Annotated in this window: 46 protein-coding genes and 1 tRNA gene (2 of these 47 cut by a window edge); 13 read left to right on the top strand and 34 right to left on the bottom strand. The window is 67.7% G+C overall.

Annotated features, from left to right (window positions below):
• The 5 genes from FZ938_RS31585 to FZ938_RS20340 form a co-directional block, all read right to left on the bottom strand.
• Nucleotides 1-720, bottom strand: the beginning of a protein-coding gene (locus FZ938_RS31585; RefSeq protein WP_425529375.1) for a DUF7146 domain-containing protein. Its footprint begins 1536 nt before the window's first position; only the first 720 of its 2256 coding nucleotides appear in the window; its start codon is at nt 718-720; its stop codon lies beyond the left edge, outside the window.
• A 13-nt stretch (nt 721-733) separates the two neighbouring features.
• Complete coding sequence (locus FZ938_RS20355) at nt 734-5101, bottom strand: strawberry notch family protein (protein ID WP_149200251.1); 4368 nt, start codon at nt 5099-5101, stop codon at nt 734-736.
• 91 nt (nt 5102-5192) lie between these two features.
• Nucleotides 5193-5396 carry a DUF6117 family protein gene (locus FZ938_RS20350; protein WP_149200250.1) on the bottom strand — a complete coding sequence of 68 codons (204 nt, stop codon included), beginning with the start codon at nt 5394-5396 and terminating at the stop codon, nt 5193-5195.
• 44 nt (nt 5397-5440) lie between these two features.
• Complete coding sequence (locus tag FZ938_RS20345) at nt 5441-5830, bottom strand: hypothetical protein (RefSeq protein ID WP_149200249.1); 390 nt, start codon at nt 5828-5830, stop codon at nt 5441-5443.
• A gap of 61 nt (nt 5831-5891) precedes the next feature.
• Nucleotides 5892-8015, bottom strand: coding sequence for a ParB/RepB/Spo0J family partition protein (locus tag FZ938_RS20340; protein ID WP_149200248.1), 2124 nt, complete (start codon nt 8013-8015; stop codon nt 5892-5894).
• A gap of 418 nt (nt 8016-8433) precedes the next feature.
• On the opposite strand from FZ938_RS20340, the gene FZ938_RS31385 reads away from it, so the two are divergent.
• Both FZ938_RS31385 and FZ938_RS30675 read left to right on the top strand, forming a co-directional pair.
• Complete coding sequence (locus tag FZ938_RS31385; protein WP_281399775.1) at nt 8434-8568, top strand: hypothetical protein; 135 nt, start codon at nt 8434-8436, stop codon at nt 8566-8568.
• A gap of 115 nt (nt 8569-8683) precedes the next feature.
• Entirely contained in the window at nt 8684-9544 is an 861-nt protein-coding gene (locus FZ938_RS30675) for a hypothetical protein (RefSeq protein WP_174757504.1), read from the top strand.
• Between the two features lie 326 nt (nt 9545-9870).
• On the opposite strand, the gene FZ938_RS20325 is transcribed toward FZ938_RS30675, so the two are convergent.
• Nucleotides 9871-10815 (bottom strand): ArdC family protein, encoded by a 945-nt coding sequence (locus tag FZ938_RS20325; RefSeq protein ID WP_149200246.1) that lies wholly within the window; start codon nt 10813-10815, stop codon nt 9871-9873.
• Between the two features lie 580 nt (nt 10816-11395).
• Here FZ938_RS20325 and FZ938_RS20320 point away from each other — a divergent pair.
• The gene (locus tag FZ938_RS20320; RefSeq protein ID WP_149200245.1) at nt 11396-13954 is read left to right on the top strand and encodes a hypothetical protein; all 2559 of its coding nucleotides are present in this window, start codon (nt 11396-11398) and stop codon (nt 13952-13954) included.
• Between the two features lie 12 nt (nt 13955-13966).
• Nucleotides 13967-15013: a ComEC/Rec2 family competence protein gene (locus FZ938_RS20315; protein WP_149200244.1), complete on the top strand. Its 1047-nt coding sequence runs from the start codon at nt 13967-13969 to the stop codon at nt 15011-15013.
• Between the two features lie 400 nt (nt 15014-15413).
• Here the strand turns inward: FZ938_RS20315 and FZ938_RS20310 are convergent.
• From FZ938_RS20310 to treS, 7 genes are all read right to left on the bottom strand, one after another.
• Nucleotides 15414-15487 (bottom strand) — tRNA-Gln (locus tag FZ938_RS20310).
• Between the two features lie 160 nt (nt 15488-15647).
• Nucleotides 15648-17840, bottom strand: coding sequence for a 4-alpha-glucanotransferase (gene malQ, locus FZ938_RS20305; RefSeq protein WP_149200243.1), 2193 nt, complete (start codon nt 17838-17840; stop codon nt 15648-15650).
• Nucleotides 17841-17972: 132 nt separating this feature from the next.
• The gene (locus FZ938_RS20300) at nt 17973-19070 is read right to left on the bottom strand and encodes a response regulator (RefSeq protein ID WP_149200242.1); all 1098 of its coding nucleotides are present in this window, start codon (nt 19068-19070) and stop codon (nt 17973-17975) included.
• Between the two features lie 154 nt (nt 19071-19224).
• Complete coding sequence (glgX, locus tag FZ938_RS20295) at nt 19225-21363, bottom strand: glycogen debranching protein GlgX (protein ID WP_149200241.1); 2139 nt, start codon at nt 21361-21363, stop codon at nt 19225-19227.
• Nucleotides 21364-21501: 138 nt separating this feature from the next.
• Entirely contained in the window at nt 21502-22962 is a 1461-nt protein-coding gene (locus FZ938_RS20290) for a class I SAM-dependent methyltransferase (protein WP_149200240.1), read from the bottom strand.
• A gap of 276 nt (nt 22963-23238) precedes the next feature.
• Nucleotides 23239-25443 carry a 1,4-alpha-glucan branching protein GlgB gene (glgB, locus tag FZ938_RS20285; RefSeq protein WP_211101126.1) on the bottom strand — a complete coding sequence of 735 codons (2205 nt, stop codon included), beginning with the start codon at nt 25441-25443 and terminating at the stop codon, nt 23239-23241.
• A 329-nt stretch (nt 25444-25772) separates the two neighbouring features.
• A complete protein-coding gene (gene treS / locus FZ938_RS20280) occupies nt 25773-29123 on the bottom strand; it encodes a maltose alpha-D-glucosyltransferase (protein WP_149200238.1) in 3351 nt (1116 codons plus the stop codon).
• 292 nt (nt 29124-29415) lie between these two features.
• On the opposite strand from treS, the gene FZ938_RS20275 reads away from it, so the two are divergent.
• On the top strand, nt 29416-30345 hold the full coding sequence (locus tag FZ938_RS20275; RefSeq protein ID WP_149200237.1) for a glycosyl transferase: 930 nt from the start codon (nt 29416-29418) through the stop codon (nt 30343-30345).
• Here the strand turns inward: FZ938_RS20275 and pdxR are convergent.
• Entirely contained in the window at nt 30342-31850 is a 1509-nt protein-coding gene (pdxR, locus tag FZ938_RS20270) for a MocR-like pyridoxine biosynthesis transcription factor PdxR (RefSeq protein WP_149200236.1), read from the bottom strand. The two genes, FZ938_RS20275 and pdxR, sit on opposite strands and share 4 nt — an antisense overlap.
• Nucleotides 31851-31971: 121 nt before the next feature.
• Here pdxR and FZ938_RS20265 point away from each other — a divergent pair, with 121 nt between their 5' ends.
• Nucleotides 31972-32676, top strand: a complete 705-nt coding sequence (locus FZ938_RS20265) for a pyridoxamine 5'-phosphate oxidase family protein (RefSeq protein WP_246458009.1) — start codon at nt 31972-31974, stop codon at nt 32674-32676.
• A gap of 138 nt (nt 32677-32814) precedes the next feature.
• On the opposite strand, the gene FZ938_RS20260 is transcribed toward FZ938_RS20265, so the two are convergent.
• The 8 genes from FZ938_RS20260 to FZ938_RS20225 all read right to left on the bottom strand — a co-directional run bounded on the left by FZ938_RS20260 (nt 32815) and on the right by FZ938_RS20225 (nt 38652).
• Nucleotides 32815-33411 carry an OmpA family protein gene (locus FZ938_RS20260; protein ID WP_149200235.1) on the bottom strand — a complete coding sequence of 199 codons (597 nt, stop codon included), beginning with the start codon at nt 33409-33411 and terminating at the stop codon, nt 32815-32817.
• 170 nt (nt 33412-33581) lie between these two features.
• Complete coding sequence (locus FZ938_RS20255) at nt 33582-34118, bottom strand: gamma carbonic anhydrase family protein (RefSeq protein ID WP_149200234.1); 537 nt, start codon at nt 34116-34118, stop codon at nt 33582-33584.
• 177 nt (nt 34119-34295) lie between these two features.
• Entirely contained in the window at nt 34296-35360 is a 1065-nt protein-coding gene (gene argC / locus FZ938_RS20250; RefSeq protein WP_149200233.1) for an N-acetyl-gamma-glutamyl-phosphate reductase, read from the bottom strand.
• Nucleotides 35361-35493: 133 nt separating this feature from the next.
• On the bottom strand, nt 35494-35982 hold the full coding sequence (rpsI, locus tag FZ938_RS20245) for a 30S ribosomal protein S9 (protein ID WP_042698563.1): 489 nt from the start codon (nt 35980-35982) through the stop codon (nt 35494-35496).
• Nucleotides 35983-35984: 2 nt separating this feature from the next.
• A complete protein-coding gene (rplM, locus tag FZ938_RS20240) occupies nt 35985-36449 on the bottom strand; it encodes a 50S ribosomal protein L13 (protein ID WP_109075170.1) in 465 nt (154 codons plus the stop codon).
• Between the two features lie 182 nt (nt 36450-36631).
• Nucleotides 36632-37144: a PaaI family thioesterase gene (locus FZ938_RS20235; protein ID WP_211101123.1), complete on the bottom strand. Its 513-nt coding sequence runs from the start codon at nt 37142-37144 to the stop codon at nt 36632-36634.
• A gap of 75 nt (nt 37145-37219) precedes the next feature.
• Nucleotides 37220-38008, bottom strand: a complete 789-nt coding sequence (locus FZ938_RS20230; RefSeq protein WP_149200232.1) for an outer membrane lipoprotein — start codon at nt 38006-38008, stop codon at nt 37220-37222.
• 122 nt (nt 38009-38130) lie between these two features.
• Nucleotides 38131-38652 carry a ferritin-like domain-containing protein gene (locus FZ938_RS20225; RefSeq protein ID WP_149200231.1) on the bottom strand — a complete coding sequence of 174 codons (522 nt, stop codon included), beginning with the start codon at nt 38650-38652 and terminating at the stop codon, nt 38131-38133.
• Nucleotides 38653-38855: 203 nt separating this feature from the next.
• On the opposite strand from FZ938_RS20225, the gene FZ938_RS20220 reads away from it, so the two are divergent.
• Nucleotides 38856-39854 carry a formylglycine-generating enzyme family protein gene (locus tag FZ938_RS20220; RefSeq protein WP_246458011.1) on the top strand — a complete coding sequence of 333 codons (999 nt, stop codon included), beginning with the start codon at nt 38856-38858 and terminating at the stop codon, nt 39852-39854.
• Between the two features lie 18 nt (nt 39855-39872).
• Here FZ938_RS20220 and FZ938_RS20215 read toward each other — a convergent pair whose 3' ends face one another.
• Entirely contained in the window at nt 39873-40772 is a 900-nt protein-coding gene (locus FZ938_RS20215) for a LysR family transcriptional regulator (RefSeq protein WP_149200230.1), read from the bottom strand.
• Nucleotides 40773-40883: 111 nt separating this feature from the next.
• Between FZ938_RS20215 and FZ938_RS20210 the strand changes: the two genes are divergently transcribed.
• The 3 genes from FZ938_RS20210 (at nt 40884) to FZ938_RS20200 (ending at nt 43425) form a co-directional block, all read left to right on the top strand.
• On the top strand, nt 40884-41516 hold the full coding sequence (locus FZ938_RS20210) for a glutathione S-transferase family protein (RefSeq protein ID WP_149200229.1): 633 nt from the start codon (nt 40884-40886) through the stop codon (nt 41514-41516).
• 32 nt (nt 41517-41548) lie between these two features.
• The gene (locus FZ938_RS20205) at nt 41549-42460 is read left to right on the top strand and encodes a pyridoxamine 5'-phosphate oxidase family protein (protein ID WP_149200228.1); all 912 of its coding nucleotides are present in this window, start codon (nt 41549-41551) and stop codon (nt 42458-42460) included.
• An 83-nt stretch (nt 42461-42543) separates the two neighbouring features.
• Nucleotides 42544-43425: a 5'-nucleotidase, lipoprotein e(P4) family gene (locus tag FZ938_RS20200; protein WP_149200227.1), complete on the top strand. Its 882-nt coding sequence runs from the start codon at nt 42544-42546 to the stop codon at nt 43423-43425.
• Nucleotides 43426-43450: 25 nt separating this feature from the next.
• Here the strand turns inward: FZ938_RS20200 and FZ938_RS30670 are convergent, their stop codons facing one another.
• From FZ938_RS30670 to urtA, 7 genes are all read right to left on the bottom strand, one after another.
• Nucleotides 43451-43603 (bottom strand): hypothetical protein, encoded by a 153-nt coding sequence (locus tag FZ938_RS30670; protein WP_174757506.1) that lies wholly within the window; start codon nt 43601-43603, stop codon nt 43451-43453.
• Nucleotides 43604-43784: 181 nt separating this feature from the next.
• Nucleotides 43785-44195: a COG4315 family predicted lipoprotein gene (locus tag FZ938_RS20195; protein ID WP_149200226.1), complete on the bottom strand. Its 411-nt coding sequence runs from the start codon at nt 44193-44195 to the stop codon at nt 43785-43787.
• A gap of 86 nt (nt 44196-44281) precedes the next feature.
• Nucleotides 44282-44977, bottom strand: coding sequence for an urea ABC transporter ATP-binding subunit UrtE (gene urtE, locus FZ938_RS20190; RefSeq protein WP_109152351.1), 696 nt, complete (start codon nt 44975-44977; stop codon nt 44282-44284).
• A 14-nt stretch (nt 44978-44991) separates the two neighbouring features.
• Nucleotides 44992-45738: an urea ABC transporter ATP-binding protein UrtD gene (urtD, locus tag FZ938_RS20185; protein WP_149200225.1), complete on the bottom strand. Its 747-nt coding sequence runs from the start codon at nt 45736-45738 to the stop codon at nt 44992-44994.
• A 3-nt stretch (nt 45739-45741) separates the two neighbouring features.
• Nucleotides 45742-46893, bottom strand: coding sequence for an urea ABC transporter permease subunit UrtC (gene urtC / locus FZ938_RS20180; RefSeq protein WP_149200224.1), 1152 nt, complete (start codon nt 46891-46893; stop codon nt 45742-45744).
• Between the two features lie 4 nt (nt 46894-46897).
• A complete protein-coding gene (urtB, locus tag FZ938_RS20175) occupies nt 46898-48520 on the bottom strand; it encodes an urea ABC transporter permease subunit UrtB (protein WP_149200223.1) in 1623 nt (540 codons plus the stop codon).
• A gap of 166 nt (nt 48521-48686) precedes the next feature.
• Nucleotides 48687-49997, bottom strand: a complete 1311-nt coding sequence (gene urtA, locus FZ938_RS20170) for an urea ABC transporter substrate-binding protein (protein ID WP_149200222.1) — start codon at nt 49995-49997, stop codon at nt 48687-48689.
• 356 nt (nt 49998-50353) lie between these two features.
• Between urtA and FZ938_RS20165 the strand changes: the two genes are divergently transcribed.
• The 3 genes from FZ938_RS20165 (at nt 50354) to FZ938_RS20155 (ending at nt 53036) form a co-directional block, all read left to right on the top strand.
• On the top strand, nt 50354-51847 hold the full coding sequence (locus FZ938_RS20165) for a L,D-transpeptidase family protein (protein WP_149200221.1): 1494 nt from the start codon (nt 50354-50356) through the stop codon (nt 51845-51847).
• Between the two features lie 7 nt (nt 51848-51854).
• A complete protein-coding gene (locus tag FZ938_RS20160) occupies nt 51855-52235 on the top strand; it encodes a VOC family protein (RefSeq protein WP_149200220.1) in 381 nt (126 codons plus the stop codon).
• 141 nt (nt 52236-52376) lie between these two features.
• Nucleotides 52377-53036, top strand: a complete 660-nt coding sequence (locus FZ938_RS20155; protein WP_246799069.1) for a class I SAM-dependent methyltransferase — start codon at nt 52377-52379, stop codon at nt 53034-53036.
• 26 nt (nt 53037-53062) lie between these two features.
• On the opposite strand, the gene FZ938_RS20150 is transcribed toward FZ938_RS20155, so the two are convergent.
• The 4 genes in view from FZ938_RS20150 to FZ938_RS20135 are tightly spaced (at most 35 nt apart) and all read right to left on the bottom strand, a layout consistent with a single transcriptional unit that may run on beyond the window.
• Nucleotides 53063-53290 (bottom strand): formate dehydrogenase subunit delta, encoded by a 228-nt coding sequence (locus FZ938_RS20150; protein WP_149200218.1) that lies wholly within the window; start codon nt 53288-53290, stop codon nt 53063-53065.
• A gap of 31 nt (nt 53291-53321) precedes the next feature.
• Nucleotides 53322-54149, bottom strand: a complete 828-nt coding sequence (fdhD, locus tag FZ938_RS20145) for a formate dehydrogenase accessory sulfurtransferase FdhD (RefSeq protein WP_149200217.1) — start codon at nt 54147-54149, stop codon at nt 53322-53324.
• Nucleotides 54150-54184: 35 nt separating this feature from the next.
• Nucleotides 54185-57040: a formate dehydrogenase subunit alpha gene (fdhF, locus tag FZ938_RS20140; RefSeq protein ID WP_149200216.1), complete on the bottom strand. Its 2856-nt coding sequence runs from the start codon at nt 57038-57040 to the stop codon at nt 54185-54187.
• A 24-nt stretch (nt 57041-57064) separates the two neighbouring features.
• Nucleotides 57065-57671, bottom strand: partial view of a formate dehydrogenase beta subunit gene (locus FZ938_RS20135; RefSeq protein WP_149200215.1) — the final stretch only. It continues 974 nt past the right edge of the window; only the last 607 of its 1581 coding nucleotides appear in the window; its start codon lies beyond the right edge, outside the window; the stop codon is at nt 57065-57067.

Raw genomic sequence — 57671 nt, 5'->3', positions numbered from 1 at the left:
CGGCAGGGCGGTGCCCAGCGCCAGCATGGTCTCGACGCCCTCCCCCGCCGCCAGGACGTCGCGAGCCACACCGAAGCGGACGCCGTTGCCGAGCAGATGGCCCAGGGCCCGGCGCGGCGAGGGCATCGGCGCCTTGCCGCCGCCGGACGGGTGGAGCCAAGTGCGCTGCACGCCGGTGAGGCTCCCGTCCAGATCGGTGACTGCGGCGATCAGCGCCGGCCCCCGGGCGAGGCGGTCATCGGCGTCGCGGTACCAGCAAAGCGGCTGAAACCGCAAGGAGCCGTATTTCCGGACATCCGTGAAACCGCGGTTGCACAGATACGTTTCGGCCAGCGAGCCGACGAGCGGCCAGGAGCGGGCGAACAGGCGGCGGGCGGCCTCCGGCGATCCAATGGGGGCTGGAGGCTGCCACCGGAGCTCCGGCGGCGCCCGCGGTGAACCGAGGAAGACACGGGCCTCGTCGAGCACGTCGGCCAGCCGGTCGAGACGGCGGTTGAGCCCGATGAGGTCGAGCAGGTCGCCGTGCTCGCCGGTGGCAGCGTCGGCCCATCGGCCCGCGGCAGTCCCGTGGAGCCGGACGTAGAGGCTCTCCCCCGGCGTGCCGTGGACGTCACCGACCCGCCAGTAGCGCCCTTCCCGCCGCCCATGCGGCAGGTAATGGCGGCACACCGCCTCGGCCTCCCGCGCAAGGCGCTGTGCCATCTCCGACGCAACGGACATGGCGCCGGCCCCTTCACAGCCCCGTCCGGTCGACAACACGGAGCAGCGGGTGGCCGGCCAGCAGGGCGGCGAACACCGCCGGCCCGCGCTCGCCCACCGGCACGAACAGCCGTAACGTCCAGGCGATGATCTCGGACATCAGCCCCAACGCCTTCAGCCGCTCCACCATCCCTTCGCTGAAGCCGGACAGCTCAATCCGGTGGCTGCCCATCACCGTGACCCGACGCAGCCGCAGTCCGTCGGCCAGATGCAGTACCGTCCGCCCCTCCAAGAGCGCGGCCCAGGCCTGCTCCGCCGACAGCGCCGGCACGGCACCGGCGCCGAAATTGCGCTCGACCTCGGGCAGCGCTTCCGGCGCCACCACCCGGCCGATGACCCGTTCGCCGTCGTCGGTCTGCAACCGCACCACCCGCAGGTTCGTGTCCGGCAGACGCTGCCACACCGGCAGCAGCAGCCCGGTCACCAGATGCAGGGTGCTGGTCGAGAACTCCGGCACCACGGCGGCCTCCGCCTCCCAGGCGGCAGTGAAGGCCTCCGGCTCGGCCGGGCGCCAATAGCTCTGCGCCAGTTCGGCCACTGTCACGGTCAGCCGCTCCATCGGACGCAGCAGCCGCACCCGGCGCTCCACCGTGCCGTCGTCCAGCATCAGCCCGGCGGCGGGCACCGCCACCGCCGCCCGGCCCGAGCGGGCGTTGACCAGCAGCTGCGCCTGCGGCCCGACCCCACGTTCCAGCACCTCCTCCAGGCCCAGCGGCTGGTTGCGGTCGCGCCGGGCGAGCGTGAACAGCCGGGTCTCCGCCCCCGTGGCCGGGTGGGTGTAGAGGGTGCGCCGGTTCGTCACCGTGAAGCTGTCGGCCACCAGCGTCTCGACGCCGCGGTCGTAGGTACCCGAGACGATGGCGCCTTCGATCTTCGCGGCGAGCAGCTGCTCGAACACGGTGAACAGCGTGTTCTGCAAGCCGATGGTCAGAGCCAGCAGCCGGTTGAGGAAGGTGGTGATCGGCGGCAGCTCCTCGCGCAAGCCGCCGTCGCGGTCGCTCAGTGCCAGACCGGTCGCCGCCTCGAAGTCTCCCAGTGAACAGCCTTCCACCTTGCCGGCGTGCAGCAGCCCGTAGAGCTGGCGCAGGGCGGCACGGGCGTAGACGGATTCCAGATTGTCGTCGGCGCGGAACAGCCCCTGACCGCCGGTCTGGCGCTGGCCGCGGGTGATGGCGCCCAGCGTGTCGAGCCGGCGGGCGATGGTGGAGAGGAAGCGTTTCTCCGCCCGCACGTCAGTGGCGACCGGACGGAACAGCGGCGGCTGCGCCTGGTTGGTGCGGTTGGAGCGGCCGAGCCCCTGGATGGCGGCGTCGGCCTTCCAGCCGGCCTCCAGCAGGTAATGCACCCGCAGCCGTTGGTTCTTCGCGCCGAGATCAGCGTGGTAGCTGCGGCCGGTGCCGCCGGCGTCGGAGAAGACCAGGATGCGCTTCTCGTCGTCGAGGAAGGCCTGGGTCTCGGCGAGGTTGGCCGAACCGGGGCGGCTCTCCACCGCGAGCCGCTCGTCCCCGCCGGGACCGGTCTTGCGGACGATGCGCCGCGAGCGGCCGGTGACCTCGGCCACCATCTCGGCGCCAAAGCGCTGGACGATCTGGTCGAGTGCCCCCGGCACCGGCTCCAGTGCCGCCAACCGCTCGATCACGCGGTCGCGCCGCTCCACCGCCTCGCGGCACGGCACCGGCTGGCCGTCCTTCCACACCGGCCGCGACGAGAGGATCCCATCGGCGTCGGTGAAGGGTTCATGCAGCTGGGTCGGGAAGGAGTGGGTAAGGTACTCGAGGACAAGCTCGCGCGGCGTGACGTCGATCGTCAGGTCGCCCCACTCCTCGGTGGGGATGTCGGACAGGCGGCGTTCCATCAATGCTTCACCAGTGGAGACGAGCTGCACCACCACGGCGTGGCCGGCGGCAAGGTCGCGCTCGATGGATTTGAGCACGGTCGGCGTCTTCATGGCGGTGATCAGGTGGTTGAAGAAGCGTTGCTTAGCGCCCTCGAAAGCGGAGCGCGCGGCGGCCTTGGCGGCACGGTTCAGGGTGCCGTCGGCCCCGGTGACGTTGGCCGCCTCCAGCGCCGCGGTCAGGTTGGTGTGGATGACCTGGAAGGCCGCGGCGTAAGCGTCGTAGATGGCGACTTGCCCCGGCGTCAGCCGGTGCTCGACCATCTCGTAGCGGACACCCTCAAAGGAGAGCGAGCGGGCGGTGTAGAGGCCGAGGGCCTTGAGGTCACGGGCCAGCACCTCCATGGCGGCAACGCCGCCGGCTTCGATGGCCTGGACGAACTCGGCGCGGGTGGCGAAGGGGAAATCCGCCCCACCCCACAGGCCAAGGCGCTGGGCGTAGGCGAGGTTATGCACGGTGGTGGCGCCGGTGGCCGAAACGTACAGCACGCGGGCGTCCGGCAGGGCGTGCTGAAGGCGCAGCCCGGCACGCCCCTGCTGGGACGCAACAACGGCGCTGCCCTCACGACCGAAGCCGTCGGTGCCGCCGGCGTTGCGCAGGGCGTGGGACTCGTCGAAGATGATCACGCCGTCGAAGTCACGGCCGAGCCAGTCGACGATCTGCTGGACGCGAGACACCGCCCCCTCGCCGCCGTCGCCGCGCAGGGTGGCGTAGGTGGTGAAGAGGATGCCGCGCTCCAGGGCAATCGGCACGCCGGGGCGGAAGCGGGATAGCGGGGTGACCAGCAGGGGCTCCTGGCCAAGGGCCGACCAGTCGCGCCGGGCGTCCTCGATCAGGGTGTCGGACTTGCTGATCCACAGCGCTCGCTGACGGCCCTTCAGCCAGTTGTCGAGCAGGATGCCGGCGACCTGCCGGCCCTTGCCGGCGCCGGTGCCGTCGCCGAGAAACCAGCCGCGGCGAAAGCGCACCGCATCCTCGGCGCTCTCAGGGGCCGCCGAGACGACATCGAACGTCTCGTCCACGGTCCAGGAACCGGCGAGATGACCGGCGTGCGCCTCGCCGGCCAGGATGACGCTCTCCAGTTGGGCGTCGGAGAGCACACCGCCGGTGACCAGGGCGGCGGGGAGGTGCGGGCGATAGCGGGGCTTGGGCGGGGCGACTGCGGCCATGGCAGCGGACTGCACCAGCGGCGTCGGGTGCGGCCGGGCGCCGGGGATGGCGATGGACTGGAGCGTGTAGGGCTCGTAGAGCGTAGCAGTGAGACGGGCCCCGGCCTCCGGCGCCCAGTCGCGTGGTTCGTAGACCAGCTCGACGACCGCCGGATCAGACACCGGCACCGGGACCACCGGCGCGGCGACCGCCCGGTGCACGGGCCTAGCCGCCGTGGGACGGGCCAGCACCGGCAGCGGAGCCGCTGCCGAGGCGGAAACGGAAGCACGCGGCGGCACGTCGCGCCGGACCCAGTCCAGCAGCGTGGCGGCATCGGGGGCAATACCCGGCGAAGCCGGGAAGGCGGTTGGATCCTCCGCCGGCACGCGGTCGATGACGGTCAGCCGAGTGTCCACGGTAGTGCCGTGGCGGGCGTAGACCTTCCCGTCGATGGCGGCGGAGAAGACGACGCGACCCCGCTCCTGCAGGCGCACGAAGGCGTCGCGCCACGCAGGATGCTCCGGCGCCAGCCCGGCGCCGGTGACGGCGACGAGGCGCCCGCCTGCGGCCAGGCGGGCCAGGGCCGAGGCGACGTGGCGGACGGCGGCGTCGGCCACCCGGCCGTCCACCGCCGCCAGCGCCGAGAAGGGAGGGTTCATCAATACGACCGACGGCCGGACGGCGGCATCGAGATGGTCATGGATGTTGGCCGCGTCGAAGCGGGACACCGGCACGCCGGGAAACAGACGCTCCAGCAGGCCGGCGCGGGTGTCCGCCAACTCGTTGAGGGCGAGGCTTGCCCCCGCCTGTTCGGCGAAGACGGCGAGCAGGCCGGTGCCGGCGGAGGGCTCCAGCACCCGGTCGGCCGGGGTGAGCGCCGCCGCGGCGGTCACCACGCCGGCCAGCGGCAGCGGGGTGGAGAACTGCTGCCGGGCCTGGCTCTCCTCGGAGCGGCGGGTCTGGCTGGGCAGCAGCGCCGCCAGCCGCTCCAGCATGACCAGGAACGCCGCCGGGCTGGCGGAACGCGCCTGCATGGCCGGGCCGAAGCGGCGCAGGAACAGCACCTGCGCCGTTTCGCTGGCGTCGTAGGCCAGCTTCCAGCTCCAGGCGCCCTCGGCGTCGGAGCCGCCGAACGCCGCGGTCATCGCAGCGCGCAGCGTGCCGGCGTCGATGGCCCGGCCGCGTTCGAGGGCGGGCAGCAGCCGCTCCGCGGCAGCGAGCAGGCCCGCCGCGGTATCCACCGGGGGCGGAGAACAGGGAACGGCGACATCGGTTTGGAGGTCGGCGGTCAGGGTCATGGTGGAGGCTCCGGGAGAGCGGGGAGACCAGCAGCCGGCGGACGCTCTCTCGATCCGCTCCGGCTCACCCGGACCCCGCTCCCCTCGCCCTCTACCCGCCGCCGGGATCGAACGGCGGGTGGTAAAGCTCATAGGGGTCAGCGTCGACGAGGTGCCCGAAGGGGGTGAGCACCACCTCGCCACCGCGTTGCGCGACAGCGCACAGAATGAAGCGGGTCTCGCCGGTGTGGGCGTCGGTCGCCGCGGCGCGCAGCAGCGTCTCAAAATTCGTCTTCACGAAGTCGGTGGTCGGCATGGCGGTTCTCCCAGAAGACAGAAGCCCGGCACAGCGGACGCGGATCAGACGGAGGAGCCGAGGCGGCGTTCCGCCGCGCGGATGGCGGCCAGCGCCGCCCGGAACCGCGCGGCACTGTGTTCTTCGCTGACGTCGGCGTTCGAAGCCACGGCCCGGCAGGCGGCATGGATGTCGGCATCGCCGACCATCTCCGGCGCCAGCCGGGTCAGCGCGCCGTCGGCCTCGATCACGGTGCGGATTTCCTCCCGTACCTCCTCCTCGGCCAAGCGCAGCAGGACGTGCTCCCGTGGGACGTCCGGGTCGAGGAGAACGGCTCCCTGGCTGGCCGGGATCACGACGAAGGCGGCTTCGGCGGTGATCATGAGGACCGGGACGCCGTGGGCGAGAGCGGCGGCCGGCAGACGCAGAACCATGGTGACGAAGGGCTCGGTCATGACGAACCTCCAGAAACGAGGACGGAGGCGGAGCGGCCGGAGCCGCTCCGCAGCTTCCGGGTCACGCGGCGACCGCCTCGGTGCGGTCCGCATCGTCCCCAGCATCCGGAACCTCCCCGCTGCCGGTCAGGAAGGCCGGCAGGGAGACATCGCCGCCCTCCACCTCGCCCTCGGCGCCAGCATCGCCGCCGGCCACTGGCTCCAACGGCCGGCGCAGCGTCTCGGGCAGCCAGCCGCTGCCGGCCAGCAGCCGTTCGGCCTCCTTGGCCATGTCCGGCTTGCGCAAGTGGTCGATCAGCTGCGCCGTCTCCGGACCACGCGCCTCGCGCACCGCCTCCAGAATGCGCGCCTTCGGCACCCGGCCGAGGTAGCTGTCCACCGTCGCCGTCCAGCCGGCCGCCGCCATGTCGAGGCCGACCGCCCCGGCCAGCAGGTCGGCGTGGGCGGCGCGCTGCGGCGCCCGATTCCACGGCTCGTGCACCGCATTGACGCCGAAGGAGATGCAGTGGGCGAACAGCGCCGCCCGGCTGTCGCCGTCGAACCCCACCAGCGTCTCCCACAGCGCGGCCGGCTCGTCCGGCAGCTGGGTGCTCCAGGCGCGCTGGCGGGCGTCGATCGCCCGGGCCGCGGCGCTGGCGGCGAGGTCGGGCGGCTGCACCCCGAAGCCAGCGCTCTTCAGCTCCAGCTCCAGGCAGGAGGCGCCGGGGCGCTGGGTGAAGGTGCGCAAGCACAGCGCGTGCAACGCCGCCAGGAAGGCGGTGTCGGGGTCGTTGGCGAGCGCGTCGCGCAGCGCCAGGGTGCGATGCACGCTCAGCTCGATCAGCAGCCGCTCGGGCAGCGGCCGCAGCCCCTCGTCGTCCTCCGAGGTCGCGGCCCCGGCGACCGGCACCGGGGCCGACACGCTGGCACCGCCGGCAATGGCGGCCGGCTGGGCGGCCACCGCCCCACCCCCGTCGTTGGTCGGGTCGGCGGACGTCTCCTCGCCGCCGGCCAGAGCCACCGGCTCCACCGGCGCCTCGTCCTCCGGCCGGACATAGCCACGATCGACCTGGAGCCCGCCCTCGACGTCGACGCTGACGAACACCCCGGCTCGCGCCACCTCGGCGGTCTCGAAGACCAGCGGCCGCTCCTCCAGCGCCCGCAACTCCACGTCGATCTCGGCGAGGCGCCGCGCCACCCGATCCAGCTCCTCCGCTTCCGCCGGCTCGCTCGCCTCCAGCCGCTCGTACTCGGCGTGCAGCGCGTCGTAGGTCGCCTGCTCCGCCTCGGTCAGCGGCACCGGCTCGCCGGCCAGACGGCGCAGCCCCCGGCTGTGGCCGTAGGGGAAGCCCAGCGCCACCTCGACCCACTTCCAGCCTTCAGCCCGAACGGTGGCGGCTTCCATCTCCAGCTTCTCCGCCACCAGTCGGTCGAGCAGCGCCGGGTCCTGCAGCCAGCCGCCGTCGTCATGCTGGAACAGATCGCGCATCACAGCTCCCCCAGCCATCTCGTAGGCGTCCACGCTGACGAACAGCGCCCGCTTGTCGGATGCCCGCACCGCCCCCTCGGTGAGCAGCCGGCGGATCTGGTAGGGCTCGCGGCTGTAGGCGCGCGACAGCGCCTCCCACACCTGCTCCTGCCGGGCCCGGTCGTCGGTGACGGTGAAGGCCATCAGCTGGTCCAGCGTCATGCGTTCTTCGGCGTAGGCATCGAGCAGGGCCGGGGCGACGGCGGCCAGCTTCAGGCGCTGCTTCACAACGCTGGGGGCGACGAAGAAGCGGGCGGCGATCTCCTCCTCGCCCAGCCCCGCCTCGCGCAGGGTCTGGAAGGCGCGGAACTGGTCGAGCGGGTGCAGCGGGGCGCGCTGCACGTTCTCGGCCAGCGAGTCCTCCTCGGCGAGGCCGGCGGTGCGCACCACGCAAGGCACCGGTTGGGTCTTGGTCATGCGCTTCTGCTTGACCAGCAGCTCCAGCGCGCGGAAGCGCCGCCCGCCGACCGGCACCTCGAAGACGCCGGTCTCGGTGCCCCCGGCGTCGAGCACCGGGCGGACGGCGAGGCTGTGCAGCAGGGTGCGCCGCGCGATGTCCTCGGCGAGTTCCTCGATGGAGACGCCGGCCTTGACCTTGCGGACGTTGGCCTGGGACAGCACCAGCTTGTTGAAGGGGATGTCGCGCGAGGTGTTGAGGACGATCTTGGGCGTGGCCATGGTGATCTTCTCCGCGACGGGCGGCCGGAGGCCTTTCCTCCGATCTCCTCACCCGTTCACCCCAATTTCCGCCTCACTCTTCCTCTGTCCCGGCCGAGCCTTACCAAAGATCCGACACGGCACCCGCTGTCCGAACGATCCCCTGCCGGGATCAACGGCAGCGCGCATGATCTCGGTGGGATGACAGGGGGAAAGTCGCCGATGTTCGTGGTGGATAGGGCGATGGAGGAGGCGGTGCAGCGGGCGTTCGACGAGCGAGGCGAGTGGCCGGCCGTGGCGGAGCTCCGGCGCTACATGCCGATGCCCAACAACGCCGACGCCCTGCGGATGGTAGGCCGGACCACGAGGCTTGGCTGGACGACAATCTATGCCTCGATCTCGGGCTCTATCTGCTCGAATCCGACGAGGCGGCCGCAAGATGGAGGCAGTCCCGGATCGCCGCGGCGTCGCGTTTACCGTTGTCGCGCAGCTTCGCCGTACGTTCGCCGCACGCTTCCTGATGGCGGCCGGCCAACACTTGTCGCGGGTGGGCGTCGACTTCATCGACCTGTAGCGTACCCAACGCGAAGCGGCGGTGCGGGTCAGCCCTCGATGCTCATCGCGGGCTTGATCTTGCTCGGCTTGGCGCCGAGGATCCGGGCGAGCTCGATTTCTCGAAGGAGCGGCCAGTGATCCAGCGCGCGGTCGTCGATAGCAACATGTTGCAAGCACCGGCTCTCCGCAGCTGGCTCGAGGACGAGCCGGGCAACGTCGCAGTCCTGCCGGACTATCTGTGGCTCGAGATCTACAAGCAGCAGACGGTCGCTGGCCTTGAAGCCGCCTTCTCGGTGATCCGCGATTTTCCCGACCGTCTCGCTGTCCTGAAGTCCAGCGGCGAATTGGCAAATCTGGACCCGAGCCACCCTGATCTCATCGAACAGATGTTGCGTCTCGGCGTCGCCGACGAGATGCGTATGATGGTTGAAGCGATCTCACTGGCTCGGCACGGTGAGCCAGAAACGATGGCGCAGTTGCAGGAGAAATGGTCGAGCGCCACAGCCCACATGGCCGGTATGTTAGAAGGTGCGGCTGACATCATCGCGTCACTACCCGAGATCGCCGAGATCTTTACCGCCGACGAGATCCGGCGCTGCCGCACAAACTGCTGTTACACAACGGAGATGTTTGAGAAGATATTTGGGGCGGCGGATCAACTCTACGAAACCTTTTTGCAGCCCTACGATTTCAAACCGGGACATCTCTCGATCAAGCATCGTTACGACGCATACCTCTATCGAACAGCACTTGGGGTCATCATCTATGCCTTGTGGTGGATCAGGAGCGGCAACCAGCTTCCGAAGCGTCTTGACCGGGCACGAAATGACTTTATCGATCTCGGTTTTGCGGTCTACGGGAGTTATTTTGCGGGCCTGATCACCGACGATGCTAAGGCGCGTTGGATGCACGACAACCTCGTCGCCGCCTTGAGGATGATTGGCGCGCGCCATGGTCCTGGGATGAATCGCATGAGTCTTGATGGGGCCTGTTAGATATGTGAGCGGCCAATGCCTCAAGGCCCAGCGCTGCCTCTGCGCACCGGCGAGAAGGTCGTGACCGATGTTGCCGGCTGAGGCGACATGGATGGAGAAAAAGAGCACAACGGGCGCCATCAGCCATGCAAGGTGCCGGTAGACGGCCCGAGGCTCCCAGCCGTTACCGGCGAAGACGGCACAGTCGAGCATCGGACCAACCTCGCCTTGAGCGGCCATCAGGGCGAGCGTGGTGGACCAGACCCCGGTGCCGAGGCTGAGCACACGCAGTCGGACGGGCACTTCCGCCGGATCTGGCGGGAGGCGGGACGCGAGGGAGAACGCCATCACCCCGTCTCCCGCTCGTCATCAGCGGGACCAGCGACCTCAGGCAGGCAACCGAGCAGATAGTCGGCGGCCTTGCTCGCCTGGCTGGCGGCTCGGACGATCGCATGGTCATCCCCGCGCAGGACCTCCAGCCAGGCGCCGACGTAATCGGCGTGACGGACAGTGGGGACGATGCCGAGCGACGCACAAAGATAGGCAGCTGAAATTTCGGCAATCAGCTCCTCGAAGGCGTACCTGCGGGAGCCGAAGGACCCGGACAGGTCACGGTTCAACCGCGATGCGTGACCGGTGCTGTGCCCCAGTTCGTGCAGCGCAGTGCGATGCCAGTTGACGGGCTCGAAGAAGGCCTGTGGAGGCGGTACTTGCACGTAATCGTGCTGGGGGCTGTAGAAGGCGCCGGTGCCGCCGATGCGGACATCGACGCCGCTGGCCTGAATCAGCGCCTCGGCCCGCGGCAGGATCAGCCCCTCCGGGATCGGCGGCGCCACGGCGATGTCGTCGGGCAGGTCCTCGCATTGGGCGCAATTGAAGACCGTGAAACGTTTCAGGAAAGGGATCGCGTGTGGCTCTTCCCCGGTATCCCTTGCGCGCCGGCGTTCATCGTCGGGGATGAAACGGTCTGCGTAGACCACGGTGGTGCCACGCTCGCCCTTGCGGACGTGGCCGCCCAGCGCCAAAGCCTGACGGAAGGTGAGCCAGCTCTGGCCGGAGAAGCTGCGGGCGACGACGGCGCCCCACAGGATGAGCACATTCACGCCTGTGTAGGCGCGGCCGGTAGCGGCGTTGCGCGGCAGGCCGAGCGGGGCGGCGGCGGCCGGGGTTCCCCAGGGTTGCACCCAGGGCAGCCGGCCGGCTTCCAGCTCGGCGATGATGCGGGCGGTGATCTCCGCGTAGAGGCTGGTCCGGTCGGTGCCGGAGCGGGCGATTGGCACAGTGTCGGGCATGGGTGGTATCCGCAACGGGCCGGCAGGAAGCCTCTCCTCCCGCCTTTAAACCTGTCACGAACACCGGACGCCTCCCTCTCCCTATTCTCGGAGCGCTCACCCTTTGACTTCGACAGGGTGATCAGAAAAAAGCCAAGCACGGGCGCAAATTCGTTCACGGTGTGCGGTGGAATAGCCTTCAGCCATTAGCGAAGGGATCGATGTCGCGGTGAAAAAGTTGGGCCAGGATAAAGCCGAGATCTTGCGGGCGTGCTTACCCTCCGATCAGTCGTATTGGCATGACGCCGCCGGTGGATAGCGCCCTCCATCACGCGCCTCAGTGGATTTCTGTATGTACCTGTCCCACCTACGGATCGTTTAACGTCAGTCGCCGCCTTGAACATCCCGTCGGCGGCATCCCTCTCGAATTCGGTATGGATGCGAACCCACAGCTCATCCGGCAGGTCGATCAACTGCCAACGCACGGGCACCGGGATAGGTCGGATCGGCGCATGCTTGTTCCCTTCCAGATTGCCAGCCTTGGCCTTGCGCTTTGCTCTACCTTCTGCAAGTGTACGGAATCTCTCAGCGGAGGGTTGCATTGCTGTTCGACGATGACGCTTGGCTGGGCAGCGAACATGCATGGTGTGGTCCGTACGCGCGTGCCGCTATTGGGGTTTTGATTCCGAAGGGCGACTGGCGCTGGTGGCATCTCGCTTCATTTGATGAGGTACTAAACTCCCTAAAATCAGCTGTCGGTGGCAGCGGCATCGCAGCCTGGGGCGGCGATGAGGCCGTGCTCGATCTGAATCAATGGGTTGAGCCCGTGCTGGCCGTCAGGGTAGCGAAAGCCTTCAGCGAGTTTCAGTGGGCGACTCCTCGGCTTCGATTGAAAATCACCCGTGATGTTTGGAGGTGGTCGCGATTCCGCGATGCAGCTTCAACGATCCGGTCTGATCTCGCCAAGGTACTTTCATCGGAACGGATTTTTCTCGAATGGCCTAGAGGCCGGCGCCCACGCCGCTCCGAACCGAACCGCGAAGAAGGGAAGGTGGTGGTCACCGCCACGTCCGAGGATGGAATCGAGCTCGCGCGTCTGCTGTCCGATCGGATGGGTGAGGTCACTTGGCGTCCCCATGTTGAGGTCGCCGACGTGGTGGTTGCTATGTCGGCGGACGAATTGGCGGACAGCGGGGTGGCCACGGATTTGGCGGTGGTGCTTGAAAGCGACCCCACCAGACTGCTCGAAAGGCTGGACGGGATTCGGGCGATCAACGGCGCAAGATGTGTGGTGAGGCTTCCTGATGCAGGGAATGCCGGGCCTTGGCTGATTTCATTCGGACAGGCCATGTCCGATCGCAGCAGCGTCGACGACGCCGTAGCAAGAGCCAATGAGGAGACAGGCGTTGCAGGCGAGGTGATGGTTGCTAACCAGACTTTCTTGTTGCAAAGCCCATCTTTCCTGTCGCCACGCCGGGATGTGAGGCGTATGGGCAGGCGCTCGCTCCCGCCGCAGGGGCGACAGGGGGACCTGTTCTCATATTCCGCGGCGGAATTCTTAACAGCAACCGAGCGCGCCCTTCCGGAACCGCCCCGTTTCCCTCCGCCTGCCGCCCGTGTACTGAACGCCACCGTCTATGTCGGTGACCGGCCAGTGGCTTCCTTACCCGAAACGGGCGCCATTCAGATCGAAATCGATATTCGGCCGAAAACTCCCCTTCAGCGCCGTGTACCGAGCTTCCCGGACCACTTGGTGAGGTGGCGCGGCGATAGCCGGATCCTTCAGGTGCATATGGTGGAATTAGGGCGGACAGTGGTCACGCGATCGCTTTCCGTCTCCCGGACAGGCGGCTCCGACCCGATCCGCTTCGCTTACGAATTGGTGACCGGCAAGGCGATCGACCTACGGCTGATGGTGTGCGACGGCGCCCATATCTTGCAAACCGCCCGCTTCCAGGGCTTTCCCGGCCAAGCCTTCGAATTCTTCGTCGAAGCGGAGGTAACCTCCGTCGATGACGAGCGGAAAGCGTTCGATCTTGCGCTTCTCGTCAACGACTCCCTGGGCAATAAGCCCAGCGTCACCACCCTGACGGAGGAGGGGGTTTACGTCACCGTCCTCGAAAACAATGAGATCGGACAACTTCGTGACGAGTGCCGGAGGATTCTTGAGCCGATCGTGACCAACCCGGACCTGTCGGCGCGGGATGCGATGTTCGATCTTGCCCAGATCGGCGGGCTGATGCTGGACGCCTTGAGAGATAAGGTGCCTGGCTGGCCGAAGAATTTCAGCCGAGTTCAGTTAATGACGAAGGCCGATGCCTTCTTCCCGTTCGAATATCTGTATGACGGCCCATTCCCGGAAAGGCTGGATGTCGAGCTTTGCCCGGAACGGCACGGCTGCCTTTCCACGGGGCGGGCACGATCGCCCTGCCCCATCAGGCAATCAGCAAGCGCCTTATGCCCAATGGGTTTTCTCGGTGTTTCCACGATCATCGAGCGTCAGCGCTGGGACCGGAATGTTGAAAGCCCGCTGTGGCTGAGGCTGCCTACGGCACCATCGAGCCGTAAGAAGTTGACGATCGGAAATGTCGCGTTCGCCGCCAGCAACCGTGCTGACAATTTCCATGACGATGATCTGCCTGTTGAAGAGAAACTGGCGCGCATCAGCGATGTAGCCCAAGAATTGGGGCCGCCCTTGCAGAACTGGGACGATTGGAAGGCGATGGTAGTCAACGACCGGCCGTCCATGCTGGTGCTAATCGCCCATGTCGAAAGAAATGCGCTGCACATCGGCACCGACGCCGCGTTGCCGATCCAGGCGATGAAGGAACCCTATCTGGGCGATGCATCCATCGCCATCGCCATCGGCTGCAGTTCGGCCATAGGAACCATCTCTCTGCTCAGCTTGCCATCCGCAATGATGAGGAACGGCGTCAGGGTGGTGATCGCCGCTCTGACCGACGTGCTTGGCCGTTACTCCAACGAGGCGGCGAAACTGCTTGCCACCCGCATCCGCGATGCCTCCAGGCTGCCGACTCCCGCCACGGTCGGCGAATTCGTGACCGAGGTGCGCCGGCAGCTCCTGGCGAGGAACATCGCCCTTGGATTGGTCCTAGTGGCTTTCGGTGACGCCGATCTGGCCCTTGGCGGAACCGACTGACGAAGAACAAAAATGTTTACAATCAAAGCGATACAAGCCGAGAACGGCGATGCATTGTTGGTCAGCTACGGCGGTGGGGATGACCTACGCCACGTCCTGATCGATGGCGGAACCATAGATGCCACGCCAAATCTGCTCAACGTGCTGTCGAACAGCCGGCGAAATGGTCGCCTGCGCCTGGAAGCGCTGGTCGTCACTCATTACGACCTCGATCACATCGACGGCGTTCTCAGTCTGCTCCGAAGCAAACCAGAATGGCTGGACATCGAAGATATCTGGTTCAACGGCCGCAAGCACCTGATCGCGGCTGACCTGTTAGGGGCCAAGGAAGGCGACGAACTGTCCACATTGATCGACGGACATTATAGTTGGAATGGCAAATTCGGCGGCAAGGCCATCCGGATTCGGCCTAACGCAGTCGAGTTGGACGGAGGAATGAAGGTTTGGGTTCTATCTCCCGATCTGCAACGCCTTTCGGCCCTCGCCGCCAAATGGCCAGCAGAAAAGGTGACGCCTCCCATTGAGGATGGTGCCGGGAAGCCTTCAGACCTCCTGGGAAAAACGGACACATGGCCGCCTGGCTCCTTCATCAACATGGCGGCGACTAAGTTCTATGAGGATTCCTCGGTCGCCAACGGAAGCAGCATCGCCTTGATGTTGGGGTATGAGGGGAAGCTCGCGCTTTTGGCAGGTGATGCCTTCCCCAGCGTCATGCGGTCGGCGCTCAATCTTCATTGGCCGAGCCAAAAGCCAAAAGTCGCACTGCTGAAGCTGTCCCATCATGGAAGCAAGGCCAATACGGATGACAGCTTCCTTAAGGCGATTGACTGCCACCGTTTTCTATTTAGCACCAACGGCAAGAACCATAAGCACCCGGATTTTGCCACCATCGCTCGCGTGCTGAACAGCGCTCGCGAGCCGCAACTGATCTTCAATTACGATCAATCACAGACGACCAACTGGCGCACCGTTCCGAACGGCTGGCCCACCTACACGACGGTCTTCGCAGAACCGGATGCACAGTTCGTTATCGTGAATGTGGCTGCTGATCTTCCCTGACAGCGGCAAACCCGCGTGCAAGGCTTGATCTTCGTTGTCCTTGAACGGACTGTGAGGCCGGTTCGCATTCCTCTTCCATACGCGCAACCCTGCCCAGCGTGCTACGCTATTCTGCGCAGACATTTCCATCCAAATGATTCCGGTTTGATTCCGGAAGCGGTCTGAAGAGGGTTGATTCTGGATACGGAAAGCCCTCGAAAATTATTATTTTCCAGGGGCTTAGATTTGGTTGCGGGGGCAGGATTTGAACCTGCGGCCTTCAGGTTATGAGCCTGAAAGTGGTTGGTTCGGTAACTGCGGCCAACCACCAAGAGCTGCTCAGCACGAAGGACCGTGCTTACTGGGTGCTTACTGGAGCACCCAACCGGCCCAAACGCAGTTGCTAAGTGATTGAAAAGGTTGGTTGGGGGACTAGGATTCGAACCTAGGCTGGCGGAGTCAGAGTCCGCTGTCCTACCGCTAGACGATCCCCCAGACCGTCACCGGAGCGGCTCGTTTGCCGTGCCCCGTGGTGTGGGCGGGTTTATAGCGACCATGTGCCGGGCTGTGAAGAGCTTTTTTCGCTTGGGATGCATTTTTTTCCAACGGCCGCCGGCGGCCCGGATTCCCCAGGACCGCCGGTGGCGGACTGCGGTCAGCGCGGGGCGATGGCGGCGATCGGGGCGATGATGTGGCGGAGGTCGTCGTCGGTCTCCAACTCCTTCAGCTTGCGAGGAAGGCGGCGGCGCCAGTTGGGGTGCTGGTCCACGGTGCCGGGCAGGTTGGGTTGCTCGTCGTCGGCCAACGCGTCCTCGATCTGCACCATCACGATGCGGGACGGGGTACGCGCCAGATATGCGTGGACGGCGGCGGACAGTTCGACGCGGAAAGGCTGATCGCCGTCCTCGGTCGGATAGCTGTCGGGACGCAGACCCTCGCGCGACAATGCTTGCAACAGGCGCCAGCGGTCGACGCCGCGGTCCCAGATGTCCTTGTCGCGGCTGGCGTCGTCCGGATAAAGGCCGAGGCGCCGGCGCCAGTCCAGGTCGCGGCCGGTCCAGAAGCCTTTGAAAGGCGCCAGATCATGGGTGCTGACCGTCGCCATCGACCCGGCGGGATAGTCGCCGGGGGACTTGAAGCCGCCGTCGGAGGTACGCTCGAAATAGAGCACACGGTAGCTGAGGATGCCGGCCTGCTCCAGCGCCGGGCGGAAGCCCTCCGGTACTGTGCCCAGATCCTCGCCGATCACGACACAGCGGTTGCGCCGGCTCTCCAGCGCCACAATGCGCAGCAGATCGTGGAAGGGATAGGCGACATAGGCGCCGGGGCTGCCGTCCTCCGGAATCCAGAACAGGTGCTGCAGCGCCATCACATGGTCGATACGGAGCGCTGCGGCATGGCGCATGTTGGCGCGCAGAAGCTCAATGAAAGGGCGGTAGGCGGACTCGCGCAGGCCCAGCGGCGACAGAGGGGCAAGGCCCCAGTTCTGCCCGTTCATGTTGAACTGGTCGGGCGGCGCCCCGACATTGGCGCCCTGCACCAGCATCGACGGATCGGCCCAGGCGGAGCCACCACCGGGATGGGCGGCGACGGCGAGGTCGCGATAGAAGCCCATGGCAAGACCGGCGGAGCGTCCGCGCGAAGCGGCCTCGCCCAGTTGGCGATCAGCCTCGAACTGTGCCCAGGCGAAGAAATCGACGCGGTCGGCATGCTCGCGGGCGAAGGCGGCAACCTCGGCGCTCCGTGGGTCCTGGAAGGCGGCCGGCCAGCTCCGCCACATCCACTGCGCGGAATCCTGTCGAAAGAAATGCTCGTGCAGGGCGTCGAACAGGGCATGGCGGTCGAGCGCGGGCCCCATGTCCTGCCGGAAGGCGGCATAGGCGGCCTTGCGCGGGTGGTCGTCGGGGAGAGCACGGAAACGGGCGTGCAGCGCCTCCAGCAGCGGCAGCTTCAGTGCCGCGACGGCGGGGTAATCGACCAGCTCCGCCTGCCGGGCGGCGGCCAGTGCGGACTGGAAGGCGGGCGCCTCGATCCGGGCGCGCAGATCGTCGGCGCCGGCGTATTCGGGAACGGAAGCCGGGTCGATGTAGAGGATGTTCAGGAACTGGCGGCTGGATGGCGAATAGGGACCGATGTGGTTGGGGTCGGCCGGGAACAGGGCGTGCAGCGGGTTCAGGCCGACAAGCCCGGCGCCAAGGCGCCCGGCAACTTCCGCGAAGCCGGCGAGGTCGCCGAAATCGCCCATGCCCCAGTCATGCTCCGACCGCAGCGAATAGACCTGCAGGCCGATTCCCCAGCTGCGGCCGGCCGGCATTATCTCCTCCACCGTCACGCAGCGGTCCGGCGCCACGATCAGGGTGGTGGAGCCGGACGGCCCTGCCGTCCCCCCGGCGGTCTCCACATGCAGGTCCAGCCGGTGGTAACCGATGGGCAGCGATACCGGCAGCTGGGCGCCCAGCGCGCGGCGCTCGTAGGCCGTGCCGTCCAGGGTGGCGCGGTCGGTGACGGGCAGGTCGCGGATGGCGATGCGGCCACCCTGGGCCGTGCCGCCCTCCGGCGTCAGGTCCCACGCCAGGGTGGCATCGTCCAGGCCGGCCGGCAGGGCGACGCCCAGATCGATCCCCTGCCCTTCCCCGATCACCAGCACCGGCGGCAGCGGGCGACTCCAGGACCGGCGTTCGACCGCGTGGAGGCTGTCGGCGACCTGGTCGTCGGTGGCGGCCGGCAACCCCATGGCGGCGATCAGTGCCCGTTTGGTGGCGGTGGAGGTCTCCCGCCGGTTGCCCCAGATGTCGTGATAGTGGGGTTCTAGTCCAAGCAGATCGGCCAGCCGGTCGAGATCACTCATGCAGGGTCCCCGCGGGTTGTACGGAAAGAGGGTGGGGCTTAGGGATTGGGGTCGCGGCCCGTGGCGTCAATGCCGCCCGGCGGCCTATGCCATCGGCACTCCCCCATTGACCGGCCCCATTGACTGGCCCCATCAGCCAGCCGACAGGGCGGTGCCCGCCGGCCCGGCCGTGGCCGGCGGCGGAGCGGAGGAAGCGATCGACTCGTTCGCGGTCTCGCCCGCCGCATCGGCGGATGACGCCGCCAGCGCCGATGCCGCAGCGGCGGCCTTGGCTTGGGCGATCTGCTCCAGCCGGCTGCGATAACCGTCGACGGCGGCGGCGACCTCTCGCGTCATCGCCTCGAGCGGGCGGTCGGGATCGACGGCCTGCATCAGGGCGCGGGACAGCGCCTGCAACTGGTCGCGGTCGTCGGCGGAGACGGGGCCGGCTTCGGCGGCGGCCCGTACCTTGTCGGCGAGGGATTTGATGGCGCGGGCGACCGCCTCCACCGGGGCATGGTCGCCGTCGTCGCCCAGCCGGCGCAGCAGGTCGTCGAGGAAGCCGCCGATGCGGCCGACATGGTCGATGGACATGCGGTCGGGAACCGGCCGCGCCAGCCCGGCCAGGGCGAATTCGACCAGGAAGGCGACCTGGATGCTGGCGCGCAGCCGCTTCTGGGTGGTGACGGTGGCGACCGCCTCGTTCAGCCGCATGCGGGCGCCGGACTGGGACCATTGGCCGGTCGCCTTCAGCCGCAGCGTGTTGGGCGCGTCCAGCACCGGCACCTGCGCGCCCTCGCGCGGGGATTTGCGGCGGTCGGGGCCGGTGTAGTCGGCGGTGACGACGAAGCCCTTGCGCGCCTCGATCAGGCTGACGATGCGCTCGCGCACCTGCTTGGGCGACACCGGCTTCATCAGCAGATCGTCGCCGCCGGCATTGGTGACGCGGGTCAGCAGCGCCGGGGTCGGCGCCCAGGTGGTGACGATGACGCAGGCGAAGGGGTTGGGCACCGCCGGTTCGTTGCGCAGGGAGCGGATGAAGCGGAAGGCTTCCGAATCCTCGCCGTCGGCATCGACCAGCACCAGATCGGGCATGGCGGCAGCCAAGAGACCGGTAGCGGCCTTCACCGAATCGAACAGCTCCACCCGGCGGAAGCCCAGCCGGATCAGCACGTCGCGGAACACGCGCGCGGTGTTGAGCTGGCTGTCGATGATCGCGGCGTCGACCTGCGAGAAATCGTAATCCGGCATCGTCCTACCCGAAGCTCCGCTGCCGCTGTGACGGGAACGCGCGGCGTAGCGTAACACGCTTTGTCTTCGCCCGTCGCGGTAGCATCTCCGCCGGGGGTATGGACAGTGGGCAAAGGATCGCAGGGCGAGGCGCCACCTGTTTCATGCCCGCCCCTCACATGCCCGGCTGCTCCACCAGGGTGAAGACCAGGACGGTCCGTCCGTCGACCAGGGCCGAGCGCCCGGCCAGATGGATGCGCTCGTCCCCCGCCCCATCGGCGACGCGGGTGTCGAGCACGCAGCGCCATCCCCGGCCGCCCGGCACGTCGGGCAGGGTCACGGTCAGGATGTCGGCATGGGCGTTCAGCACGATCAGCAGGACCCCGTCGGACAGCGGCTGCCCGTCCGAGCCGACATGGGTGCCGGCGCGACCGTTCAGCAGCAGAACGATGCAGCGCGCCTGGGTGTTGCGCCAATGCTCCGCCGTCTTTTCCACCCCCTGGGCGTTGTACCAGACGATATCCTTCAGCCCGTTGGCCGCCACCTCCCGCCCATGCAGGAAGAGGGGGCGGCGCAGAACCGGATGGGCACGGCGCAGTGCGACCAGCCGGCGGACGAAAGACACCAGCGACCCGTCGCGCTTGCTCCAGTCCAGCCAGGTGATGTCGTTGTCCTGGCAGTAGGCGTTGTTGTTGCCGTCCTGGCTGTGGTCCAGCTCGTCGCCGGCCAGCATCATCGGCGTGCCCTGCGACAGCATCAGCGTCGCCAGCATGTTGCGCTTCTGCCGTGCCCGCAGTTCCGTCACCGCGGGATCGTCGGTCGGCCCCTCCACCCCATGGTTCCAGGAGCAGTTGGAGGAATGGCCGTCGCGGTTCTCCTCGCCGTTCGCCCAATTGTGCTTGTCGTTGTAGGAGACGAGATCGTGCAGGGTGAAGCCGTCATGGGCGGTGATGAAGTTCACGCTGGCCCAGGGGCGGCGCCCACGCTTCTCGAACAGATCGGCGGAGCCGGCGATGCGGCCGGCCAGTTCCGGCAGCATGCCGTCGTCGCCGCGCCAGTAGCGCCGCACGGTGTCGCGGTAGCGGTCGTTCCACTCCGCCCAGCCCGGCGGGAAGTTGCCGACCTGATAGCCGCCGGGACCGACATCCCACGGCTCGGCGATCAGCTTGACGTCGGCCAGCACCGGATCCTGCCGCACGGCGTCGAGGAAGCCGGAACCGGGGTCGTAGCCGTAGGGCTCCCGCGCCAGCACGGTGGCGAGGTCGAAGCGGAAGCCGTCGACATGCATCTCCGTCACCCAGTAGCGGAGGCTGTCCATCACCATCTGGACCACGCGCGGGTGGCTGAAATCCAGCGTGTTCCCGGTGCCGGTGTCGTTGATGTAGTAGCGCGGGCTGTCCGGCATCAGCCGGTAATAGCTGAGATTGTCGATGCCCTTGAAGGACAGGGTCGGCCCCAGATGATTGCCCTCGGCGGTATGGTTATAGACGACGTCGAGGATGACCTCGATCCCCGCCTCGTGCAGGCGGGCGACCATCGTCTTGAACTCCGACAGGACGCCGGTGTTCATGTAGCGCGGCTCCGGCGCGAAGAAGCCGATGGTGTTGTAGCCCCAGTAGTTGGTCAGGCCGCGGGTGACGAGATGCTGTTCGTCGGCGATGGCCTGGACCGGCAGGAACTCCACCGAGGTGATGCCGAGCGCGCGCAGATATTCGATGACGCTCTGGGTCGACATGCCGGCGAAGGTGCCGCGCAGATGGGCCGGCACCTCCGGGTGGCGCATGGTGAAGCCGCGGACATGGGTCTCGTAGAGGACCGTGTCGGTCCAGGGCACCCGGCGGTGGCGGTCATGGCCCCAGGTGAAGGCGCCGTCCACCACCCGGCATTTCGGCATGCCGCGGGCGTTGTCGCGCCGGTCGAAGGATAAGTCCTCCTTCGTCGAGCCGACGCGGTAGCCGTAATGGGCATCCGACCATTTGAAGCCGCCGAACAGCGCCCGCGCATAGGGGTCGATCAGCAACTTGTTCGGGTTGAAGCGGTGCCCCTCCTCCGGCTCGTAGGGGCCGTGGACGCGGTAGCCGTAGAGCAGGCCGGGCCGCGCGTCGGGCAGATAGCCGTGCCAGACCTCGTCGGTGTGCTCCGGCAGGGTGATCCGTTCGACCTCGCGCTGGCCGGTCTTGTCGAACAGGCAAAGCTCCACCCGCTCGGCATTGGCGGAGAAGATCGCGAAATTGACGCCGAACCCGTCCCAGGTGGCGCCGAGCGGATGGGGCTTGCCGGGCCAGACCGGGGTGCGGGCGGGGGTGGAGGGCATGCGGACTACCGGTGGGGAAAGACGAAAGAGGATGGCGGGAAAACCACAGCCGGATCAAGCCGATACGCGACCCGGCACGGGCCGGTCGTGCAAATTCCGCAGTCCAGGGCGCCCGCGGACCGGATAGGCCGACCGTGGCTAGAGACCGAAGTCATGGCGGAGCACCCCGACGCCGAAGACGCATTCCGTAAAATTGCGGTCCAGGAAATCGGGCTGATGGAAATCCATCAGGTCCAGTCCGCCGGGCGGGAAGCCCCAGGCGGCATTGTGTGCGACGCGGGCGGGAAGCCAGGGATCCTCCGGCAGGAACCGGCGTTTCGGATAGGACTTCATCAGGAAGCGGTATGGGAAATCACGCCGGCCGATGAACAGCGGCGCGCAGCCGGCGGTGTCGGCCAACCCAACCGAATGGGAATCCGGCTGGATCCAGGCGCGCGTCATGTGGCGGGAGGCCGTCGAACGGGCGAAGGAACAGATGCCGAAATAGGCCTCGGCATCGAGCGCCCTGCCATAGCCGCCATCGACGGGATGGAAATCGAGCCCGGTGAAGCTCACCGCGTTGAACCCGCTGGCTTCCACCCCAGCCAGCGCCGACCGCAGGGATGGCCCGAAGCCGGTCGGTGCCGCCCGCTGGTTGCCTTCCAGCAGCAGCATCCAATGGCCGGGACAGGACGCCGCGACATCCTCCACATGGTGCCAGAAACTGTCGAACTTGCCGTCATCGGCGACCAGCGGGGTGGCGATGCGCTCCAACGCCGCCAGCTTTGCCGACTGGCCGCCCAGCAGCTCATGGGTGCCGTCGGTCGATCCCAGGTCGATGGCATGGATACGGATGCCGTCGGCGTGCAGCCGGCCGACCAGCCCCTCGACATGCTCGGCATCGTCGCGGGTCACCAGCAGCGCAGTCACCGGGCGTTCCTGCCGGGCCAGCGCGGCCGGCCGGGCATTGTGGTCAATCACCGCCAGAATGGTGCTCTTCGGTCGGCCGCGGTTGTGCGAAGCCGTCAGCCCGGCATGCATCACCGGCAGGCCGAAATGGTCCAGCAGGGCGCGGAACTCCGCCAGGGTCCATTCCCGCACATGGCAGGGGTTGGGCGGCGGCCCGGCATGGCCGGGGTGATGGGTGCGCTCGCGCTCCGGGGTCGAAATCAGACAGGCCCGCACCGCGGGCGCGATGCCGGCCAGCACCTTCAGCAGCCCGTCGGGCCGGACCAGATGCTCGATCACGTCGGAACAGACGACGACGGCGTCAGCCAGGGTTTCCGGCCCCAGCGACCGCAGGGCTTCGGCAAGCGCCGGCGCCTCCTCCCCATCCAGGTCGACGGTCAACCAGCGGCCGAACGGATAGGTGGCGCGGCAATACTCGATATTGCTGCCGTAATCGATGCCGACCACCGAAAACCGTCCGGCGAGCAGCCCCAGCTTCTTCGCGCCGCCGCAGCCGATATCGATGATGGTGCGGGCGCCATAGCGGCCGGCCAGCACCGCCGCCGCCGCGTAGACGTCGGGCTGCCAGACCACCCTGCTGCCGTCGGTATCCTCGGTGTAGGCGGGGTCGAGCCGGTGGCGGTAACCGCTTGCGATGCAATAGTCGTTCATGGGCGCCGCCGTGATCCGTCGGTTTGGGTCGATGGAGTCGCGATGGGCGTTTGGAACAGGATGGAACAGTTTCCCGGCACCTGTTCCACTGTTCCATCCGTCGTCCCGGCGGGAAAACGGCGCATCCGGCAATCGGTCATCGGGGCGGACATGCGCAGGCCTCCTTCATCCGGGAATGGACTCGTCCCATCGGAGACTCTTCCTATCACGGATGGGCGGCGGCGGTAAGCCCGGCACGGCAATCCGACCGGGCGTGCGCCCCGCGCCTCCTCTCCCCTACTCCGCCTTCCGTTCCAAAATCAGCGTGGACAGCGGCGGGATGGTCAGGTCGAGCGAATGGGTGCGGCCGTGCCAGGGCACCTCTTCGGCATAGACGCCGCCGCCGGGATTGCCGAGGCCGCTGCCGCCGTATTTGCCCTCGTCGGTGTTGATCCGCTCGACATAGCGGCCGGGCAGCGGAACGCCGACGCGGTAGCCCTGGCGCGGGACGGGGGTGAAGTTGCAGACGGCGATGACGATGTGCTCGGGATCGTCGGCCTTGCGCAGGAAGCTGTAGACCGAGTTCTCGTTGTCGTTCGATTCGATCCACTCGAAGCCGGACGGGTCGCAGTCGGTCTTGTGCAGCGGCTCCAGCTCGCGGTAGAGGCCGTTCAGGTCGCGGACGAGGTCGCGCATGCCGCGGTGCATCGGCTGGTCCAGCAGGTGCCAGTCCAAGCTGCGCGCCTCGCTCCATTCGTTCCACTGGGCGAACTCGCCGCCCATGAACAGCAGCTTCTTGCCGGGATGGGCGAACATGAAGCCGTAATAGGCGCGCAGGTTAGCGAACTTCTGCCAGTCGTCGCCCGGCATCTTGTTGATGAGCGAGCCCTTGCCGTGCACCACCTCGTCATGGCTGAGCGGCAGCACGAAGTTCTCGGAGAACTGATAGATCAGCCCGAAGGTCATCTGGTGGTGATGATAGCGGCGGTGGATCGGGTCGTTCTGCATGTAATGCAGCGTGTCGTGCATCCACCCCATGTTCCATTTGTAGCCGAAGCCGAGACCGCCGAGATAGGTGGGCTTCGACACCATCGGCCAGGAGGTCGATTCCTCCGCCACCGTCATGGCGCCCGGCTGCTGGCCATAGACCAGCTCGTTCATCCGCTTCAGGAAGGCGATGGATTCCAGGTTCTCGCGACCGCCGAACTTGTTGGGGACCCACTCCCCTTCCTTGCGGCTGTAGTCGAGATAGAGCATGGAGGCGACGGCATCGACGCGCAGGCCGTCCAGCTTGTACTGGTCGAGCCAGAACAGCGCGTTGCCGAGCAGGAAGTTCTGCACCTCCGTCCGGCCGAAATTGTAGATCAGGGTGTTCCAGTCCTGGTGGAAGCCCTGGCGCGGGTCGGCATGTTCGTAGAGATGCGTGCCGTCGAAATCGCCCAGCCCATGCGGATCGGTCGGGAAATGGCCCGGCACCCAATCGAGCAGCACGCCCAGCCCGGCGCGGTGGCAGGCGTTGACGAAGTCCTTGAAATCCTCCGGCGAGCCGTGGCGGGCGGTCGGCGCATAGAGGCCGATCGGCTGGTAACCCCAGGAGCCGTCGAACGGATGCTCGGTGATCGGCAGAAGCTCGATATGGGTGAAGCCCATGTCCTTGGCGTAGGGGATCAGCCGCTCCGCCAGTTCCTGGTAGGTCAGGAAGCGGTTGTCCTCCTCCGGCACCCGCGCCCAGGAGCCGAGATGCACCTCGTAGATCGAGATCGGCGCGGTGCGGTCGGAGGTGGCGACCTTGCGGCTCTGCCACTCGTGGTCGCGCCACTCGTAGGGCGGCAGGCCGTGGACGACCGAGGCGGTGGCCGGGCGCATCTCCGCCTGGAAGGCGTAGGGGTCGGCCTTGGCCGGCATCAGGTTGCCGTTGGGCCCCCGGATCTCGAACTTGTAGCGCTGGCCGGGACGGGCGCCAGGAACGAAGATCTCCCACACCCCGACCTCGACACGCCGGCGCATCGGCAGGCGGCGGCCGTCCCAGTTGTTGAAGTCGCCGACCACGCTGACGCTGCGCGCGCTGGGCGCCCAGACGGCGAAGGACACACCGGCGACGCCGTCGACCTCGCGCGGATGGGCACCAAGCTTCTCATAGGTGCGCAGGTGGGTGCCTTCGGCCAGCAGATGGACATCGAGTTCGCCCAGCATGTTGCCGAAACGGTAGGCATCCTCGAACTCCTGGGTCGCCAGCGGGTATTGCGCGCGCAGGCGGTAGCGGAAGCGCTCCGTCCGGTCGGGCATCACCGCGAGGTAGAAGCCGTCCGGGTGGATGCGCTCGGCCTCGCCCGCCGGTTCGCCGGTGGCGCTGTCGATCACCCACAGCCGCTCGGCGCCGGGCACGAAGGCGCGGACCTCCACCGGGCGGCCGGCGGCCTCCTGCTGCATGCCCAGCACGGCGAAGGGATCGCCATGGTCGGCCCGCGCGATGGCGTCCGCCGCCGCGCGCAGGGCCTCCATCCGGTGATCGGGCCGGTGATCGGTGGCGCTGTTACGGCTTTCGGAGACGCCGGTCTGCGCCTGATCCTTGCGGGTGTCCGTCGTCATGTCGCTCGCCATTGGCCAAGTGCCCTTCTTCGTGGAGGCCCCAACGTCTTGTGGACCACAACCGTTCCATCCCCGTCATCCCCGCGAAGGCGGGGATCCAGGCTTACGCGCTAAACCCCGTTTTGGGGAGCCCTGGATTCCCGCCTTTGCGGGAATGACGGCAGACGGAGGGAACGCCTTCTCCGGAGGTGAACATACCCGCGGCGGTTTCGTCACACCATTCCCGCCGCGGATTTGCCCGGTCACCCCTTCGCGCCCGCCTCGTTGGCATCGTCGAGAAGGCCCAGCACGCCTTTGACCGGGATGCCGATCCAGTTGGGCCGGTTCGCCGCCTCGTAGCCGATCTCGTAGAAGGCCTTATCCAGCAGGAACAGGGTCAGCAGGCCGCGTGCGGTGCCGGCTGCGGACGGCCAGGCCGGGCAGCCCTCGATCACCGTGCGGTAGCCGTCGAGGAAGGACTCGACGCTGCGGCGCTCCCAGTCGCGGGCGGCGGCCAGTGCCGGGCTGTCGCCGCTGTTGGAACCCTCGCCCGCGCTGTCCAGGCGGAACAGCGCCGCCCAGGCGGCATAGTTGAAGGAGCGCAGCATGCCGGCCACGTCGCGCAACGGGCTGGATTTGGCGCGGCGTTCCTCCAGCGTCTTGGCCGGCTCCCCTTCGAAGTCGAGGATGTACCAGTCGTTCTGCGCCCGCACGACCTGACCCAAATGATAGTCGCCATGGATGCGGGTCTTGACGCCGTCGGCGGGCATCGACGCCAGCGCCGCCAGCCGGTCCATCGCCTCTGCCCGGCGGGCCAGAAGCTGTTCGGCATCGGCGCGCACGTCGGCCGGCAGGCGGTCCAGCGTTCCCGGCAGGGCGGCGAAGGCGGCCTCCGCCTGGACGCGGGCGGCATCGGCCCAGCGCGCCAGATCCTCGGCGGTGATCGGCTCCGGTTCGAAGGCCGGATTGCCGGTATTTTGCGCCAGCGCCCGGTGCAGTTCGGCGGTGCGCTGCCCCAGCGTGGTCATCATCACCAGATGCATGCCGAAGGGCTCGCCCGATTCGGCGGCGTCCTCGGTGGTGCCGGCGACGCCAAGGCGGATGTCCTCCAGCTGGCGCTCCAGTTCCTCGACCGTGCTGGCCCAGCCGTCGCCCTGGTTGCGGACGAAGGCCTGGGCCACCGCCAGCGCGGTCGGAGTGCCGTCGGCGGCGACCTGTTCCACCGTGCCCAGCAGGGCGGGGGTGTTGGCGAAGCCGACCTCGGTCAGGAAGCGGCCCATCTCGACCTCGGGATGCTCGCCCTCCACCAGACGGCGCAGCACCTTCAGCACGATCTGGCTGTCGACCAGGACGGAGGTGTTGCTCTGCTCGACGCCCAGGCGCCGCACCTCGGCCTCTTCCGACAGTTCGATGGCGTTCAACGCCTCGGTCGCGGTGAAGCGGACGACGTCGTCACCGGCGTTGGCCTTCAGCGTGTCGCCGCGGCGCAGCGCCTCGATCAGCGCCAGGGCGAAGCCGTCGGCCTGCACGGCGTCATAGATGGCGCCGGTCCTGGGACCGCGCCGCACCTTGCCCAGCGTGTAGGGCAGCAGCGGCCAGCCGGTGCCGCCCGCCCCGCTCTCCCAGCTCATCGCCAACGGCAGGAAATAGCTCTGGTCGGCGGCGGCACCGTCCGATCCCATTCCGCTCAGCCCAACCTGCGCCCGGACCAGCATGAAGCCGTCGCCGGGGCCCGACAGCTGGGCGGCCATGGTGACGTGCGAGCGGGTGATGCGGCGGTCCTTGGCGGAGAACCAGCGCTGCTGGGGTAGGAATGCCTGCAGGATGTCGCGGCCCAGCTCGTCCGCCGCCTTGCCGGTGGTCAGGCTGTGCCAGCCGTCGCGCATGACGATGGTCAGCAGGTCGGGCACCGGCTCCGGCGGGGTCTCGTGCCAAGTCGGCAGCTCCGCCTCCGCAGTCAGGGCGAACCAGTAGAAGCCGTAGGCCGGCAAGGTCAGCAGATAGGGAAGGTCGCCGATCGGCGGGAAGACGGTGCGGCCCAGCAGTTCGACCGGGATGCGGCCCTTCCAGGTCTTCAGGTCAAGCTCCACCGCCTGGGCCGAGCGCGACAGGTTGGCGACGCACAGCGCGATCTCAGACCCGTTTTCCGTCTCCAGGCAACGGACATAGGCCAGGACCTTGCGGTTGCCAGGATAGAGCAGCGAGAAGCTGCCGCGGCCGAAGCTCTGGCGCTGCTTGCGCACCGCCACCAGCCGCTTCATCCAGTTCAGCAGCGAGGACGGGTTGCGCGCCTGCGCCTCGACATTGACGGCCATGAAGCCGTAGATCGGATCGAGCACCGCCGGCAGATAGAGCCGCGCCGGGTCGGCACGCGAGAAGCCGCCGTTGCGGTCGATCGACCATTGCATCGGCGTGCGCACGCCGTCGCGGTCGCCGAGATAGATGTTGTCGCCCATGCCGATCTCGTCGCCGTAATAGAGCACCGGCGTGCCGGGCATCGACATCAAGAGGCTGTTCAGCAGCTCGATCTTGCGGCGGTCGTTCTCCAGCAGCGGGGCGAGGCGGCGGCGGATGCCGAGGTTGATCCGCATGCGCCGGTCGGCGGCGTAGAAGTTCCAGAGATAGTCGCGCTCGCTGTCGGTGACCATCTCCAGCGTCAGTTCATCGTGGTTGCGCAGGAAGATGGCCCACTGGCAGTCGGCCGGGATGTCCGGCGTCTGGCGCATGATGTCGGCGATGGGATGCCGGTCCTCCATCGCCACCGCCATGTAGATGCGCGGCATCAGCGGGAAGTGGAAGGACATGTGGCATTCGTCGCCGCCCTTTTCCGGATCGCCGAAATAGGGCAGCACGTCCTCCGGCCACTGGTTGGCCTCGGCCAGCAGCATGCGGTCGGGATATTCGGCGTCGAGCGCGGCGCGGATCGCCTTCAGGACATCGTGGGTTTCCGGCAGGTTCTCGTTGTTGGTGCCCTCGCGCTCCTTCAGATAGGGGATGGCGTCGAGCCGCAGCCCGTCCACCCCGATGTCCAGCCAGAAGCGCATCACCTTCAGCACCTCCTCCAGAACCTCGGGATTGTCGAAGTTCAGGTCGGGCTGGTGCGAGTAGAAGCGGTGCCAGTAATAGGCGTTGGCGACCGGATCCCAGGTCCAGTTGGACTTTTCCGTGTCGCAGAAGATGATGCGCGTGCCCTGGTATTTCTGGTCGCTGTCGGACCAGACATAATAGTCGCGGTGGTTCGACCCCGGAGGCGCCTCCCGCGCGCGCTGGAACCAGGGATGCTGGTCGGAGGTGTGGTTGATGACCAGTTCGGTGATCACCCGCAGGCCGCGGTTGTGGCATTCCTCCATGAAGCGCCGGAAGTCATCCAGGTTCCCGTAGGTCGGGTTGACCGAGGTGTAGTCGGCGATGTCATAGCCGTCGTCGCGCAGCGGCGATGGATAGAAGGGCAGAAGCCACACCGCCGTCACCCCCAGTTCCTGGATATAATCCAGCTTCTGGGTCAGGCCGGCGAAATCGCCGATGCCGTCATTGTCGGCGTCGAAGAACGCCTTGATGTGCAATTGGTAAATGACGGCGTCCTTGTACCAGAGCCGGTCCTGCCGATCGATCATGGGTCGAGCACTTTCGAGAAGCGTTTGACGGAACACGTGTCGCGGGAACACGGGACGGAAACAAGACACAGGGGCGAAGGTTTCACCCGAAGGCCCGTCAGACAACCCCTGACTTCCGGATAGGCAAGACGGCGAGAATCGGGGCGTACCACGTTCAGAGGGACCGGCGGGAGCTTCCGCTCAACCGTTCGAGAGCGCAGCAATCGGAACGGGACATCGATTGACGCCGAAGGGTTATCCAGGCAGGGTGGCTCTACGCACAACTTTACGCCTATGGCGTATCGGGTAAATCATGCTGGGCTCCTTCATCGTCGTCACCGGCGGCGACAGCCGCTATCATCCGTTGATCCGCGAGCTGATCGCGTCGCTGCGGGCGTTGAAGCCGGCGGCCGACTGCCCCATCGGCGTGATCGACGCGGGCCTGACGGACGGGCAGATCGTGGAGTTGAAGGCGCAGGGGGCCGCGGTGGTGACGCCGCCCTGGCCGGTCAGCATCCCCGCGCACAAGCTGCGCAACCGCATCCATTTGAAGGCCAACCTCGCCAAGCTGCACCTGCCGACATATTTCCCCGGCTACGACACGGTGATCTGGATCGACGCCGACGCCTGGGTGCAGGATTGGGAGGCGGTGGAGATGCTGCGGCGGGGGGCGGCGCTGAACCGCTTCGCCATCGTCGCCCAGTTCGGCCGCTTTTCGGAGACTGAGCTGCGGCTGGACTGGCTGTTCGGCCGCTTCGCGCGGGTGCGGTCGATCCTTTATAAGAACTCCAGCCGCGCCGGGCTGACCACGGCGGAATGCCGGGCGCTGGCGACCCGCCCGACGCTGAATGCCGGCGCCTATGCGCTGAAGTCCGACGCGCCGCATTGGGAGGCGTTCCAGCGCTGGCAGAAGCGGGTGCTGCGCAAGGGCCGGCTGTTCACCTCCGACCAGTTGGCGATGGCGGGGGCGATCTATCTGGACGGGCTGCCGGTCGAGCTTCTGCCGGAATGGTGCAACTATATCGGACCCTGGCGCTTCGACCCGGAGCGGCGGGAACTGGTGGAGTATTACCTGCCCAACCGCCGCCTGGGCATCGTCCACATGGCCGGCGAGGACGCCATGCGCGCAGACCCGTCGGTGCTGCGCCCGGTGCTGGACATGCGGGACCGCCCGCACCAGCTGAGCCTGCGCTACCCGGCCTGGGAAGTGCCGGCGGTCGAGCGGGTGGCGGAGACGGTTTAGCGGTTTGCCACATCGGCCGCCAGCCGCGCCAGATCGCGCACGGCGCGGTCGAGCGTCGCCGGGTCGTGGGCGGCGAAGCCGAGGAGGAGGCCGTTGCCGGTGGTCCCGGTGCCGGCAGCCAGATCGGCGGCGCGGTGGTAGCTGGACAGGCATGGCGTGGTCAGGCCGATGCGGGCGGCGCGTTCGGCCAGGAGATGGTCGGGGCAGTCGGACGGCAGGCGGAGCAGGACATGCATACCGGCCTCCCCGGCCTCGGGGCTGGCGAAGCCGGCGAAGGCGTTGGTGATCGACTCCAGGATGGCGGTGCGCTTGGCGGCGTAGAGGGAGCGCATCGCCCGCAGGTGCGAGGCGAAATGGCCGTCGGCCAGGAAGCGGTGCAGCGCCGCCTGCGGCACCACGCTGGTCCCGCCGTCGAAATGGCGGCGGGCGGCGCGCACCGGCTCCACCAGATCGGGCGGCACCACGACATAGCCCAGCCGCAGCGCCGGGAACATCACCTTGCTGAAGCTGCCGACATAGATGACGCGGCCGGCGCCGTCCAACCCCTGGAGGGCGGCCAGCGGCGGGCCGGCATAGCGGAACTCGCTGTCGTAATCATCCTCGACGATCCAGGCGTCACACGCGGCTGCCCAGTCGAGCAGGCGCAGGCGGCGCGCGAGGCTCATTGTCACACCCAGGGGGAACTGGTGGGAGGGGGTGACCAGAGCCAGCCGGGCGCCGGCCCCACTGGCCATGCCGGCGGCGACGTCGATGCCCTCGCCGTCCACCGGCACCGTGACCAGCCGCGCCCCGGCCCCCAGCAGGGCGGCGCGGTTGCCGGGCCAGCCGGGCTCCTCCACCCAGGCCTCGTCGCCGGGGTCGAGAAGCAATTGCGCCATCAGCGCCAAGCCCTGCTGCGCGCCGGAGACGATGACGACCTGTTCCGCCTCGCAGCGCACGGCGCGAACCGCACGCAGATAGGCGGCGATCTCCGCCCGCAACGGAGCATAGCCGAGCGGGTCCGGATCGGTCGCCAGCGTCCGTCCGCCGTGACGCCAGCAACGGCCGAGCAGTTGCGCCCACAACTCGACGGGAAAGGCGCCGAGGTCCGGTGTGCCGAGGGCGAAGGGCCGTCCGGCCCGGTCGCGGGCGATGGCCGGCGCCTCCGCCAGCGCCCGGCCGCGGGCGGACAGGCCGACACCGCGCCGGGCTTCGTCACGGGACGGAACGCCGCCGGGCGCCGCATCGGGAAGCGAAGGCGCGACGAAGGTGCCGGCCCCCACCCGGCCGCTGACATAGCCCTCCGCCAGCAGCGTGTCGTAGGCGGTGACCACCGTGTTGCGCGACAGCCCCCACTCGGTGGCGAGCGCCCGGCTGGGGGGCAGACGCTCGCCCGGACGCAGCCGGCCGTCCAGCACCGCCTGACGCAGCGCGCGGTAGAGCTGGCGGTGCAGCGGCTCCGCTCCGTCACGGTCGAGCGCCACCGGCCCGAGGCTGGACAGAACCGGACGCGCCGGGCGGGCCATGGCGAGCCTTCCAGGAGTGTGGAGAATTGGTCCCTATGGAATCGACATTCCGGACCTTTCGAAGGAACCATTCTGCCGGTCATTCTGGGCCATCGCAACAGTTCCGGCCTTGAGCACGACCATGACCAGCCTTCTCACCGATTCCCCTATGGCCGATTCCCCTATGGCCGATCCCCCTACGGCCGATTCCCCCGCCGCCTTGGCCCCGACCCCGCGCACCCGTCCGGTGCGGCTAGGTGACCGCGGCAACCATGACGTCGCCCTGATCCACTCCATCATCGACGAGGCGCCGATCTGCCACGTCGGCTTCGTCGACGACGCCATCAAGGGCCATGGCGCCCCCTCCCCCATGGTGATCCCGACGGTTCCCTGGCGGGTGGGGGACGAGCTGATGATCCACGGCGCCTCCTCCAGCCGGATGATCCGGCGGCTGCAGGAGGGGGGCGAGGCCTGCATCACGCTGTCGCTGATCGACGGGTGGGTGCTGGCGCGCTCGGCCTTCCATCACTCCGTCAACTACCGCTCGGTCATGCTGTTCGGCCGGCCGCGGCTGGTGTCGGAGGAGGCGGAGAAGCGTGCGGCGCTCGACGCGCTGATGGAGAAGATCGAACCCGGCCGCAGCGCCAAGGTGCGGGCGCCCAACGCGCAGGAGCTGAAGGCCACATCCGTGCTGGCCTTCCCCATCGCCGAGGCGTCGGCCAAGCGGCGATCCGGCCCGCCCGGCGACGATCCGGAGGATATGGACCATCCGGTGTGGGCGGGCGTGCTGCCGCTGCGTCTGACCGCCGGCGAGCCGGAACAGGACCCGGCCCAGATCAAGGGCTGAGACACCGCTGGCTGACAGCAGTCCGAAACGGAAAAAGGCCGCGACCGGGAAGCCCGGCGCGGCCTTTTTCCTGCGGTTTCTCCCGCTGGCGGGATGGCCGGTCCGATACCCCCGGAACGGCCCCCTGCCAACCGTCCTTTAGGACGACGGAGCGTTCAGCAGGCGCGGCAGGATCTGCGCACGACGGTTGGACGGCTCGCGGACGTTCGGGCCGGTCTGAACCAGCAGCTGGCTCTCGCCCTTGCCCTGGGTCGTGATGTTGGCGGCCGGGATGCCCTTGGCGACCAGGGCCTTCTTGACCGCGTCGGCACGACGCACCGACAGCTTCTGGTTGTAAGCCGGCGACCCCGAGGTATCGGTGTGGCCGACGACGTTGATCTTGGCGCCACCGTTCTTCAGGATGGCCGACACCGCGTCACCGATCACGCGATCGGCGGCCGGGGTGATGTTCGACTTATCCCAGTCGAAGAACACCAGATATTCGCTCTGGACCGCAGCGACGGCGGCCGGAGCCGGAGCGGCAGCGGCCGGCGGGCACGGATAGCTGCCCTGATGGATGACGTAACCGCCGTCACCGGTACGAGCGGCAACGTTGCCCCAGCCGATGACCGGGTTGCACCACTCGGTGCCCTTGCCGACCAGGCTCGCGTCCTGGGCATTGGCGGCCGCCGACAGACCGAAAGCGACGATGGCGGCCGGGATGGCAGCCAGACCCGCGCGAACAATAGTCTTCATTGTCTTCACTCCCTTCCAGAACCCTTCCCCATCAGAGTGCCTGCGGGGGATGAACCTATCAATCGAAGCATCTGCCCACGTGCAAGCGCGGTATCGACCTTCCCAACATGTGGTGTGCGGCAATGTTCCGACACCTCAGCCGTTCGGCCGAACCCTACCTGAACCTTGACCTATGCTCCACTTCCATAGCAGCTTTTCCGGTAGGTTTCCGCCAAATCCGTATAACGGTGGCTGAGCACAGGAAAAACCGCGAGATCTTTTTCCGTAAGCTCGCGAACCGGTCTAGCAGGGCTGCCGGCCCACAAGAATCCGGACGTCACCCGCTTTCCGGGCGTCACCAGAGCACCGGCGGCGACCATCGCCCGCGACTCGACATAGGCCCCATCCAGGATGCAGGCCTTCATGCCGATGAAGCAGCCGTCTTCCAGCGTGCAGGCGTGCAGCAGCGCCATATGGCCGACGGTGATGTCGTCCCCGATGTAGGTGCCCTGCCCTTCGGCGGCCACGTGGATCACGGTGCCGTCCTGGAGGTTGGTGCGAGCGCCGATTCGGATCTCGTTGACGTCTCCACGCACGGTGCAGCCGTACCAGATGCTGCTGTTCGCCCCGATCACGACATCACCGATCACCGCCGCCGTTTCCGCGATGAACGCGGTCGGGTCGATGGTGGGCAGGATGCCGTTGAAGGCGCGGACAAGGCCGGTCATCAGGTCGTACCGAAGTCGTGCATGACGGGCCGGATTGAAGCACCGGAAGGCTTAAGGCACCACCTGATTTCGCATTGACAGGCCAAAGCAAATCCCGATTGGTGCCTCTGTGCAACAGTGCGGACAGGGGGCCACAACGCTGTCACAGCCCCCGCCCCATCCCGTCGCGGGTCCCGATTACGGGAAAAGCGGCGCCTGATCGATGCCGGTCGTCTCGCCCAGCCCCATCATGACGTTCATGTTCTGGATCGCCTGACCCGACGCGCCCTTCACCAGATTGTCGATCACCGACACGATGATGGCGCCGCGCGGGGTGCGGTCGGCGACCACGCCGATCAGGTTGTGGTTGGAGGCGCGGACATGGCGCGTCGCCGGCACCACGCCGGCCGGGGTCACGCCGACGAAGGGCTCGTCGGCATAGCGGGCGGCCAGCGTCGCCCGCAGGTCGTCGGCGGTGACGCCGTCGGCCATGCGGACATAGATGGTCGCCATCATGCCGCGGTTCATCGGCACCAGATGCGGGGTGAAGGAGACGGTGACCGGACGGCCGGCGGCCAGCCGCAGCTCCTGCTCGATCTCCGGCATGTGGCGGTGGTGGCCGACGCCATAGGCGTTGAAGCCTTCCGACACTTCGGTGAACAGGTTGGCCTGCTTGGCGTCGCGGCCGGCGCCCGACACGCCGGACTTGGCGTCGATGATGATGCCGCCCGGCTCGATCTGGTTCTCCATCAGCAGCGGCAGCAGCGGCAGCAGCGAGCAGGTCGGGTAGCAGCCCGGGTTGGCCACCACCCGCGCCTTGCGCACACCCTGGCGGTTGAACTCGGTCAGGCCGTAGGCGACCTCCTTCTGCAGGTCGACGGCGCGATGCTCATGCCCGTACCAGGTGGCGTATTCGGCCGGGTCGCTCAGGCGGAAATCGGCCGACAGGTCGACCACCTTCAGGCCGCTGGGCAGTCCGGCGACCACCTCCTGCGTCGTGCCGTGCGGCAGGGCGCAGAAGATGAAGTCCAGGTTGTCCCACTTCAGCTCTTCGATCTTCACCAGGTCGGGCAGGCCATAGCCGCCCAGATGCGGGAACACCTCCGCCATCGGCTTTCCGGCCTGTCGTTCGGCGGTCAGCGCGGCGATCTCCACGTTCGGGTGGCGCAGCAGCATGCGCACCAGTTCGGCGCCGGTGTAACCGGAAGCGCCCAGGATGCCGACGCGGATCTTCGAGCCGCCGGGAGTGGTGATCGAGGCCATGGAACCGATGTCCTTCGCTTGACGGGAGGAACGTTGAGGCTTGGGTAGGCGTGAGGGTAAAGGCAAAAAGAAAGGGGCGCCCCTTTCGGGACGCCCCTCGCTTGTACCGTAAAGCCGCGGGCCCGTGTAGGGATTAGCGCTTCGAGAACTGGAAGCTGCGGCGGGCCTTGGCGCGGCCGTACTTCTTACGCTCGACCGTACGGGCGTCGCGGGTCAGGAAGCCGGCGGCCTTCAGCGGCGGGCGCAGGGCCGGCTCGAAGTAGGTCAGCGCCTTGGAGATGCCGTGACGGACGGCACCGGCCTGGCCCGACAGACCACCACCGGCAACGGTGGCGACCACGTCGAACTGCTCCGAACGCTCGGTCACGCCGAACGGCTGGGCGATCATCATGCGCAGAACCGGACGGGCGAAGTAGACCGACTGGTCGCGGCCGTTCACGGTGACCTTGCCGGTGCCCGGCTTGATCCACACGCGGGCGACGGCGTCCTTGCGCTTGCCGGTGGCATAGGCGCGGCCCTGGGCGTCCAGCTTCGGAGCGGCGAGCTCCTCGGTGACGGTCGCGGTGGCGGCGGCGCCCGTCAGTTCCTTGAGGCTGGAGAGGGTGGTGGTGACCTGAGCCATGCTTACGCGCTCCGCTTATTCTTCGGGTTCAGGGCGCCGATGTCGAGGGCGACCGGCTGCTGCGCATCGTGCGGATGCGTGGCGCCCTTGTAGACCTTGAGGTGGGTCATCTGCTGGCGGCCGAGCGGACCGCGCGGAACCATGCGCTCCACGGCCTTCTCGATCACACGTTCCGGATACTTGCCGTCCAGGATCTGGCCCTTGGAACGCCCCTTGATCCCGCCCGGATAACCGGTGTGCCAGTAGAAGATGTCGGCGTCGCGCTTGTTGCCGGTCAGCTTCACCTTCTCCGCGTTGATCACGACGATGTTGTCGCCGCAATCCATGTGGGGGGTGTAGGTCGGCTTGTTCTTGCCACGCAGGATGTTCGCCAGGATGCTGGCAAGCCGCCCGAGAACGAGGCCGTCGGCGTCAACGACGTACCACTTCTTCTCGATTTCGGTCGGCTTCAGATTGAAGGTCTTCATCGCCACACTCGTTTCTTCGAATACGGATCGGCAGGCCGCCGATTCCGGGGCGCCGAAGCGGACGGCTTTCTACGGGCCGGAGCATGCCTCTGTCAACGGAAAAATTTCCGTTTCCTTTCAATAGTTTACAAGCGCGGTAATTAGATACCCGTCAGGCAAACCCATTGATTTGAAAGGACTTTTTACAGCGCCCCATCCACACGGTAATGAGATACCGCAACGGTAACGGGGGCGTGCGGGGGGATGGAGTAGGTTCCGGTGACGTGGGCGACCGGCTCCGGATCACCTTCGGAGAACAGCAGGATCTCGCCATAAGCCAGCCGCTTGCCCAGCTTCAGGACGCGCGCCTCGGCGATGATGGCGACGGGCGGCGGACGGCGCAGGAAGTTGATGGTCATGCTGGTGGTGACCGCCAGCTCGACCCGGCCGATCAGGCTCAGCACCGCGCCATAGAGCGCCACGTCGGCCAGCCCGAACATCGCCGGGCCGGTGACGGTGCCGCCGGGCCGGACGAAATCGACCTTGTAGGGCAGCCGCAGTCGAATCGTCCCGGCGCCCAGGCTTTCCACGGCGATGCCGAAATTCCCGACCAGGGGAACCCCCTCGCGGATCAGCTCCTCCAACTCCTCCCTGGTCATGGCTGGCGTGGGGGCCGGAGCGGGAGCGGCGTTCTGTGCGGTATCGACGGCGGACATGGACCCTCGGCCGGTGATCTCTGTTGGACCACCGGACTGTGCGCCATCCCGGCCATTCGGACAAGTATGGTGCTGCTATTCCGCCGGCTTCGGCTCTGCTGAGAGCGGTTCTGCCGGGGTCGGGTTTGCCGGGGTCGGGTTTGCGGGCTCCGGAGCCGCCGCGGGAGCGGGGGCGGTGTCGGTGGGGGCGGTCAGGCGGATCGGGCCGCCGCCGCTGGCGGGCTGCGCCGATTCGGTGGCGGACTGCTCCGCCGGAGCGGGTGCCGCCGGCGCGGCCGGTTCGGCGGGCGGGGCGAGTGGGACCGCCTTGATGTCCGATTTCGGCACTTCCGATTTCGGCGCATCGGGCTTGGGTGCGTCCGCCTTTGACGGATCGGTCTTGGCGGGCGTGGGATCGGCCGGGGTGGAATAATCGGGAACGATGCGGGCCTGGCTGCCGGTGATGACCAGAACCTTCTGGCCGATCGGCAGCGGCTGCGGTTCCTTCTGGGTCAGCGACAGCAGATCGCCGTTCGATTTGCGGACGATGTATTCCCAACCGGTGGTGTCGCCGGCGATGTGTTCCATCGCCGTGCCCAGCAGGCTGCCGACCGCCGTGCCGCCGACGGTGCCGAGCGCGGAGTTGATCCCGCCCGTCCCCACCTGCGCGCCCAGGATGCCGCCGGCCGCCCCGCCGCTGACCGCGCCGACCGTGCCGTTGGCGCTGATAGCCACCTGACGGAATCCGACGACGATGCCCGGCTCCACCTTGTTGGCCTGCTGGACCGCGTTGGAGGCATAGGTGTTGGGAGAATAGTCGGAGGTGCAGCCCGCAAGACCGCCGGCCGCGGCGATGAACAGGCAGAGAGAGACCGATCGGAGCACGGGGTAGCCATCCGTTTTGAAACCCGCCGAGTTTCTTACGGCAAAGCCCCCCGGCTCGTCACCGGGCAAAATCCGGACACGGCCGGAAGGCTGCGTTGCAGTGCAGCGATGGCCGCCCGGCGTCAGCGGCTGGCGGTCTGGTCGTTGGCCTTCAGCGACAGGTATTTCAGCGTCAGCTTCGGCACATTGTCGATTACCCAGGAGGCCATCGCCTCCTCCTCGCGCAGGGAGGTCTGCAACAGCGGCGTGGCGAAGGCGAAGTTGCCGGCGTCGGCCACCGTCAGCAGCGACCGGTAGCTCGCCACCTCGAAATTCTCGAAGGCGTAGTTGGCGAAGGAGTTCTTGAGGATCTCGTCCTCGGCGAAGGTATGGCCGAGCGCGGCAAGATTACCCATGATCGACAGGGCGGTGTCCTTCAGCCCGGAATGGGTTTCCTGCAGCTGGTCCAGGATCTGCTCGATGCGGGTGATCTGGGACTCGGTCTCGCCACGGTGCATGCGCAGGTGGTCGGAGACTTCAGGATAATTCACCAGACGGTCGAGCTGGCGGTCCATCAGGGCCAGCGCCTGCTGTTCCACCGCATGGGCGTTGCGCAGACCGGTGACGAACAGCGCGCGCGTGAGATCCGCGGGATAGGCGGCCATGTGTGTGCTCCTGTGGTATCAACGCTCCGTTGAACGTCTGCCCGCACCAACAGCGGGACGCCGCCTTCGACGCTTACCGCTTCCGCCATAATTCAAAGGGGCAGAGCTTGGGCCACCCGTGTCCGGCACCGGCGGGGAAGTGCCACGACCGGGACACGGACGCGCGGTTGCCGGACACGCGCTATCGCAGGGAAATGGTGGGCATGATCCGCATCCCCGCCAAAGGCGCCCCCGCAAGAGGCATCCCCGCCATGCCAGTCACCCTGCCCGGAACCGTGGGCGCGGTGGTCGTCCTCATCCTCGTGCTGGCCGCCCTCGCCGGCTGGCGCCGGGCGGAGCCGGAGGATCTGTCCGGCTGGCGCGCCGAACGGCTGGCGGCCTTCCAGCTCTGGCAGGCGGGCGACCCGGCCCGCGAGATCTGGGACCATCCCGACGCCCCGGTCCTGGTGGCGCTCCCCGCCGGCAGCTTTCTCCAGGGCTCGCCCGACTCGGAACGGGAGCGCTTTCCCGACGAACCGTTGCAACAGCCGGTGTCGATCCGGCACCCCGTCGCCATCGGCAAGTACCCGGTGACCCGCGGCGAGTACGCTCGGTTCATCCAGGACAGCGGTTACAAGCCGCGGACGATCTGCCGCGGCTATGCCGGCGAGACGGACCTGCTGCCGCGCTGGCATTTCTCATGGCGCCGGCCGGGATTCGACCAGACGAACCGGGACCCGGCGGTCTGCATCAGCTGGTACGACGCCAAGGCCTATGTGGACTGGCTCAGCCGGCGGACCGGCAAGCCCTACCGCCTGCCGACGGAGGCGGAGTGGGAGTATGCGGCCCGCGCCGGCACCCGGACCGCCCGCTGGTGGGGCGAGGATCCGGCCAAGGGCTGCGACGCGGCGAACAGCGCCGACCTGAGCGCCAAGGACCGCTTCACCGACTGGGAGGTCGCGAACTGCCGCGACGGTGCCCTGTTCACCGCGCCGGTCGGCAGTTACCGGCCCAACGGCTTCGGCCTCTACGACATGCTCGGCAATGTCTGGCAGTGGGTGGAGGACTGCGCGACGGATGGCGGCGGCGAATGCCCGCAACGGGTGATGCGGGGCGGATCGTGGCACAGCAATCCGCGCTATGTCCGGTCGGCCGTCCGCCGGATCGACGGGGCGGAGATCGGCTATGCCGCCTACGGCATCCGCGTCGCCCGCGACCCTTGAGGCCCCGCTCCGGCCCCTTCAGCCACGCAACACGTCCAGCGCCGACAGCCCGTCCACCGCATGATCAAGGAAGGCGCGAACCCGGCCCGGCATCAGCCGCGCCGTCGGCACGACGACATGGACGGGCAGCGGCGCCGGCTCGGTGTGCGGCATCAGGCGCACCAGGGTTCCGGCAGCCACGTCGTCGGCCGCCTGATAGGACAGCGACCGGGCGATGCCATGCCCGTCGCGCGCGGCCAGCAGCGCCGGCTCGATGTGGCTGACCGACAGCCGCGGGGTGACCCGGACCACCCGCTCCCGGCCGTCGACCAGAAATCGCCAGTCCGGCGGGCCGGGCCGGGCGCTCGACAGGATGATGTCGTGGCCGGCCAGTTCCTCCGGCATCGAGGGCGTGCCGCGCCGCTCCAGATAGCCGGGGCTGGCGACCAGATAGCGCACGACCTGCCCCACCCGACGGGCGACGAGGCCGGAGTCGGGCAGCGGGCCGATGCGGATCGCGACGTCCAGCTCCTCCTCGATCAGGTCCAGGTTGCCGTCGGACAGCACCAGCTCGACCCGGATGTCGGGAAAGGCCCGCATGAAGTCGAGGACCAGCGGCGTCACATGCTTGCGTCCAAACATCACCGGCGCGGTGACGCGCAGCCGTCCGCGCAAGGGCCGGTCGGTGCCGGTGGCGGCCAGCGCCTCGTCATAGTCGGCGAGAAGGCGGCGCGCCTGTTCGGCCAACCGCCGGCCGGCGTCGGTGGGTGCGAGGTTGCGGGTGGTCCGCTCGATCAGCCGCAGGCCCAGCCGCTCCTCCAGCCCGGACAGCGCGCGGGTGACCGCGGGCGCCGACCGCCGCAGCCGCTTGGCCGCACCGGCAAGGCTGCCAGCCTCCAGGATCGCCACGAAGATCGCCAGTTCGTCCAGCCGGTCCACAATTCTTCCGCTTTCCGAAAGAGTCCCTTTTGATGAAAGCGCATTCCTGCCGAAGCGCGCAAGTGGTTGGCTATGGGCATCCGCAAAACAGTCATCGAGGGGACTTGTCCGATGAGCACCACCACCGAACCCGCCATCACGCTCTACGGCACGCCGCTGTCGGGGCACACCCATCGGGTCGAAGCGTTTCTGAACATCCTCGGCCTGCCATACCGCTATGTCGAGGCCGGCGCCGAGCTGCGGCGGTCGGAGAGTTTCCTCGCCCTGAACCCCTTCGGACAAATTCCGGTGCTGGTCGACGGCGACCTCGTCCTGCCGGATTCCGTCGCCATCCTGGTCTATCTCGCCGACCGCTATGACGCCTCCGGCCTGTGGAACCCGAAGGCGCCGGGGGACGCGGCGCGGGTGCAGCGCTGGCTGTCGATCGCGGCCGGCGACCTGCGCTTCGGGCCGGCCCTGGCGCGCATCCTGACACTGTGGGGCGGAGCCGCGTCGCTGACCGATGCGCAGGCGGTCGCCGGGCGCGTCCTGAGCTTCATGGACGGTCATCTGGCAAGCCGCGACTGGCTGGCAGCGGAACGGCCGACCATCGCCGACATCGCCTGCTACGCCTACGTCGCCCGTGCGCCGGAAGGCCGCATCCCGCTCGATCCCTATCCGGCGGTCCGCCGCTGGCTGGAGCGGGTGGAAGCGATCCCGGCACTGACCCCGATGCCCCAGAGCGCAATTCCGCAAACCGCCTGACCCTTTTCCCTCTTGATGGCAGGAGCACGGCCATGGACCAGGACCGCATCCCCGAACCCTTCCATCCCGGCGAGCGGGAGGCGCAGGCGCGGGCCGGGTTCCGCGTGCCGTCGGCTCCGATCCGCGACCGGCTGATCCCCCAGCATCAGGCGTTCTATCCGCTGCTGCCCTGGCTGCTGGTCGCCGCGCGTGACGAGGCCGGCGACCCGGCGGCCGGGGTGCTGACCGGCACCCCCGGCTTCGTCTCCGCCGCCGACCCGCGGACGCTGTGGGTGCGGCCCGACCATGGCGCGTGGCAGCCCTGGCCGGCCGGACCGGCGGTGGGGGAACCGGTGGCCGCGCTGGGCATCGACCTCGGCACCCGGCGACGCAACCGAGTGAACGGCCGGGTGGCGGCCCGCGACGGGCTGGCCTTTGCCATGGCGGTGGAGGAGAGCTTCGGCAACTGCCCGCAATACATCCATGTGCGCCGGGCGGAGGAGGAGGCCCCCTCCCCCGCTGGAGCCGTGGAAGCGCTGGCCGGACTGGACGGCGAGGCCCGGCGCCTGATCGGCGCGACCGACACCGCCTTCGTCGCCTCCGCCTCGTCGGCGGGGCGTGACGGCCGGCTGGACGTGTCGCACCGGGGCGGGCCGGCAGGTTTCATCCGGATCGAGGGCGACCGGCTGATCGTGCCCGACTATTCCGGCAACCGCTATTTCAACACGCTGGGCAACATGCTGCTGAACCCGCGTGCCGGGTTGCTGCTGGTCGATGTCGCCAGCGGTGACGTTCTGCATCTGACCGGGGCGGTCGGCATCGATTGGGAGCCCGACCCTGCCCTGCCCAACGCCCAACGGAGCTGGAGCCTGCAGGTGGAGCGCGGATGGCGGCGGAAGGCCGCGATCCCGCTGCGCTGGATGGAACCGGGAAAGGAACCGGACAAGCGTATCGGGATACCGTGACGCATGGGTCACGCGACCGTCGCCAAGCGTCCGGATCTGTGCTTCGATGACAGTTCCATGACACTTGATGGATGGGTGTGTCGATGCGCAATTCCGCCTGTTCCGGGCGCTGGTCGCTGCTGTCCGGTGCGGTTGTCCTCTCCCTTCTCGCCGGCCCCGCCCTGGCGGCCGATCCAGCTCCCCAAGGCCCGGTGCCGCAAAGCGATCTGCTGAACGCCGAGCTGTGGATGCAGAGGTCGGTCGAATACAAGGCCAATGCGCTGGCGGTCTATGCGCTGGGCAGAATCCAGCTGGACAAGGCGCTGGCCGACAAAAACTGGACCGCTGCGACCGAGCAGACTGGCAATTACCAGGAGCTGCCGCCGGCCGTGGTGCTGGACCTGGATGAGACGGCGATGGACAACTCCGCCTATCAGACCGGTCTGGTGACCAGCGGCACCGACTTCTCGCCGAAGACCTGGGACGCCTGGGTGAAGGCGGAGAAGGCGACGGCGGTGCCGGGTGCGGTCGAGTTCACCCAATATGCCGAGTCGAAGGGCGTCAAGGTCTTCTACGTCACCAACCGCAGCGCCGACCAGGAGGAGCCGACCCGCCGCAACGCGCAGGCGCTGGGCTTCCCGATGGGCGGGAACGTCGATACCTTCCTGATGTCGAAGGAAAAGCCGGAGTGGGGTTCGGCGAAGAGCGCGCGCCGCGCCACCATCGCCAAGGATTATCGGATCGTCCTGCTGTTCGGCGACAATTTCGGCGACTTCACCGACGCCGCCAACGGCAGCGAGGCGGAGCGGATGAAGGCCTACGAGACGGTGAAGGAGCATTTCGGGCGCGACTGGCTGATGCTGGCCAATCCCGGATACGGCTCGTTCGAGAGCGCGCCCTATGGGCATAATTTCAAACTGTCGGCGGACGAGAAGCGGGCCAGGAAGATCGGCGCGCTGGAACCCTGGGTGGCGCCGGCCCAGTGAGGGTGTGAAGGGAGGTGCGCCAGATTTAGAAGATCAGGCGCACCGCCTGCACGATCACCACCCAGGGCGTACCGATCATCACCGCCCACACCGCCAGTCGCGGCAGACCCTGCATCTTGCGGACCTTCGGTTCGGCGGAAGGGGCGGCTTCGAACGAGGCGGCGTTGTAGATCGACATGGCCTGCTGCTCCATGAGCAAGATGACGGTGAGGTCATCTTGCGGTTTCGATCCTTAACGACCATTAAAGAGCGCCGGCTGCGAAGCCGATGTTTGCGAATTACCTCGACAGTCGAAATATACCCCGAAATTGCGCGGCGTCGTGGAGTGGAAGACCACCACGACGCCGCGAAACAGGGGATTACGGCTTCGCCACATGCCAGACATTGTTCACGCCGTCACCCGTGGCGTCGCCGGGCTTCATGTCCTTGGCCCAGGTGTAGAGCGGCTTGCCGTTGTAGGCCCACTGGTGGCTGCCGTCGTCGCGGGTGACCACCGTGTACTTGCCCATCGGCTTGGCGGAGGCGGGAGCCATCAGCGGCGGCCAGTTGGTCGCGCAAGGCCCGTTGCAGGCCGATTTGCCGGCGCTGTCCTTGTCGAAGACGTAGAGCGTCATGCCCTTCGCGTCGGTCAGGACGGGACCCATCGCGGTCTTCCCCATCATGGCCGGTTCCTTGTCCTGAGCGAAGGCGTCCTGAACGAAGGCGGGCGCGCCGAACAGGACGGCGCCCAGGCCGATGGCGGCGGCGGTGACACGGAGTGCGGACATCATTCTGCGGTTCCTCCCCAAAACCGGCCCGCCGGACGACGGGCCCGATGGATGAAGGACGCACGGCAAGCGCCGTTATTCCGCAGGCATCACACCGTCAGGTATTTACGCACCTCCTGCTCGTCCAGGCCGCTGCGGGGACCGGACAGCATCACCTCGCCGCGTTCCATCACCACCCAGTCGTCGGCGAGGTCGCGGGCGAAGTCGAAATACTGCTCCACCAGCAGGATCGCCATGGTGCCCTTGTCGCGCAGGTAGGAGATGGCGCGGCCGATGTCCTTGATGATGGAGGGCTGGATGCCCTCGGTCGGCTCGTCCAGCACCAGCAGGCGCGGGCGGGTCACCAGCGCGCGGCCGATGGCGAGCTGCTGCTGCTGGCCGCCCGACAGGTCGCCGCCGCGACGGTCCAGCATGGATTTCAGCACCGGGAACAGCTCGAACACCTCGTCGGGAATCGAGCGTTGCGAGCGCGGCAGCGGGGCGTAGCCGGTCAGCAGATTTTCCCGCACCGTCAACAGCGGGAAGATCTCGCGCCCCTGCGGCACATAGGCGATGCCGCGGCGCGCCCGGTCGGCCGGCGCCATCTTCGTCACGTCGGCGCCGTCCCAGCCGATGGAGCCGCCGGACACCGGCTTCAGCCCGACGATGGCGCGCAGCAGGCTGGACTTGCCGACGCCGTTGCGGCCGACCAGACAGGTGACCTTGCCGATTTCGGCCTTCATGGAAACGCTGCGCAGGGCCTGGGCGGCGCCGTAATGCAGATCGAGGGAGCGAACGTCCAGCATCATAGGGTCTCCCGTCAGCGGCCGAGATAGGTGTCGATGACCTGTTGGTTGGCGCTGACCGCGTCCAGCGAGCCTTCGGCCAGGACCGAGCCTTCCGCCAGCACCGTCACCTTGACGCCGAGCGCGCGGACGAAGCTCATGTCATGCTCCACCACGATCACCGAATGCTTGCCGGCGATGCTGCACAGCAGTTCCGCCGTCTGTTCGGTCTCGGCGTCGGTCATGCCGGCAACCGGCTCGTCGACCAGCAGAAGCTTGGGGTCCTGGGCCAGCAGCATGCCGATCTCCAGCCACTGCTTCTGCCCGTGCGACAGGCTGCCGGCCTGACGGTTGCGCAGGGCCGACAGGCGGGTGATGTCGAGGATTTCCTCGATGCGGGACCGGTCGTCGCGGCTGATGGCGTAGGTCAGCGTCTTCAGCGGCCGGCGCGGGGCCTTCAGCGCCAGTTCCAGATTGTCCCACACCGTGTGCGGCTCGAACACGGTCGGGCGCTGGAACTTGCGGCCGATGCCGAGATTGGCGATCGCCGCCTCGCGCAGGCGGGTCAGGTCGGTGTCGCCCTCGAACAGGATGGTGCCGGTGTCGGGACGGGTCTTGCCGGTGATGACATCCATCATCGTCGTCTTGCCGGCGCCGTTGGGGCCGATGATCGCCCGCATCTCGCCGGGCATCATCACCAGCGACAGGCTGTTCAGCGCCTTGAAGCCGTCGAAGCTGACCGACACGCCGTCGAGATAGAGAAGGGTCGATTCCGCGCTCATGGGTCAGGCTCCCTTCTGGTCGGCTGTTTTGGCATTGGGAAGGGGCGAGGTCTTGTTGCGTCCGGGCAGTTTGGCCTTCAGCTGCGCGCCCAACCCCAGCAGCCCCTTGGGCAGGAACAGGGTGACCGCCACGAACAGGCCGCCCAGCGCGAACAGCCACAGCTCCGGCAGGGCGCCGGTGAAATAGCTCTTGCCCATGTTGACCAGCACCGCGCCGAGGATGCCGCCGGCAAGCGTGCCCCGCCCGCCGACGGCGACCCAGATCACCGCCTCGATCGAGCTGGCCGGGGCGAACTCAGACGGGTTGATGATGCCGACCTGCGGGACGTAGAGGGCTCCCGCCACGCCGGCCATGCAGGCCGACAGGGTCCAGGCGAACAGCTTGTAACTTTCGGTGTCGTAGCCCATGAAACGGACACGGCTTTCGGCGTCGCGCAGCGCCACCAGCACCTTGCCCAGCTTCGACCCGATGACGCCCGAGGCGATCATGTAGGACAGGGCGAGTGCGGCCACCGTCGCCACGAACAGGGTGACGCGGGTGGTGTCGGCCTGGATGTCGTAGCCGAGGATGTCCTTGAAGTCGGTCAGGCCGTTGTTGCCGCCGAAGCCCATGTCGTTGCGGAAGAAGGCCAGCAGCAGGGCGAAGGTCAGCGCCTGGGTGATGATCGACAGGTAGACGCCGGTGACGCGGCTGCGGAAGGCGAACCAGCCGAAGGCGAAGGCCAGCGCACCCGGCACCACCAGCACCATCAGCGCGGCGAACCAGAAATGATCGAAGCCCAGCCAGTACCAGGGCAGCTCCTTCCAGTTCAGGAAGACCATGAAGTCGGGCAGGACCGGATTGCCGTAGACGCCGCGCGGGCCGATCTGCCGCATCAGGTACATGCCCATGGCATAGCCGCCGAGCGCGAAGAAGGCGGCATGGCCGAGCGACAGGATGCCGCAATAGCCCCACACGAGGTCCAGCGCCAGCGCCAGCAGCGCGAAGCACAGGTATTTGCCCAGCAGCGAAACGGTGAAAACCGACAGGTGGAAGGGCGAGTCCGCCGGCACCCACAGCGTCATCACCGGAACCGCCACCGCCAGGATGGCGAGGATCGTCAGAACGATCCCGGCCTTGCGGTCCAGCCCCATCAGGAAAAAGCGCAGCAGCATCGGATCAGGCCTCCACCGCGCGGCCCTTCAGCGCGAACAGGCCGCGCGGACGCCGTTGGATGAACAGGATGATGAAGATCAGCACCAGGATCTTGCCCAGCACCGCGCCGGCGTAAGGCTCCAGGAACTTGTTGATGGACCCCAGCGTCAGCGCGCCGACCAGCGTGCCCCACAGGTTGCCCACCCCGCCGAACACCACGACCATGAAGCTGTCGATGATGTAGCCCTGGCCGAGGTTCGGGCTGACATTGTCGATCTGGCTCAGCGCCACCCCGGCCAGACCCGCGATGCCGGAACCGAGGCCGAAGGTCAGCGCGTCCACCCGCGCGGTGCGGATGCCCATGGCGTTGGCCATCGGCCGGTTCTGCGTCACCGCGCGGATCGACAGGCCGAACCACGTGCGCTTCAGCGCCACCAGCAGAGCGCCGAAGACGGCGAAGGCGAAGATGACGATCCACAGCCGGCCGTAGGTGATGGTCAGGCCGCCCAGTTCGAAGGCGCCGGACATCCAGCTCGGCGCGCCGACCTCGCGGTTGGTCGGGCCGAAGATGGAGCGCACCGCCTGCTGGAGCGCCAGCGACAGGCCCCAGGTGGCAAGCAGCGTTTCCAGCGGACGGCCGTAGAGCCAGCGGATCACGCTGCGCTCGATGATGATGCCGACGCCGCCGGACACGATGAAGGCGGCGGGCAGCGCCACCAGGATCGACAGGTCGAACAGGCCGGGGGCATGGGCGCGGAAGAACTCCTGCACCAGGAAGGTGGTGTAGGCGCCGATCATCACCATCTCGCCATGGGCCATGTTGATGACGCCCATCACGCCGAAGGTGACGGCCAGCCCGATGGCGGCCAGCAGCAGCACCGAACCCAGCGACAGCCCGTACCAGAGATTCTGCAGCGCGGCCCAGAAGGCCAGCTTCTGTTCCAGGGTGGAGACGGCGGCGGCGGCCGAGCGCTTGGTGACGTCGGACGCGCCGGAACCGGCGACCATGTTCAGCAGCACCAGCGCGTCGCGGTCACCGCGGGCGGCCAGCGTGTCGGTCGCCGACTGGATTTCGGCATCGCTCATCTTCGACGCGGCCTCGCCGGTCAGCAGGATGGCGGCGCGCGCCTGCTCCATGGCGGCGCGGACGCTCTTGTCCTGCTCCTTGGCGATGGCGGCGTTCAGTGTCTCCAGCGCCTGGGCGTCGCGGCTCTTGAACACCGCATCGGCGGCGGAGCGGCGGACGCCGGTATCGGGGCTCATCAGGGTGAGGGCACCCAGCGAGGCGCTGATGGCGCGACGCAGCGAATTGTTGATGCGGATTTTCTCGACCGCGGCGGCCGGCGCATCGCCGAGCGCGGCGCGGGTCAGCGGGTCGGTCAGGGTGAAGGCGTCGCCGGCCTTGCGGGCGACGACCACGGTGCCGTCGGCCTTGCGCACATAGAGGTCGCCGGCCTGGAGCGCCTCGATCACCGGCACGGCGGCCGGGTCGCCGGCCTCCGACAATTGCGCCAGGGCCTTTTCGGTTCCGGAATAGCCGCCGCTGCCCAGGGCCTGGACGAGTGGACGGAGGTCGGCGGCAAGGGCGGCGGTCGATGTGGCGACCACCACACAGACGGCCATCAGCCAGCGGAGAGCGCGTCGCATCGCGGGTCCTTCGGTGCGGGGGGCTAACAGCGCGAAACGCTTGCCCCCACCCCGGCCCTCCCCCGCTTCGCAAGGGAGGGAGAGATCCCCTCCCCCGCCCAGCGGGGGAGGGTTAGGGTGGGGGCAAGCGTCGCGACCACTCAAATCAGAGGACGGACACCAGCCCTCACGACCCCTTGCCGCCGCACTTGCCGGTCTTCACGTTGAAGTTGCCGCAGGACATCGGCTTGCGCCAGTCGGCGATCAGGTCCTTGCTGTCCGGCAGATAGTCCGACCACTCGTCGCCCGGGACGAGGCCCGAGGTCTTGGAGACGACGTCGAACTGGCCGTTCTCCTGCACTTCGCCGATCAGGACCGGCTTGGTGATGTGGTGGTTCGGCAGCATCGCCGAATAGCCGCCGGTCAGGTTGGGGACCGACACGCCGACCATGGCGTCGATGACCTTGTCCGGCTCGGTGGTGCCAGCCGCCTCGACCGCCTTCACCCACATGTTGAAGCCGATATAGTGGGCTTCCATCGGGTCGTTGGTGACGCGCTTGTCGTTCTTGGTGTAGGTCTTCCAGGCCTTGATGAAGTCGCTGTTGGCCGGCGTCTCGACCGACTGGAAGTAGTTCCAGGCGGCCAGATGGCCCAGCAGCGGCTTGGTGTCGATGCCGGCCAGCTCTTCCTCGCCGACCGAGAAGGCGACGACCGGAATGTCCTGCGCCTTCACGCCCTGGTTGCCCAGTTCCTTGTAGAAGGGAACGTTGGCATCGCCGTTGATGGTGGAGACGACGGCGGTCTTCTTGCCGGCCGACCCGAACTTCTTGATGTCCGCCACGATCGACTGCCAGTCGGAATGACCGAACGGCGTGTAGTTGATCATGATGTCCTCGGGCTTGACGCCCTTGCCCTTCAGGTAGGCTTCGAGGATCTTGTTGGTCGTGCGCGGATAGACGTAGTCGGTGCCGGCAAGCACCCAGCGCTGGACCTTTTCCTTCTGCATCAGGTAATCGACGGCCGGGATCGCCTGCTGGTTCGGCGCGGCGCCGGTGTAGAAGACGTTGCGCGAGGACTCCTCGCCCTCATACTGGACCGGGTAGAAGAGGATGTTGTTCAGTTCCTCGAACACCGGCAGCACCGACTTGCGGCTGACCGAGGTCCAGCAGCCGAACACGGCCGACACCTTGTCCTTGCTGATCAGCTCGCGCGCCTTCTCGGCGAACAGCGGCCAGTTGGAGGCCGGATCGACCACCACCGGCTCCAGCTTCTTGCCCAGCAGGCCGCCCTTCTTGTTCTGCTCGTCGATCAGCATCAGCATGACGTCCTTCAACGTCGTCTCGCTGATCGCCATCGTGCCGGACAGGGAATGCAGGATGCCCACCTTGATGGTGTCGTCCGCTGCCTGGGCCGGCATCGCGAAGGACGCCATCGCGCCCATGGCCAGACCGGCCAGCGCGCTGATCCCGAAGCTGGACGTCAGTTGCTTGGTCCGCATGAAGTTGCCCCCTTCCTTTGGCGCCCCGGTTGCTCCGGGGCTTCGCCACATCGTCGAGGGAAAAGTTACCGCGCATGCGAAAGGCGGTATCTACGTCAAATGACACATACGGCCACGCTCCGGCCCTTCCGGTCCTACATCGGACGAAGGTTCGGAATAAAACCGGTGCCGCGGCGTCCAACCGTCGTAATCAGGGCGTGTAACGGCCATAGCCGCCCCCGAGTGACTGGGCGATGCACGGGAGCAACAGTGTGAACAGCAGAGCTGCCGACACCAAATGTCGCTTGCGGATCGTGGAAGGCTCATCGAAGGATACAACGCTCGATCCTTTCCGTTCACGTTCCGGTCCCATCGCCATGCATGATCTCCGCCGCCCGATGTCCCGCCGCTCCGCCGCCTTCTGCCTGGTCGGCGGATTGGTCGGCGTTGTCCTGAGCGGTCCGGTGCTGGCCGCAGCGGCGAAGGAGGCGGCGCATGCCGCCAAGCCGCCGCTGGTCGCCGGCTGGGCCGCGGCGCTGGAACAGCGCGCGCAGGAAATCCAGAACGCGCCCAAGGCGCCGGCCACCCGCATCGGCTACGGCGCCGTCGTCAAGAAGGGCGACGGCGGCATGGTCGAGGGCGTCGCCCCGGCGATGGACGTGCCCCCCGCCGACGTGCAGGCGCAGGCCCCCACCCTGCCCGGCCTCGCCCCAGTCGAGCCGGCGCCGCCGGTGGTGATCACCGTGCGCTCGCCGCTGGCCGACCGCGTCGGCAAGGTGTCGCGCCGCCTGATCGAGCTGGGCTATCTGCCCGCCGACAAATGGACCGACAGCTTCAACGACGATGTCGAGGTGGCCGTGCGCGCCTTCCAACTCGCCGAGGGGCTGCAGCCCGACGGCAAGGTGGGCGAGGTGACGCGCCAGGCGTTGGACCGCACCCCGGCGCAGACCGTGGCGCTTCTGCGCCGCGCCGCCGCGGCGATGCGGGCGCAGCAGGCCTCCATCCCCGACACCACCATCCTGGTCAACCTGCCCGGCCAGTCCGTCACCCTCATCGAGCATGGACGGCCCAGCTTCACCATGCGGGCGGTGGTCGGCCGGCCGTCGCGCAAGACGCCGCTGCTGCAGGACAAGGTGACCAGCGTCACCATCAACCCGACCTGGACCGTCCCGCCGACGGTGCTGAGCGAGGACAAGCTGCCGGCCCTGCGCAAGAAGGGCACAACCGGCATCAAGAACGCAGCCGTCTATCTGGACGGGTCGGAGGTCGCCAACACCCAGTCGGTCAACTGGTGGTCTGTCGATCCCGGGCGCGTGCGCATCGTCCAGAAGCCGGGCGACGACAACGCGCTGGGCCGCTTCCGCTTCAACCTGACCAACGGCGACGGCATCTTCCTGCACGGCACCAACGATCCCAAGCTGTTCAGCCGCGACCTGCGCGCCGCCAGCTCCGGCTGCGTGCGGCTGGAGGATGCCCGGATGATGGCGGAGACGCTGCTGGGCGCCGCGAAGATGACGCCGGCCAGCATCGGCCAGCAGCTCGACACCGGGGAGACCAAGACGATCCGGCTGCCGAACGCCATCCCCGTGCGCTTCGTCTACTGGAACGCCTCGGTCGACACCGCCGGCGTGGTGCGCGTCCACCCCGACATCTACGAGGATCCGCCCACGCTGGCGACGCCGTCCGGCCAGTCGGGCGCGGCGATGTCGGCCAATCCGGCGGCGGCCAATCCCGTGACGCCGGTCTCGGCGCCGCGCCCGCTGTCGAAGCCGGCGCCGCTGCCGGTCCCGGCCGCCCATGCGCCGACGCCGCTGTCCTCCGCCTCCACCCCCGCTCCGGCCAAGCCGCTGCCGACGGCGACCGGCATGTGAGGCCGGGATGCGGATCGCCCGGATCGACCATCTCGTGCTGACGGTCGCCTCCATCGAGGCGACCTGCGCCTTCTACAGCGACGTGCTGGGGATGGAGGTCGTCACCTTCGCCGGCGGCCGCCGCGCCCTGTCCTTCGGCGCGCAGAAGATCAACCTGCACGAGGTCGGGCGGGAGTTCGAACCGAAGGCCGCCCGGCCCACCGCCGGCAGCGGCGATTTCTGCCTGATCGCCGACACGCCGCTGGAGGAGGTGATCGCCCATCTCCAGGCCCGCGACATCGCCATAGAAGAAGGCCCGGTGAACCGCACGGGCGCCACCGGGCCGATCCGTTCCGTCTATTTCCGCGACCCCGACGACAATCTGGTCGAGATCGCCAATTACGTCTGAGGGTCCGCTTCGAGGCACACCGGAAGGATCGAGGTCGCCATGCCGATTCATCACTCTTCCAGAGGTTACGAGACCGGTGCCGGGGCCTATGTCAGAGGCCGACCAAGCTACCCGCCCGAGACCGCCGAATGGCTTCGCGACGTGCTGGGCGCCGGCCCTGGACGGAAGGTCCTGGAGGTCGGCGCCGGCACCGGCAAATTCGTGGCCATGCTGAAGGAGTGCGGAGGAGAGATCGCCGCCGTCGAACCGGTCGCCGGTATGCGCGAGCAACTGGTCCGGGCCTTTCCAGACATCACCGTCATGGCGGGAACCGCGGAGTCCATTCCGCTGCCGGACGGTTCCGTCGATGCCGTGGTCTGCGCGCAGGCCTTTCACTGGTTCGCCACAGCGGCCGCCTTGCAGGAATTTCACAGAGTCCTGGCACCGGGCGGCGCGCTGGGGCTGATCTGGAACGTACGGGATGAGAGCAAGCCCTGGGTGGCGGCGCTGACCGCCATCACAGACCCTTGGGAGGGCGATACCCCGCGCTATCGGACCGGCAACTGGCGCCGGGTCTTCCCCGCACCGGGCTTCGAGCCTATCGACGAGCGCCATGTCCGGCATGCCCATATCGGAAGCCCGGAAGACGTCATCGTCAAGCGCACGCTTTCGGTCAGCTTCATTGCGGCGCTGCCTCCGGAACGGCAGACGGACGTCGAGCGCGCAACCCGCGCGCTGATCGCCCGCACGCCCGAACTGACGGATCGCGCCGAGATCGCCTTTCCCTACGAAACGGTCATGTTCGCCTTCCGCAAGGTCTGACGGAACCCGGTCGCGACCGCTTCGCCTCAGCGTGCCTGCAGCATTCCCACCGCGCCGCGCGCGATTTCGTGCAGGTCGGTTTCGCCGCCGGACTGGACATGGGCGAACAGGCCGGCGCGCATGCGCGGATCCCAGAATTTGCGGATGTGGGTCGCCGTCTCGGTCACCGCCTCCTCACGCGGATAGGTGGCGAAGTGGACGGCGATCTGGTTCGCCATCCGGACCAGATCCTTGGCATGGTTCGTGTGGCTCATCGGTGTCTCCATTGGCGAAACGATGTTGGGTTCAGCGGAACAGGATGACGGTGTCGCGGCGCGACAGCGCACCCAGGGTCAGGTTGGCGTTGCGCGCCAGTTCCAGCGCCAGCGCCGTCGGCGCCGAGATGGTCGCCAGCAGCGGGATGCCCACCGCGGCGGTCTTCTGCACCAGTTCGAAGCTGCAGCGGCTGGTCATCACCACAAAGCCGCCGGCCGGATCGGCACCCGAAGCGGCGATGGCGCCGATCAGCTTGTCGAGCGCGTTGTGGCGGCCGACATCCTCGCGGGCCAGCCGGATGCTGCCGTCGGGCGCGCACCACGCGGCGGCATGGACCGAACGGTTGGCCCGGTTCATCGGCTGGTGGTCCGGCAGGGCACGGAAGGCGGCGGCCACGGCGGCCGGCTCCACCTCCAGCGAGGTTTCGATCTTGCGGGGCTCCCGAACGGCGTGGACAAGACTGTCCACGCCGCACAGGCCACAGCCGCTCCGCCCCTCCATGGAGCGGCTGCGCAGGCTTCCGCGCAGGAGACGCAACGGGTCGACCGTCAGGTTGAGGACGAAGCCCAGCGGCGTTTCCCGCACGGCGATTTTCTCGATATCGGCGGCGGTCCCGACGATCTCCTCGGCAAGGCTGAAGCCCAGCGCGAAGTTTTCCAGATCGGCAGGGGTCGCCATCATCACGGCGTGGGACCGGCCGTTGTATTCGAAAGCGACCGCGGTTTCCTCCGGCACCTGCCATTCGACGTCCGCCCCCTCCTCCATCCCGACACCGGCGGCAAAGCCGGTGCCGGTGACGGCGATGGAGCACATGAGGCTGTCGTCGGGACGGATGGAACCAGAAGGCATCGCGGTCATGCTTCCCACTCCTCAGGCCGTTACTCGGCGGCGCGTTACTCGGCGGCGATGACGTTGGCGGCGGCGATGCGCTTGCGCTCGACGTCGTTCTTCGCGTAGTCGACCTGCCAGTCCGACGGCTGGTTGCTGCGGGCGACCTGCACCGCCGTCACCTTGTATTCGGGGCAGTTGGTCGCCCAGTCCGAATTCTCGGTGGTGATGACGTTGGCCCCGGTCACCGGGTGGTGGAAGGTGGTGTAGACGACGCCGGCCGGCATGCGGTCGGAGATGACGGCGCGCAGCGTCGTGGCCCCCATGCGGCTGGCGAGCGACACCATGTCGCCGTCCTTGACGCCGCGGATCTCGGCATCCACCGCGTTGATCTCCAGCACGTCCTCCGGATGCCAGGCCACATTGGCGGTGCGGCGGGTCTGGGCGCCGACATTGTAGTGGGCGAGGATGCGGCCGGTGGTCAGCACCAGCGGATACATCCGCGTCGTCCGCTCGTCGGTCGGCACATATTCGGTGATCACGAAGCGGCCGAGACCGCGGGCGAAACTCTCCTCGTGCATGATCGCCATGCCGGTGTCGTCGTCCTCGAAGCCGGTGCAGGGCCACTGGACGCTGCCGACGCGGTCGAGCTTCTCGAAGCTGACGCCGCGGAAGGTCGGGGTCAGCCGGGCGATCTCGTCCATGATCTCCGACGTGGTCTCGTAATGCATCGGGTAGCCCATCGCCGTCGCCAGCGCGCAGGCGACCCAATGCTCGTCCTTGCCGACCTTGGACGGCATCGCCTTGCGGACGCGGTTGATGCGGCGCTCGGCGTTGGTGAAGGTGCCGTCCTTCTCCAGGAAGGAGGTGCCGGGGAAGAAGACGTGGGCGAAGGCCGCCGTCTCGTTCAGGAACAGGTCCTGGACGATGACGATGTCCAGGGCTTCCAGTGCCGAGGTGACGTGGGTGGTGTTGGGATCGGACTGGACGATGTCCTCGCCCTGCACGAACAGGCCGCGGAAGCTGCCGTCATGCGCGCTGTCGAACATGTTGGGAATGCGCAGGCCGGGCTCCGGATCCAGCGTGACGCCCCAGGCCGCCTCGAACTCCTGGCGGACGGCGTCGTCCGAGACGTGGCGGTAGCCCGGCAGCTCGTGCGGGAAGGAGCCCATGTCGCAGGAGCCCTGCACGTTGTTCTGGCCGCGCAGCGGGTTCACGCCGACGCCCTCGCGGCCGATGTTGCCGGTCGCCATCGCGAGGTTGGCGATTGCCATCACCGTGCTGGAGCCCTGGCTGTGCTCGGTCACGCCCAGGCCGTAGTAGATCGCGGCGTTGCCGCCGGTGGCGTAGAGGCGGGCGGCGGCGCGGACCTGATCGGCCGGAACGCCGGTGCGCGATTCCAGATATTCCGGCGAGTTGCGGTGCTCAGCGATGAACGCCTCCCACTTCGCGAACTCCTTGGGATCGCAGCGCTCCTCGACGAAGGCGCGGTTCACCAGCCCCTCGGTGACGATGGTGTGGGCGATGGCATTCACCACGGCGACGTTGGTGCCGGGCTGGAGCTGCAGATGGTACTCGGCCTGGACGTGCGGGCTGCGCACCAGATCGATGCGGCGCGGATCGATGACGATCAGCTTGGCCCCGGCGCGCAGCCGCTTCTTCATGCGCGAACCGAACACCGGATGGCCGTCGGTAGGGTTGGCGCCGATGACCAGGATGACGTCGGACTTGTCGACGCTCTTGAAATCCTGGGTGCCGGCCGAGGTGCCGAAGGTCTGCGACAGGCCGTAGCCGGTCGGCGAATGGCAGACGCGGGCGCAGGTATCGATGTTGTTGGTGCCGAAGGCGGCCCGGATCATCTTCTGGACGACATAGACCTCCTCGTTGGTGCAGCGCGACGAGGTGATGCCGCCGATGGAGCCCCGGCCATGCTTGGCCTGCACCGCCTTCAGCCGCTCGGCGGCGTAGGCCACCGCCTCTTCCCACGACACTTCACGCCACGGGTCGGTGATCCGCTCGCGCACCATGGGCTTCATGATGCGGTCCTTGTGGGTGGCGTAGCCCCAGGCGAAGCGGCCCTTGACGCAGGAGTGGCCCTCGTTGGCGCCGCCGTTCTTCCAGGGCGTCATGCGGACCACCGTGGTGCCCTGCAGCTCGGCCTTGAAGGAGCAGCCGACACCGCAATAGGCACAGGTGGTGATGACGCTGTGTTCGGGCTGGCCGTGCTCGATGATCGACTTCTCGGTCAGGGTCGCGGTCGGGCAGGCCTGGACGCAGGCGCCGCAGGACACGCACTCGCTGTCCATGAAGCTTTCCTTGGCGCCCGGCGACACCGACGACGCGAAGCCGCGTCCGTCGATGGTCAGCGCGAAGGTGCCCTGGGTCTCCTGGCAGGCGCGGACGCAGCGCGAGCAGACGATGCACTTGGAGGCGTCGAAGGTGAAGTAGGGGTTGCTTTCGTCCTTCGCGGCGGCGCGGTGGTTTTCGCCGTCGAAACCGTACCGCACGTTGCGCAGGCCGACGGCGCCGGCCATGTCCTGCAACTCGCAATCACCGTTGGCGGCGCAGGTCAGGCAGTCCAGCGGATGGTCGGAGATGTACAGCTCCATCACGCCGCGGCGCAGCTTCGCCAGCTTGTCGGTCTGGGTGTGGACCTTCATGCCGGGAGCGACGGGGGTGGTGCAGGAGGCCGGGGTGCCGCGGCGCCCCTCGATCTCCACCGCGCAGAGGCGGCAGGAGCCGAAGGGCTCCAGGCTGTCGGTGGCGCAGAGCTTCGGCACGGTGATGCCGGCGTCCATCGCGGCGCGCATCACGGAGGTGCCTTCGGGGACCGTGATGGCGCGGCCGTCGATCTCCAGCGTCACCAGGGTCTCGGAGACGCGGGCCGGGGTGCCGTAGTCGGTCTCGTGGATGAGGGTCATCTCGGGTGCTCCTGGGGTCGCTCGTTATTCGGCGGCGATGTGGGTGACGCGGACGGCCGGCGCCTTTTTGCGGAAGTCTTCCGGGAAGTGCTTCACGGCGCTGCGCACCGGATAGGGCGTCATGCCGCCCATGGCGCAGAGCGAGCCGTCCACCATCACGTCGCAGAGGTCGGCGAGCAGTTCGAGGTTCGCGTCGACGTTCTTGCCGGCGATGATCTTGTCCAGCGTTTCCATCCCACGGGTGGAACCGATGCGGCAGGGGGTGCACTTGCCGCAGGATTCCGCCACGCAGAACTCCATGGCGAAGCGGGCCTGCTGGGCCATGTCGACGCTGTCGTCGAAGACGACGATGCCGCCGTGGCCGACCATCGCCTCCTGCGCCGCGAAGGCCTCGTAGTCCTTGGGCAGGTCGAACTGGGAGGGCGGCAGATAGGCGCCGAGCGGACCGCCGACCTGCACCGCGCGGATCGGCCGGCCGGTGATGGTGCCGCCGCCATACTCGTACAGCAGTTCATGCAGGGTGATGCCGAAGGCCTTCTCGACGATGCCGCCGTTCTTGATGTTGCCGGCGAGCTGGAAGGGCAGCGTGCCGCGCGACCGGCCGACGCCGAAGTCGCGGTAATACTCGCCG

Origin of the sequence: Azospirillum oryzae, from assembly GCF_008364795.1 — a bacterium.
Taxonomy (GTDB): Bacteria; Pseudomonadota; Alphaproteobacteria; order Azospirillales; family Azospirillaceae; genus Azospirillum; species Azospirillum oryzae.
Note: the sequence above shows the minus strand (reverse complement) of the source record. Positions and strands in the feature narration are given on the sequence as shown.

Bases quoted from the DNA above. Each gene is read 5' to 3' on its own strand.
- FZ938_RS20195 (WP_149200226.1), bottom strand. From the start codon at position 44,195: ATGATGTCCGCACTCCGTGTCACCGCCGCCGCCATCGGCCTGGGCGCC.
- urtC (WP_149200224.1), bottom strand. From the start codon at position 46,893: ATGCTGCTGCGCTTTTTCCTGATGGGGCTGGACCGCAAGGCCGGGATC.
- FZ938_RS20350 (WP_149200250.1), bottom strand. From the start codon at position 5,396: ATGCCGACCACCGACTTCGTGAAGACGAATTTTGAGACGCTGCTGCGC.
- urtB (WP_149200223.1), bottom strand. From the start codon at position 48,520: ATGCGACGCGCTCTCCGCTGGCTGATGGCCGTCTGTGTGGTGGTCGCC.
- FZ938_RS20340 (WP_149200248.1), bottom strand. From the start codon at position 8,015: ATGGCCACGCCCAAGATCGTCCTCAACACCTCGCGCGACATCCCCTTC.
- glgB (WP_211101126.1), bottom strand. From the start codon at position 25,443: ATGGAGGCCCTGCGCGCGGCGGCGGACGCCATCGCGCGGGCCGACCAT.
- urtE (WP_109152351.1), bottom strand. From the start codon at position 44,977: ATGCTGGACGTTCGCTCCCTCGATCTGCATTACGGCGCCGCCCAGGCC.
- glgX (WP_149200241.1), bottom strand. From the start codon at position 21,363: ATGCCCTCCACCCCCGCCCGCACCCCGGTCTGGCCCGGCAAGCCCCAT.
- FZ938_RS20265 (WP_246458009.1), top strand. From the start codon at position 31,972: ATGACCAGCCTTCTCACCGATTCCCCTATGGCCGATTCCCCTATGGCC.
- argC (WP_149200233.1), bottom strand. From the start codon at position 35,360: ATGGCCTCGATCACCACTCCCGGCGGCTCGAAGATCCGCGTCGGCATC.
- FZ938_RS20355 (WP_149200251.1), bottom strand. From the start codon at position 5,101: ATGACCCTGACCGCCGACCTCCAAACCGATGTCGCCGTTCCCTGTTCT.
- urtD (WP_149200225.1), bottom strand. From the start codon at position 45,738: ATGAGCGCGGAATCGACCCTTCTCTATCTCGACGGCGTGTCGGTCAGC.
- FZ938_RS20165 (WP_149200221.1), top strand. From the start codon at position 50,354: ATGCATGATCTCCGCCGCCCGATGTCCCGCCGCTCCGCCGCCTTCTGC.
- FZ938_RS20205 (WP_149200228.1), top strand. From the start codon at position 41,549: ATGGACCAGGACCGCATCCCCGAACCCTTCCATCCCGGCGAGCGGGAG.
- rplM (WP_109075170.1), bottom strand. From the start codon at position 36,449: ATGAAGACCTTCAATCTGAAGCCGACCGAAATCGAGAAGAAGTGGTAC.
- FZ938_RS20315 (WP_149200244.1), top strand. From the start codon at position 13,967: ATGTTTACAATCAAAGCGATACAAGCCGAGAACGGCGATGCATTGTTG.
- fdhF (WP_149200216.1), bottom strand. From the start codon at position 57,040: ATGACCCTCATCCACGAGACCGACTACGGCACCCCGGCCCGCGTCTCC.
- FZ938_RS20210 (WP_149200229.1), top strand. From the start codon at position 40,884: ATGAGCACCACCACCGAACCCGCCATCACGCTCTACGGCACGCCGCTG.
- FZ938_RS20255 (WP_149200234.1), bottom strand. From the start codon at position 34,118: ATGACCGGCCTTGTCCGCGCCTTCAACGGCATCCTGCCCACCATCGAC.
- FZ938_RS20300 (WP_149200242.1), bottom strand. From the start codon at position 19,070: ATGCCGGATTACGATTTCTCGCAGGTCGACGCCGCGATCATCGACAGC.
- FZ938_RS20160 (WP_149200220.1), top strand. From the start codon at position 51,855: ATGCGGATCGCCCGGATCGACCATCTCGTGCTGACGGTCGCCTCCATC.
- rpsI (WP_042698563.1), bottom strand. From the start codon at position 35,982: ATGGCTCAGGTCACCACCACCCTCTCCAGCCTCAAGGAACTGACGGGC.
- FZ938_RS30670 (WP_174757506.1), bottom strand. From the start codon at position 43,603: ATGTCGATCTACAACGCCGCCTCGTTCGAAGCCGCCCCTTCCGCCGAA.
- FZ938_RS31385 (WP_281399775.1), top strand. From the start codon at position 8,434: ATGGAGGCAGTCCCGGATCGCCGCGGCGTCGCGTTTACCGTTGTCGCG.
- FZ938_RS20200 (WP_149200227.1), top strand. From the start codon at position 42,544: ATGCGCAATTCCGCCTGTTCCGGGCGCTGGTCGCTGCTGTCCGGTGCG.
- FZ938_RS20345 (WP_149200249.1), bottom strand. From the start codon at position 5,830: ATGACCGAGCCCTTCGTCACCATGGTTCTGCGTCTGCCGGCCGCCGCT.
- pdxR (WP_149200236.1), bottom strand. From the start codon at position 31,850: ATGGCCCGCCCGGCGCGTCCGGTTCTGTCCAGCCTCGGGCCGGTGGCG.
- FZ938_RS20220 (WP_246458011.1), top strand. From the start codon at position 38,856: ATGATCCGCATCCCCGCCAAAGGCGCCCCCGCAAGAGGCATCCCCGCC.
- FZ938_RS20260 (WP_149200235.1), bottom strand. From the start codon at position 33,411: ATGAAGACTATTGTTCGCGCGGGTCTGGCTGCCATCCCGGCCGCCATC.
- FZ938_RS20325 (WP_149200246.1), bottom strand. From the start codon at position 10,815: ATGCCCGACACTGTGCCAATCGCCCGCTCCGGCACCGACCGGACCAGC.
- FZ938_RS20225 (WP_149200231.1), bottom strand. From the start codon at position 38,652: ATGGCCGCCTATCCCGCGGATCTCACGCGCGCGCTGTTCGTCACCGGT.
- urtA (WP_149200222.1), bottom strand. From the start codon at position 49,997: ATGCGGACCAAGCAACTGACGTCCAGCTTCGGGATCAGCGCGCTGGCC.
- FZ938_RS20235 (WP_211101123.1), bottom strand. From the start codon at position 37,144: ATGTCCGCCGTCGATACCGCACAGAACGCCGCTCCCGCTCCGGCCCCC.
- FZ938_RS20275 (WP_149200237.1), top strand. From the start codon at position 29,416: ATGCTGGGCTCCTTCATCGTCGTCACCGGCGGCGACAGCCGCTATCAT.
- FZ938_RS20290 (WP_149200240.1), bottom strand. From the start codon at position 22,962: ATGAACGACTATTGCATCGCAAGCGGTTACCGCCACCGGCTCGACCCC.
- fdhD (WP_149200217.1), bottom strand. From the start codon at position 54,149: ATGACCGCGATGCCTTCTGGTTCCATCCGTCCCGACGACAGCCTCATG.
- treS (WP_149200238.1), bottom strand. From the start codon at position 29,123: ATGATCGATCGGCAGGACCGGCTCTGGTACAAGGACGCCGTCATTTAC.
- malQ (WP_149200243.1), bottom strand. From the start codon at position 17,840: ATGAGTGATCTCGACCGGCTGGCCGATCTGCTTGGACTAGAACCCCAC.
- FZ938_RS20150 (WP_149200218.1), bottom strand. From the start codon at position 53,290: ATGAGCCACACGAACCATGCCAAGGATCTGGTCCGGATGGCGAACCAG.